The following is a 41822-nucleotide window of genomic DNA, read 5'->3' on the forward strand; positions in this document are numbered from 1 at the left end:
TCAGATGCGCCGTACTGAAGAGCAGGTCGGTCCCGTCGATTGTCTGCAATCGGACCCAGAACAGCCGCGCGTCCGGGGAGAGGATGCCGACGTCCTCGGCGCCGTGTTCGACGTACGTGAAGAGATCGCGCCGCCACCACAGGTTGCTCTGCGTTGCCCAGCCGGCTTCGCCGTCGACACGGTGATGGCCGGGCATCGCGTCGTCGAGCAGCGCGCGGGTCACGGGCCGGAGCTCCTGGACCGCGAGGAGGTCCGGCGGCCGGGTCGTGAACAGCTCGGTGATCGCGTCGCGCCGCTGGTCGAGGTGGTAGTCGGCCCACAGGTTGTAGGTCATCGCCACGAAACTGAAGTTGCCCAAAGCAATCATTCGTCGACCGTCCAGGTAGGAACGTTGTACGCCGTCAGGCCGGTGACCGCGAGGAGGTCGTCGACCTGGAGCGTGGTGAGCGAGCAGTTGACCGGTGGATCGAGCACGACCTCGCGGCCCGGTGGCAGCCGCAGCGTCGAGGCGGTCGCAACCCGGATCGGGCCGCCGTGGGTCACCACCAGGACCCGGCGCGCACCCGATCCGGCGATCTCCCGGATCGCGTCCCAGACCCGGGTCCTCAGCTGGGCAAAGGTCTCGCCACCGCCACGGGCGATGTCCTCACCTCGGGCGAAGGCCTCGACCACCTCGGGTTCTTCGGCGTACACCTCGGTGAAGGTCCGCCCGCCCCAGGTGCCGACATCGATCTCCCGCCACTGCGGATCGATGCGGACCGGCGGGCGGTCACCGCTGTCGACGTACGGCTGAAGGGTCTCTGTCACGCGCTGGAGATCGCTGGCGACGATCTGGTCGAAGTCGCCGGAGCCCAGGTATTGCGCGGCCTGTTTGGCCTGTTGGTGGCCGAGTGGGCTGAGGCCGGTGCCTTGCTGGCCTTGGTAGCGGTCCTCGGCGTTCCAGAGCGATTCGCCGTGCCGCAGCAGCACCAGTTCGGTCCGGCTCATCGGCCGGCTCCGGCGAGCTCGGTGGCGAAGTGGCAGGCGGCTGGATGCAGGTCGAGGCGGGGCGTCAAGGCTGGGTCCTCCTGAGCACAGATGTCTTCGGCTTTCCAGCACCGCGTACGGAACCGGCAGCCGGACGGTGGATCGGCCGGTGACGGGATGTCGCCGCCGATGATGATCGGCTCGCGGGCGGGCCGGTCCCACGGCTTCGGGTCCGGCACCGCCGACAGCAATGCCTGGGTGTAGGGGTGCAACGGCCGCTCGAACAGCTCGTCCCGGGTCGCGGTCTCGACCACCCGGCCGAGGTACATCACCGCGACCCGATCGGAGATATGGCGTACGACGGACAGGTCGTGCGCGATGAACAGATACGCGAGCCCGAGATCCCGGCGCAGGTCGTCCAGCAGGTTGAGCACCTGGGCCTGGACGGAGACGTCGAGCGCGGAGACCGCCTCGTCGCAGATCACGAGTTTCGGGCGCAGGGCCAGGGCGCGCGCGATGCCGATCCGCTGACGTTGGCCGCCGGAGAACTGGTGTGGATACCGCTGCGCGTGATCCGGGTTGAGGCCGACCCGCTCGAGCAGCTCGCGGACCTCGGTGCGGAAACGGTGACGCGGTACGACGTCCGGGTGGATCTCCCAGGCCTCGCTGACGATCTGCTCGACGGTCGCGCGTGGGTTCAGCGACGCGTACGGGTCCTGGAAGATCATCTGCAGCTGGCGGCGGACTCGTCGCATGGATGCCTTGGGCAACGACGTGAGTTCTTCGCCCTCGAAGACGATGCTGCCGGACCGTGCCTTCTCCAGGCCGATGATGGTCCGGGCCACGGTCGACTTCCCCGACCCGGACTCGCCGACCAGCCCGAGCGTCCCACCGGCCGGGATGTCGAAGGAGACGCCGGCCACGGCCTGGATCTGCCCGACCGGGCGCCGAAGCAGCGCCGAGCGCAGCGGGAACGAGGTGTGCAGATCACGTACGGACAACAACATCGGTGCGCACTCCTTCCGGATGGTGGCAGGCGGCTTGGTGGGTTTCGGGGCGACCGGCCAGCAGCCGCAGTTCGGGCTCCTGTTCTGCGCACAGCGCGTCGGCGTACCGGCAGCGGGGCCGGAAGGAGCAACCCGAGGGGAGCGACAGCAGGTCGGGAGGCGAACCTTGGATGGGGATCAGGCGTTCGCGGGAAACGTCCACCACCGGGACCGACCCCAAGAGACCGGCCGTGTACGGATGCCCGGTGTGCTCGTAGACCTCGCGGACCGCGCCGGTCTCCACCACGCGACCGGCGTACATCAGGACGACCCGGTCAGCGACGCCGGCGACAACGCCGAGGTCGTGGGTGATCAGGAGCAGCGACATACCTTCCTCGGCCCGCAGCCGGGCGAGGAGGTCCATGATCTGCGCCTGGACGGTGACGTCGAGGGCGGTGGTGGGCTCGTCGGCGATCAGCAACCGCGGCGACAACGCGAGTGCCATCGCGATCATGACCCGCTGCCGCATCCCACCGGAGAACTGGTGTGGGTAGTCGTCGAGCCGCTTCGAGGCGCCCGGGATACCGACCCGTTTCATCAGCTCCAACGCGGCCGCGCGTGCCTCCCGACGAGACGCGCCGCGATGCCGGCGGAACATCTCCCCGATCTGCGCACCCACCCGGAACACCGGGTTCAGCGAACTCAGCGGATCCTGGAAGACCATCGCGATCTCGCGCCCACGCAGTCCTTTCGCCACACCGGGAGCCAGCAGATCGCGACCGTCGTACTCGATCGATCCTCCGGTGATCCGGCCCGCGGGCCTGGGCACGATGCCCATCACGGCCTGCGCGGTGACGCTCTTCCCACTTCCCGATTCACCCAGCAGCGCAACGGTTTCCCCGGCACCGATCTCGAACGACGCACCGTCGACGGCCGTCACCACGCCAGCCGCGGTGGAGAACTCGACCCGCAGATCGCGGACAGTCAGCAAACTCATCACAGACTCCTCAGCCGCGGGTCGTAGCGATCCCGGAGGGCATCGCCGAGGACGCCGAGCGAGATCACCAGGAACGCGAGGGCGATGCCCGGGATGGTCGAGATCCACCACGCGTCCGCGAGGTAGTTGCGCCCGTTCGCGATCGTCACGCCCCAGCTCGGCGTACTGGCCGGCGTACCGAGTCCGAGGAAGCTCAGGGAGGCCTCGGCCAGGATCACGTGCCCGATCTCGACCGTCGCCACGACCAGTACGGGCGCGACACAGGCCGGCAGCACGCACCGCGTGATCAACCGCCAGGTCCCGGCACCCAACGTCCGGGACGCGTCGACGAACTCGCGCCGCCGGGTCGCCAGCGCCTGCCCCCGCGCCACCCGGGCGAACGTGACCCAGTTCGACACCGCCAGCACGATCACCACGTTCACCACCGACGGCCCGAGCAGAGCCGCGATGAAGATCGCCAACAGGATCGAGGGGAACGCCAGCTGGATGTCCGCCAGCCGCATCAGTACGCCGTCCAGCCAGCCGCCGAAGTACCCCGCGGTCAACCCGATCGTGACTCCGATCGTCCCGGCCAGCACCAGCGTGGCGAGCCCGACCGCGATCGAGATCCTTGCCCCCTGCAACATCTGGGCGAACAGGTCCTGACCGACCTGATCGGTCCCGAAGATCGCGAACGACCCGTCGGACAACCGGCTGAACGGCGGCTTCAGCCGATCCGCGGTCCGGGTGTCGACCGGGTTGAAGTGCACCAGCCACGGTCCGAGTACGGCGGCAACGACGTACACGCCGATCACCACCAGGCCGAACCTGATCCGCGCCGATCCGGCCCGGGTACGGCGACGCACAGCCACCGGGGCTACTAGCGAAAGGTCGACAGCCATGGTCAGTCACCAGCCAGCCGGACCCGCGGGTCCAGGAATCCGTAGAGAAGGTCGACCACCAGGTTGATGCCGACGAAGATCGTTGCCACCAGCAAGATCGAGGCCTGTACGACGCCGTAGTCGCGGCGCCCGATCGAGTCGATCAGCAACCGCCCGACCCCGGGCCAGGCGAACACGGTCTCGACGATCACCGTCCCGCCGAGCAGAGCCCCGAACTGCAGACCGACCACAGTCACGATCGGGATCAGCGCGTTCCGGAGCGCATGGACCAGGATCACCACGCTCTCGGCCAGCCCCTTGGCCCGGGCGGTCTGCACATACCCTTCGTGCACCACCTCGAGCAGACCGCTGCGAGTGAGCCGCACCAGAATCGCCAGGAACGGCAACGCCAGCGTGATCGTCGGCAGCACCAGATGCCCCCAGGTTCCCGACCCCGCACTCGGCAACACCTTCAGGCCGCGGGCGAACACCAGGATCAGCACGATCCCCAGCCAGAACGACGGCGTCGACTGACCCATCAGCGAGAACACCGAGATGGTCCGGTCCACCCAGCTGTGCGCACGCAGGGCCGCGACCACCCCGAGCGGCAGACCGATCAGCAACGACAGCAGCAACGCCGTCGTCGCGAGCTGGATCGTGGCCGGAACCCGTTGCAGCACAAGGCTCATCGAGTCGGCGTTCAGCCGGAACGACTGCCCGAAGTCGAGGTGCACGACGTTCGCCAGGTACGTCGAGTACTGCTGGATCAGCGAGTGGTCCAGCCCGAGTTGCGCCCGCAGCGCCGCGACCTGTGCCTGATCCGCGTCCGGTCCGAGCATGATGTACGCCGGATCGCCGGGGACCAGCCGCAGGACGACGAAGATGATCGTCACCGCGCCCCACAACACGAACAGCGAGAAGAACAGCCGCCGGACGACGTACGCGCCCATCAGCTGCCGCTCCGCAGTACCGACACCACGCGTCGTACCTCCTCGATCGAGCCGGTCTGGATCAGCTCCGCACCCAGCGCGCCCGCACACCGGCCGTCGCGGTCCCGGACCGGTACGGCGACCATCCGCGGCAGGGACGCGACCGGGCGGGAGTTGTGCGCGAAGCCGGAGACCCGGACCCGCCGCAGGGCGTCGAGCAGGTCCGGGGTACCGCTGATCTGATCGGCGGGCAGCGCGGAGAGGTAGGCCCGGCCGAGGGCACTCTGCCGCAGGGACACGGCATGACCTGGTTGAACCGAACCGCCGCCCGAGACCGCCGCGACCTGCAACACCGTGCCCGCGGTCTTGGGCAGGGGTTTCGCCAGCACGACCAAGCGGCCGAGCCGGTCGCTGAGGTCGGCCAACTCGGCGCGCGGCCGGCGCTCGGCCGGACGGATGGCGGCAAGGCCGTCGAGCGCGGTGTAGCGATGATCGTCGACCCGGTCGGCCAGGCCGTGTTCGCAGAACGTCACCAGGATCCGGTGCACCGTGCTCTTGTGCAGGCCGACGACGCCGGCCAGCTCGGTCACGCCGTACGGCCGGTCTTCACGGTTCAGCTCGGCCAGCACGGTGAGGGCGCGGCTCAACGACTGCATGATGCCTCGATTCCGTGAACGTTAACGGTAGCGTTAATGCACCGTAGAAGCGTGATATTTGAGTGTCAATAGACCGTTGTTGCTCAGGATGGAACGGCCGGTTGACCGCGATTTCCCGTGAACGTTAACTTCGCCGCACATCAACTTCTCTGGGAGGCACTGCGTGACGACATCCGACGTACGCGCCGGGCTACTGGCCGCCGATCCCCGTTTGTCCAAGTTCTCGCCACTGCCGCGCATCCTGGCCTTCGACGAGTTCGACAGCGGGACGCACGGCTGGTGCGAGCTGCTCGGCAACTACAACGGCCGCGGCGACCTCAGCACGGTCGACGACCACATGCGCGACTTCCGGCCGCCACAGCTGTCGGCCTGCAACTTCTTCGACATCGGTACGCACGGTGCCCTCAGCGGCACGTACGCGCTCAAGCTCGCGACCCGCCCGCACAAGGGCCACACCGCGGTCGCGATCCGCCGGCTCACCATGAGCGGCCGTGGGCCCGTACAGCTCGAGACGTACTTCGCGTTCAAGTCCGAAGCGACGCTCGGCGGCGGCGAGGAGCTGGACAGCTTCGGCGACGTGCAGTGGGACGGCAACACCCATCCCTCCGAGGCACAGTTCGGCGCGTTCACCGTCGCCACCGACCTCTGCGGCGACGGCGGGCTGCGCTACCACACGGTCGCGCGCTACCAGAACACCGATCTGGACAACCACTTCACCCGCCGCTGGATGGCTCCGACCGTGCCCGAGCCGACGCCGCGCGAACACTTCGAGGGCAAGGTCAAACTCGAGTACGCCGCCGACTTCACCGCACCGAACCCCGAGGACTGGCAGCAGTTCGGTGAGCCGCAGGAGCTCTGCTACAACGAGGTCCCGACCAAGGTGAACTGGCACTACCTGCGCTGGCTGGTCGACACCGAGAAGCGGCGCAACGTCGAACTCCAGGTCAACGACCGGGTGATGGACATGCGCGACGTACCGGTGCCGCCGTACGAGGAGCGCTACGAGACGCTGGAGAACCTGCTGAACTTCTACTTCTCCGTCCGCACCCACAGCAACACGCGGAATTTTCTCTTCCTCGACTCCGTCCTCATCTCGGTTGATTGGTAGGCCCATGCGACAGTCCATGACGGCGGTGCTCGAACGCGACACCACCTTCGACACCCGCTTCGCCACCGAGCCCTACGAGGTCGCCTGGGCCGGTGAGGCCCGCTGGTTCGTCCAGCACGTCGGCGGCGACGGTACGGCGAGCTATGTCACCCAGGTCTCCCCCGACGGCATCACCTGGTGCGATCTCGACGACAACGAACATCTTGCCGAGCCGGGCAAGCTGGTCAGCTGGCCGGTGACGGGGTTCGGTCATTGGCTCCGGCTGCGCGCTAAGGTCGACGGCTCGGTCCAGGTGCGGATCCACCTGGCTGTGAAGGCTTAAGCTGCCGGAGGGGAGGTCGGGGATGGCGGAGGCGCGACGCGCGACGTTGCGGGATATCGCGACGGCGCTCGGGCTGTCGGTGAACACGGTGTCGCGCGCACTGGGCGACAAGGACAGTGTCAGCGCGAAGACGCGTGCGGCCGTGCAGGCCGAGGCGGCCCGGATCGGGTACGTCCCGAACACGCTGGCCCGCTCCCTCGTCCTCGGCTCGGCGATGACGCTCGGCCTGGTCATCACCAACCCGTCCAACCCCTTCTACGCCCAGCTGATCAGCAGCATCGAGCTCCGGGTCCGCGCCCAGGGGTACTCGTTGCTGCTGCTCGTCACCGACGAGAGCGCGGAGAACGAGCAGCGCGCCACCGAGGCGTTGCTGCGGTCCGCGGTCGACGGCGCCGTGGTCGTACCGGTTCAGGCCGAGTGGGACCACTGGCGCCGGGTCCGGGATGCCGGAATCCCGTTGGTGTTCGTCAATCGCGACGTACCCGAACTCGACTGCGACATGGTTGGCGTCGACAACGAACGCGGCTCGTACGAGGCCACCAGCCACCTGATCGCCGGCGGCGCGCGGCGCCTGCTGGTACTGGAAGAGGACCTCCCGATCACCACGACGGCCGACCGGGTCGCGGGCTTCCGGCGAGCGATGTCCGACGCCGGATTGAAGGTCGCCGACGACACGATCCGCGCCGTACCGACCAAGCGCTACGACTCGCTCGCCCTGCCCTGGCAGCCGGAAGAGGCCTACCGCTTCGCCCAGACGTTGCTGGGTGATCGTCATCCGGATGCGATCGTGACCGGCAACGACTACTTCGCCCTGGGCCTGCTCCGCGTGCTCGCCGAGCGCGGCCTGGCCGTTCCCGACGACGTCGCCGTGACCGGATACGGCGATCACCCGTACGCCGCCTACCTGGAGACACCCCTCACCACGGTCCGCCTCCCCGCCGCCGAGGTGGGCACGACCGCGGTCGACCTCCTCCTTCAACGCCTGCGGAACCCCGGTACCGACCGGCCGCGCAAGACGTTGATCCGCCCGGAGCTCGTGGTCCGGGCTTCTACTGCTCCGAGTCGAGCCAGGCCCTGACTGACTCGTTGTGTTCGCCGAGTCGTGGCGGCGGGAGGTTGGTTTCGCGGGCTCCGGCGTACGGCTGGTCGTCGAAGCGGAGCGGTGGGCCGGGGAGTTGGATGCGGCCGAGGGTCGGGTGGTCGACGTCGATCAGCAGGCCTTGCGAGAGCGTCTGCTCCCACTCGTAGACCTGCTGGAAGTCGCGTACCTTGCCGGCCGGAATCCCCTTGTCCGCAAGGCGTTCCAGCCACACGTCCGCCGGCGCGTCCGCGAACACGGTCTCGATCGCGGCGGTCAGCTCGTCGCGATGCGCCACCCGCTGAGCGTTGACCGCGAACCGCTCATCTGCCGCATCAAGCCCCACGATCGGCGCGAAGGTCCGCCACTGCCCCTCACTCCCGACAGCCACCTGAATGCTGTCGTCGGCAGTCCGATACATCCCGTACGGCGCAATCTGCGCATGATGATTGCCCACGCGTTCGGGCAGTTGATGCGCCACCGTCCACTTCGTCCCGTGGAACGCATGCACACCAACCACGGACGCGAGCAGACTCGTCCGCACCACCCGACCCTTGCCCGTGATCGATCGCTCGTGCAACGCCGCCACTGCGCCATAAGCGCCGTACATCCCGGCCAGCAGGTCCGCGATCGGCGCTCCCACCTTCGTCGGCTCGACCGCACCGGTGATGCTCATCAGACCGCCCTCACCCTGCGCGATCTGGTCGTACCCGGCCCGCCCGCCATCCGGCCCGTCATGCCCGAACCCGGTGATCGAGAGGATCACCAACCCCGGATTGAGATCGTGCAACCGCTCGACCGAGAACCCGAGCCGGTCGAGCACCCCGGGGCGGAAGTTCTCGATCAGCACGTCGGCCTTGCGGACCAGCCTCGTCAGGAAATCCTTGCCGTCGGCGGACTTCAGGTCCGCCGTCACCGACTCCTTGTTCCGGTTCGCGGACAGGAAGTACGTCGACTCACCCTCGACGAACGGTGGTCCCCAGCCGCGGCTGTCGTCACCACCCTCGGGCGTCTCCACCTTGATCACCCGGGCGCCGAGATCACCCAGCATCATCGCCGCATGCGGCCCGGCCAGCGCACGGGTCAGATCGACGACCACGACATCCGAGAGAAGGTTCTGCACGGCGCCACCCTAGGCGAGGAACGACCGTCCAGCCGTGACGCGATTCTCAGGCCGGCGGCTTCACAACGCTGCGTACGGCGGCAAGCAGCGCGCTCCGGTGCTCCGTCAATCGGTCGGCGGACATGGGGTCATCGCCGGCCACGGCGAGCAGCCCGACCGGGGCACTCAGCCAGCTCTCGGTCATCCGCAGGACGATCGCGAAGAGGTCGGCCGCCGGAATGTCGGCGCGCAGCCGCCCGGCGCGCTGCGCACCGGTCACCGAGTCGAGGCGCTCGCGGTAGCTGTCGAGCTCGGCCTCGGTCGGTTCGGTCCGTTCGAAGCCGCGCCAGATCGCGATTCGCCGGGCCGCCGGGTTGGCCACGACATAGTCGAATCGGCTTGCGGCGAACGCGACCAGGTCGCCGTCCTCGAGCGGCACAGCCTTGACGACCGTGGGGGCCTGCTCGTCGACGACCGCGTCGAACAGCGCGTCCTTGTCGCCGAAGTACACATAGATAAGGCGCTTGTTCGCGCCCGCACGGTCAGCGATCCGGTCGATCCGGGCACCGGCCAGCCCGTACTCGGCGAACTCCTCGGTGGCGGCCCGCAGCAGCAGCGCCTTCGTGGCGCTGGAATCACGCGGACGCCGCTGAGCTGTCGACTCGGACATGCGATTCACCCTCTCACCTGCGTGTGTTACCAGGCCAACTGCCCGTCAGCGCTGAAGAACTCGCCGGTCGGGCCGTCCGGGCCGAGCTGGGCCAGCCGGACGATGACCTCGGCGCCCTGCTCAACTGTCTGAGTGCCGGCGTGGTGGTTCAGGTCGGTCGCGGTGAAGCCCGGGTCGGCCGCGTTGATCCGGACGCCTGGAAACGCCTTCGCGTACTGCACGGTGACCGCGTTTACGGCTGCCTTCGAGGCCGGGTACTCGACCGCCGGATAGAAGTGCGCCGGCGACCGCTCATCGGCGAACGCGCGCACCAGACCCAGCCCGCTGCTGACATTGACCACGACCGGCGCCGCGGAGCGTTGCAGCAGCGGCAGGAACGCGTGCATGGTCCGGACCTGGCCGAAGACGTTGGTCTCGAAGACACTTCGCATTGAGTCGGCGGTCACCTCGGCGACCGGGATGAAACCGCCGTCGGCCTTGCGCGGCTCGATACCGGCATTGTTGACCAGCACGTCCAGGCCGCCGTCGGCCTCGATGGTCTTGGCCACGGCCTCGACCGAGGCGTCGTCGTTCACGTCGAGCTGGATGAAGCGGGCGCCGAGCGCCTCGGCTGCGGCGCGACCACGGTCGGCGTCGCGGGCTCCGGCGTACACGGTGTGGCCGGCGGCCAGCAGTTGGCGGGCGGTCTCGTAGCCGAGGCCCTTGTTCGCGCCGGTGATGAGGATGGTGGACATGGCCGGTCTCCCTGCAGAAGTAACTAACTAGATATATACAGCATGACCCGCGACAAGACTTAAGTCAACAGTTAGTTACATAGGCGGATTAGCGGGTGACCTTGCGGGCCAAGGAGGCCAGGCGGTGGGTGACGTCGCGGGGGCGTTCCTGCATGAGCATGTGGCCGGCGCCGGGGTACATCCACAGCCGTGCGGATGGGAGCTCGGCGGCCAGCCGGTTGGCGTGCCGCGGCGGCAGGAGGTGGTCGCGGGTGCCGTGCATGATCTCGACCGGGAGCTGGTCGAGCACCTTGAGCGCGTCGACCCGATCGTGCTGCAGGATCGCCTCGAAGAACCCGCCGTACGACGGCCCTGGCACGATCGCGAGGTCCGCCAGGAAGAGATCGACCTCGGCCGGATCGGGCTTCTTCCCGAACACCACTCGCCGCAACGCCGGCCGCTGCAGCCGGGTCGCCAGCGGGCTGGTCTTGGTACGACGCTCGATCCGCGCGCTCACCCGGTTCATCGCCCGGGGCGCGACCAGCGCGGCTGCCGGGTCGAACCGCGTGGGCAGACCGAAGGCACCGGAACCGCACTGACCGCAGGACGTGCTGACCAGAGCAGCCGCCTGAATCCGGGAGCCGAACAGATCGGAGCGCGCGTCGGCAAGCGCCATCAGCGTCATGCCGCCCATCGAGTGACCGGCGTACACGACAGGGCCGTCGCCGACCACCTCGTCCAGCACGGTGACGACATCGTCGGCGAGTTGCTCGATCCGCGCCGACCCAGTCGCCGCCGGACCGGATTTGCCGTGACCGCGGTGGTCGTAGGTGACGACGCGGACGGCCTCCGGCCCGAGAATCTGCGGCAGTCCATCGACCTGGAAGTGCCACGACCGGCTCGAACACGTCCACCCATGCACCAGCAGGACAGTCACCGGCGCATCGGCGGGCCCGGTCGTCTCGACGTTCAGTCGTACGCCGTCCCGCGTGGTCACGCTCGTCACGCAATCTCCCGTTCCCGCTCGTCGGCGGCCAGATGCGCCGCCCGAAGTCGCCCACCGCGGGCACCACGCCCGACCAGCCAGGCGATCGCGATGATCTCGAGCAGCCCGACGACACCGAGCAACGTGTACCCGCCGTTCCACATCCATCGTGGCACGTCGTTCCGCTCCTCGCGCCGCAACACCTGCTGCTCGTTGAGGAACTCGACCGACTGCCCGTTCGACACCTGTACGGCGGGCTTCTCGATCGCGGCATCCTCAGGCGCATACACCCACATCGCGACCAGGTCCCGTTGTCCCTGATGCAGCCGGATCATCGACTTCCACTTCCCGTACATCGGCAGCGGATCCGCGGACCGATAGGTGCTATCGGCAACCTTCACCATCGGGTGCAGGATCAGCCCACCGCCCTGCCACGCCATCGCCTCGAACCACCGCGCCCCATCGGCCGCATCCCCTGGCTGCAAGGTGACCGTGACGTACGCCGTGGGCTCAGCACCCTTGGCCACCGGCTGCAACGATGCCATCGCGGTCACTCCCGATTCCGCCGACCGCGGCACACAGAAGAACAGCACCGCGAGTACGGCGATCAGCCCGGCCGCCCCGAGTTGGTGTGTACGACGGACCGCGGCCGGCCGGGCGTTGCGGATCCCGGTCGCGCGTTCCTCGCCGGCGACTTCGGCGTACCGGGTGGCGAGCCAGGCTCCGACCAGACCAGCACCGGCTCCGACGATCACGCCGTACCCGAGGGCCGACGGGAGCATCGACGAGGGCCAGGCGATCGGCATCCAGACGTGGCTCCACGCGTACTCCGCGACCACGCCGACCGTGCCGATCAGCGCGCCGGCGACCAGGCCGAGGCGGAAGCGGTTCTTGTTGCCCAGGGCAAATGCCACGAGTTCGACCAGGATCGCCTCGACGATCAGGAGCGGGAAGTGCCCGAGGATCTCGCCGAGCGGCTGGTCGACCGCCCAGGCGATGCCGCCGCGGATCACCAGATACACCACGAGCGCGGCGAACGTCGTCCCCGGACCGCGTCGCGCCCGCAGGATGGTGAAGGCCATCGCGGCGCCGAAGACGATCAGGATCGGCTGCAGAACAAGGGAAAACTGCGGTACGCCGTAGTTGAACTCGGTGCTGAACAGGTCCCAGGCGATCAGCAACGCACCGACCGACACGATCTCCTGGAACAGGCGACGCTTGTTCAGCCCGATCAGTTGCTCGACCTCCGCAAGTGCGAGCAACCGCGCGAAGATCGAGAAGACCACGCCGCCGATCATCAGCAGGTGCGTCGGTCCCCACAGCGTGACGTCCTCGCCGAACAGACGGTGCCACGCGTCATCCAGCGGGAAGCCGACCAGCGCGAACGTCCCGCAGACCGTCACGAGCGCGGCGCTACAAGGAATCCGCCAGCCCCTGGTCAGCTTGATCGTGCGAGCAGGCAACGGTTTGCCGGCCAGTGCGATCGGCAACACGCCCGAGATGATCACCCCGAGGATGCCGAAGAAGATCGGGTAGTGCGCCGGCGTCCCGAACGGTCCGGTGTCGCGACCGCGGTCGATGTGTACGGCGATGTCCCACCAGACCCCGAACGCACAGGCGAGCAGCGAGACGGCATGCAGGTACGGCGTCAGCGCGGCCCATCGGGGGACTCCGTCCAGTCTCCCGATGGTGTCCGCAAGCCGCCCTACCAGCGTGACGTGCCCGGCCCGTTCCCGCCACAGGAGGACGGCGAGTGCGACGTACATCAGCCCGACGAGTCCGGTGACGATCGCGATCTGGTCGAACGACGCAGTACCGGTGGTGGCCAACGGGATCGCCATCGGTGTGCTCCTTGATCGGGGCGGTGCGGGACGTCCAGCATGCGCCATGCTTGATGTTACATCGTCTATGTAACGTGGAGTCTGGAAGACTGTCAAGGGTGGATGCACAGGACGCTGAGCTCACCGTCGACCAGCTCGCCGCCAAGGTGGGCATGACGGTCCGGAACGTACGCGCGTACGCCGGGCGCGGCCTGATCCCGCCGCCTCGCCTGGTCGGCCGGACCGGGTACTACGGGCAGGACCACGTGGCCCGGCTCACGCTGGTCCGCGAGCTGCTCGACAAGGGGTACACGCTCGCCGCGGTGGAGCGGATGATGGGCGAGCTGCCGGACGGAGCGCTGGCCCTGGGCGTCTTCGAGACCCTGGTGAACCCGTGGACCCCGGCCGAGCCCGAGGTCCTCGACGAGTTCCAGCTGGCGGCGCGGGCCGGCGTACCGCACGATCCCGCGGTCATTGCGCGCTTGGTCGAGCTCGGCATCGCCGAACGCCAGGAGGACGGCCTGCTCCGGATCCCGAACCCGGATCTGCTCCGCACCGGCCTCGAGGTGATCAAGCTCGGCGTCCCGATGCCGGCGATCTTCGACATGCTGCCCAAGCTCTTCACCCAGGCCGACGCGGTCGCCAAGATCTACGTCGAGCTCTTCCGCAGCACCGTCTGGCGCGACTTCACCAACGCCGGCATGCCCGCCGAAGGCTGGCCCGAGATCCAGCGCACCCTGGAAGGCATCATCCCGCTGGCCGGGCAGGCGCTGGTCGCCGCGTTCCGCGAATCCATGGCCCGCGAGATCGAACAGGTCGCCTACGAGGAACTAGGGCTGTCCCCCAAACCCCTACCTTCGACCGGCTAGCCCCCTCTCCGACCCTAGTGATACCCCTACCCCCGATGGGGGGTAATCCGGGTGCCGAATAGGGAATTAACCCCCTGTCCGAACCACTCCTTACTTGGGAACGTATAACCACCAGGAACCCAAGGCAGGAGAACGACGATGCGCCAGATCCAGATCCGCCGGCGGCCGCGGTCAAGCACCCGCCGTCAGACGCAGACTCTCGACCAGTCGCAACTCGACCTCCGCACGCCCTCCGGGCGTCCGCTGCCCTTCTGACTGTTACGCCCTTGTCCCGGAGAGCCCACGACCATGAACCTCAGGCTGCATGTCCACCACGTCCGCAACGGCGGCTGGTGCGCCGACATCGATGACGACTTCGATCGTCAGCCCGACGACCCGTACTGGTGCGTCGACCAGTGGCCGACGCTGCAGGAGGCCCTGACCGCCGGTTGCGCCCAACTGGCCAGGCTCGCCGCCGCGACGCACCTCACCCGGGTCAGCGGCTACACGGACGTCGCACTCGCCGCCTGAAACCCGAGCAAGGGCCCGGAGAACCGCAGGGGGTTCGCCGGGCCCTTAATTCTTGTCTGCGGTAGCCGGCGGCGTGGTTGCGGGTGGCGTGGTTGCGTTGCGGGTCGGTAGGTCGCCGAGGTCGGCGTCCCAGTCATCGTGTTCGTCACCGTGCTCGTCATCGCGCTCGTCATCGTCGGGCAGGCTCGCCTCGTTGCGGCGGGCGATCCTGATGAAGGCGATGATCAGCAGGATCGGGCCGAGCACCATCGCGGTCTCGGGGATGCCACCCATGTGCAGGGCGATCATCTAGCCGTCACCAGGGCGATCATGTTGCCGTCACCAACGCGATCCCGCCGGCTGTGAACGCGACCATTGCCGCGAGCATCGGATACTGCGCCCGCCGGAGTTGGCGCCGGCGGAACAGCTCGGCAGCGCGATCGTGCGCGGACACGACCCCAAGTACATGTCCGAACACGATCGCACCGATCTGGACCCCCGCGATCAGCCCGGTCCCGAGGAACGCGTAGTCGATCCGCATCCCATCCGTTCCGAGCAGATCCCAGCCACGGCCGAACGGGTCCGTCGCGAGCAGCAGACCCTCCTGGCCCTGGAACATCGCGAACGAGAAGTAGTGCGCGACGGCGTACCCGATCGCGATCGGGACCAGCGAGTGCACGAACGCGCCTGGCAGTCCTGCGGATCCGACGGCACCCGGGCGGATCTGCGCCGATCCGGTCGTCCGGGCCGCGAGGAGGAACAACCCCGAGACGGTCGCCACGGCCGTCGCCAGGCCTAGCGTCTGTACGACGATCTGCTGGGTTCGACCGAGGTCACCGGTGAGCTGACCCCAGGCCGACCAGCGGGAGATCCCGTCGAAGGCCGTTGATCCGAGCAACAGACACAGCAGGCCGACGATCCCCGGTTGTTGCGGCATCGTGGCCAGGCCGGCCAGCGGGTTGCGCAGTTCGAGCCGGCGGTCGGAGCCGCGGCCGAGTGGGCTCAGTCGCGCAAGGACTTCGGCGTACACCTCGAAGCTGTCACCGATCGCGAACCAGGCCGGTCCGTACACGATGCCTGCGGCAACGTTTATTACCGCGTAGGCGGTTGCGAAGATCGCGACGACTCGTGGGTCGGAGCCGTTGGGGTAGGCGAGCTCGAACCATAGGAAGCCGGCCAGGCCCGCCACGGCCGGCCAGTAGGCGATCCCGGCCGGCAGCTTTCGGTACGACGATCTGCGAGCCAGACCGGCGATCGTGCGGAGCGGGTTGGCCAGTCGCCAGATTGGGCCGCACAGGAGCGAGATCGGGATGATGCCGACCCAGATCCACACGTACAGCCAGGTCGGCGCCGGGTTGGTGGTCGGCGAGCTGCTGCCGAACCACGCGGCTCCGAGAAGGATGGTGAGCGACGCCAGGCCCGTGAGCTTGAGCGCTGCGCGAACGATCCGATTGTCGACAATCCGAGTCGTGCGCGGCAGCGGCGTACCGGCTGTGGTTTCGAACCGTGGGCGCGACCAGAAGGCGGCAAGGGCGAAGAACGAGACGGCGACTGCCGCACCTGCGGAGTAGATCGCCAGCCAGAGTGGCACCGGCAGATCGCCACGACCGCCGATCCCGTGCAGTGGGAGCAACAATCCCAGCACAGTGCCTCCGATCGGCGTCAGGGTTCCTGTATCTGACCGATCGAATGTAACACGAGCGATGTCACATAGCGAGGGTTTGATATTCCGTCCGGTTGAAGCGCCGGGTCAGCCGCCGGAACCGGAACGTGAACGACGGCCAGAGGGTGGTGTTGCGGCCCTGTGCGTCGAGGTACCAGCTCGTGCAGCCGCCGCGCGTCCAGATCGTGTTCCGCATCGACGACCGGACGCCGTCCACGAACGCGCGCTGGACCTCGGGCCGCACCTCGACCTGCCGCAGCCCCACGGCATCCATGGTCTTGAGTGCGTCCAGGATGTACGCGATCTGCGACTCGATCATGAACACCATCGAGCTGTGCCCGAGGCCGGTGTTGGGGCCGATCAGCATGAAGAAGTTCGGGAAGCCGGCGATCGCCGTACCGAGGTGCGCCTCCATGCCGTCGGACCAGGCCTCGCGCAGTGAGACGCCGTCGCGGCCGTGGACCATGTCCATCACCGGCAGATCGGTGACCCGGAACCCGGTGCCGTAGATGATCGTGTCGACCTCGTGCTTCACACCGTCCTCGGTGACGATCCCGGTCGGCGTCACCTCTGCGATCCCGTCGGTGACGACCTCGACGTTCGGCTTGGTGATGGCCGGGTAGTAGTCGTCGGAGATCAATACGCGCTTGCAGCCGAGGGGTGAAGTCGGGCGTCAGCTTGGCGCGGAGCAGCGGGTCGCGGACCTGATGCGCGAGGTGCTTCTCAGCCACCTTCTGCGCCTGCCGCATGATCGCCGGCAGTTTGGCGAACCCGAGCACCATCGACTCGCGACCCCAGTAGATCCCGGCCCGAACCGCCTTCTGCACCAGGGGAAACCGGCGGAACACCGCCTTCTCGACCTCGCTGATCTTGCGATCCGGCCGCGGCATCACCCACGGCGGCGTCCGCTGGAACAGGTGCAGTTCCTCGACCTCAGGCTGGATCGCCGGCACGAACTGGATCGCCGACGCCCCGGTCCCGATCACCGCAACCTTGCGGCCACTCAGGTCCAGCTCGTGATCCCACTCCGCCGAATGGAAGACCGCGCCCTCGAACGAGTCGATCCCGGGAAGCTTCGGGTACGACGGTTCCGCGAGCGGCCCCATCCCCGACAGCACCATGTCAGCGGTGAACTCCCCCTGACCGGTCCGGATCCGCCATCGACCCTCCTCCCAGTGCGCCGACTCGACCGCGTGACCGAAACGGATGTGCGGGCGGACACCGAACCGGTCGGTCACCTTGCGCAGGTACTCCTCGATCTCGGGCTGCGGCGAGAAGGTCGAGGTCCAGTCCGGGTTGGGCGCGAACGAGAAGGAGTACAGGTGCGAGGGCACGTCACACCGGCAACCCGGGTACGTGTTGTCCCGCCAGGTGCCGCCGACGTCGTCAGCACGCTCCAGTACGACGAAATCGTCGTACCCGGCCTGCTTCAACCGCACCGCCATCCCGATCCCGGCAAACCCGGTCCCGATCACGACGATCCGGCTGTGCCCACGCTCTTGCGCCATCAGACCCTCCAGGTCGGCCGAGAACTTACTCCGAGTAAGTTACCCAGAGTCAGTTAGAGTACGCAAGTGACTCCGACCACGTCTGCCGACGTACCGAAGCGACGCCGAGACCGGGCTGCCCGGGAGCGGGAGATCCTCGAGGCGGCCGAGCGGATCTTCGGCGAGCGCGGCTACCAAGGCACCTCGATGGACGATGTCGCGACCGAGGTCGGGGTGTCGAAACCGCTGATCTACCAGTACTACGGCTCGAAGGACGGCCTCTTCCTCGCCTGCCTCGCGCGGCTCCGGACGCAACTTCTGGAGACCGTCTCCGACGCGGTCATGGCCGCGTCCGACGCTGAAGACGCGCTGTACGCCGGCTTCGTCGCGTGGTTCCAGTTCCTCGACGACCATCCGCAGGCCTGGTCCGTCCTGATCGACGAAGGCATGCTCACCACGGCCGCCGGCCCCACCACGGAAGCCACCGACGAGGTCCGCGCCGCCTTCATCGAACTCATCGCCGCCATGGTCCGGATGAACCTCCCACCCGACCGCCCCACCGACGAAGACGAGATCGAGGTCGTAGCCCAAAGCATCTCCGGCGCCACCGAACGCCTAGCCATCTGGCGCAGCCGCACACCGTCCCCACCCTCCCCCCAAAAAACCGCCCAAACCCTGAAAAACCTCCTATGGCAAGGCCTCCAATCCCTCAAACCCGAGTGACACCACGTAAAAGGACACCGCTCCGCGGCGACTGCCCTTCGGCCGCCTCCGGCGGCGTGCGAAAGCGCGTCCCGGCCGACGAGCACACCCGCCCAACACCGAGGTGAGGTGCTGAACGACGGACCCGGTGAGGTGCTGAGCGACGTACTCGCGTGAGGTGGTGAACGACGTACTCGCGTGAGGTGAGCACACAGAAAGGACACCGCTCCGCGGCGACTGCCCTTCGGCCGCCTCCGGCGGCGTGCGGGACCGCCATCCCGGCCAACGAGCACTCGCGCAACGCAATGGGTGAGCGCAAAGCGAGGTACTCAGGTGAGGTGGGGAGCGACGTACTCAGGCGAACCGCTGGAGGGCGATGCTCAGTGTCAGATGCCGCGCGACGTACTCGGGTGAGGTGCTCAGCGAGGTACTTGGGTGCGGGCATAGCGACCCACTCGGGCGAGGTAATGCGCGAGGTACCCGGTTGGTGGTGAGCGACGTACAGGGCCGGGGTGGTGAACGACGCGCCGGGCCGAGGTGGCGAGCGACGTACTCGGCTGAGGTGGCGAGCGACGTACTCGGGCGAGGTGCAGAGCGAGGTACCCGGGCGAGGTGACGCGCTCAGCGAGGTTACTCGGGGCAGGGTGCTGAGCGATCTTCTCGGGCGAGGTGCAGAGCGAGGTCGCCGGATGAGCTGAGGTGCTCAGCGAGGTACTCGGGTGAGGTGGTGAGCGACGTACCGGGGTGAGCTGGTGAACGACGTACTGGGTGGGGTGGTGGGCGGGTGGCTTTAGGTTGTTGGGGTGGCGTGGGGTGCGGGTTTAGTTGGTGAACATTTCGTGGAGGGCGGCTTCTTGTTCGTTGGTCAGGTTGGACTGGATCAGGTCTGCGCGGAGGCCGGTGGCTCGGAAGGTTTCCTTGATCTTGTCCGTGATCGCGTCACTCGACATCAGGAACAATGCCGACGTACCCGGCGTGACCTGATCATGGACGCTCTTGATGAAGTCCTCGTCGATCCCCACATCGGCCAGCGAACCCGCCAACGCACCCGACGCGGCCCCGATCGCAGCACCGGCGATCGGCATCAGGAAGATCATCCCGAACAACATCCCCCAGAACATCCCGCCCAGCGCACCGGCCCCAGTCAGGTTGCGCACCTGCCGCGTCCGAGGTCGCCTGGCCTCCGGCTGCCACGACACCGACGCGGCATCATGCACCGTGATCAACCCCTGCTTGGCCAGCCCCTCTAACGTCCCGATCGCCTGATTGGCCCCGTCCCAGGTCGCAAACTTCCACACCGTCAACGTCGACATCTCGCCACCGTCCCCCACAATCACCACGCCCACCTCACCCCACCCGGGTGACCCTCGACCACCCGTGGCCGCTCGGCAGCTGGGAATGGCGGACCTCCAGCACTCACCAAGTGAGCAAATGGCACGCTCGCCACGCTCAGCCGACGGCTGGCGGGGCAGTTGATGAGTGCTGGAGGTCCGCCCTCCAACCTGAGTGATCCCGGAGACACCAGGCGAGGGTGGGGTGAAGCTGGGGTGAAACCGGGTGGGCTGAGGCTCCTTTCGTGTTGGTTCGTGGACGAGAGGAGTGGTGATGTCGATCGCCGTCACGGGGTTGCGGAAGGCTTTCGGGGACAAGGTGGTCCTCGACGGGATCGACCTGGAGGTCCCATCGGGTACGACGTTCTGCCTGCTCGGACCGAATGGTGCCGGCAAGACCACCGCCGTGCGGATCCTGTCGACGCTCATCGGATTCGACGGCGGTCAGGCGACCGTCGCCGGCCATGACGTCGCAAAGGAACCTGACAAGGTACGCGCGGCCATCGGCGTCACCGGCCAGTTCTCGGCCGTCGACAACCTCCTCACCGGCGAGGAGAACCTCATCCTGATGGCCGACCTTCATCACCTCACCCGGGCCGACGGCCGCCGCAAAGCCACCGAACTGCTGGCGCGCTTCGACCTCACGGACGCCGGCGCCAAACTCGCATCCACGTACTCCGGCGGCATGCGCCGGCGCCTGGATCTGGCGATGACCCTGGTCGGCAACCCGAGCGTCATCTTCCTCGACGAGCCGACCACCGGCCTCGACCCGCGCAGTCGCCGGATGATGTGGCAGACCATCCGCGGACTCGTCGCCGACGGCGTCACGATCTTTCTCACCACGCAGTATCTCGAGGAAGCCGACGAACTCGCCGACCAGATCGCCGTACTCGACGAGGGCAAGATCGTCGCGGCCGGTACGGCGGCTGAGCTCAAGCGCGGCATCCCCGGCGGCCACGTCCGACTGCGGTTCCACGACACCGCCACGCTCGACGCGGCGGACCGCGCCCTCGTCGGCACGACCCGCGACGACGAGGCGCTGGTCCTCGACGTACCCGGAGACGTAGGTGTCGCGGCAGTGCGCGCGCTCCTGGACCGGCTCGATCAGGCAGGCGTCGAAGTCGCCGAATTCTCAGTCCACACGCCAGATCTCGAGGACGTGTTCTTCGCCCTGACCAGCACGAAGGAGGCAGTCCGATGAGAGACGCGGTGACAATGCTGCGCCGGAACACCAAGCACACCCTGCGCAACCCCGGCGCGCTGATCATGACGATCGGTCTGCCGGTGGTCCTCCTGTTGCTGTTCACCGGCGTACTCGGCGGCGCCCTCAACGCCGGCCTTGGTCCCGCGATCCAAGGCGGCGACTACATCGACTATCTGGTGCCCGGGATCCTCCTGATGACCGTCGGCTACGGGTCCACGACCACCGCGATGGCGGTCAACCGCGACATGACCGAGGGCATCATCAACCGGTTCCGGACCATGGCTATCTCGCGCGCTTCCGTCCTGACGGGTCACGTCGTCGGGTCGACCGTGCGCACTCTGATCAGTGCAGCCCTGGTGATCGGCGTCGCCCTTCTGCTCGGCTTTCGTCCGGCCGGCGACCTCGTCCGCTGGTTGGCGGCAGTCGGATTGTTGACAATGCTCGCGTTGGCGCTGACCTGGTTCGCCGTGGCCGTCGGACTGCTCGCGAAGACGGCTGAGGAGACGAGTCCGTTCGTACTCGTCGTACAACTGCTGCCGTTCCTGAGCAGCGCGTTCGTGTCGCCCGAGTCGATGTCCGGGTCGGTGCGGTGGTTCGCGAAACACGAGCCGTTCACCCCGATCATCGACGCGCTGCGCGGGCTCATGCTCGGCACGCCGATCGACGGCAACAGCGGCGTCGTCGCCATCGCGTGGTGCGTGGGCCTCGCACTGGCCGGCTACTTGTGGGCGCGGGCGCTATTCCGGCGCGACCCCAGCTGAGCGAACCGCCTCCAACGCGGCGGCCCGCAGTTCTTCAGGACCGAGACCGGCGTACGACGACATCGCTTCGGCGTACGCCGGTTCATCAGTCTTTACGGCGATCTCGGCGACCCGCACCGGCGACATCGTCGGGTAGAACCCGCACAGCAACCCGAACCGCTGCGCCAACGCGATCATCCGTACGTCGACCTCCGCACGAGCGACCGCGAGAGCCAGCAACAACGACCCGCACACTGGGAACTCGACCACTGCCGCCGTACCGAGCCGGTCGACCAGAAGGCCCGGCAGATCGTCGACAATCCGACGAACCAACTCGACCTGGCCGAAACGCGCGTGGCTGACCACGGCAACGGCCTCGACCTCGTACGGCCACACGCCATTAGGTGGATCGCCGTCCCGCACCCGCTCGGCCGCCAGCCGCCACAGCCGCAGCCCACCCTCGACATCGCCCCGGCCGAGCAGAATCTCGGCGCGGGCACAAAGCTCGAAAGTCTCCAGGCCGGCCGGTTCGTCGTCCCCTGGAGCGGTCGTGTCCAGCTCGGCCTCGGCCTCGTCGTACGCACCGCGTTGCAGATTCGCCAACACCATCGCCCACTTCGCCCGGGTCGCGATGGCCCAGCCAAGCTCCTGGGTGATGTCCAGCGCCGCCTTCAGGTGTTGGTACGCCGCCTCGCCCGGATCGACCTGCAGACACAGCTCGCCGACCCGGCCGTGGGCGACCGCCCGGATCATCGGTCCGCCCTCCAGCTCGAAGCACGCCAGCATCTGCCGGGCGGACTCCAGCGCCTTCTGCCGATCGTTGCCGTTCTCAAAGATGTAGCTGAGCACGTAGTTGGCAATGCCGGCCAGCAACGGCTGATCGCTCGCGGAAAGCTCAACCAGGGCAGGGAAATCCGGCGCGCGCAATGCGATGTGGATCGCCCGGATCAGCGTGTCCGGCGGCGCGAGCGGCAGACGACGCAAGGCGATCATCGCCCGCAGTGGGCTGACGTCGGGCATGACGGATCCGACCATCGCGCCCAGTACGGCGGCTGTCCTGATGGACTCGACCAGCTCGGGCGCCGGGCGGATGTGTGACAGCACCCCGGCGGTGTCCTTCGCCAGCGCGGACAGGCGAGTGAAGTTCGATTCCGTGACCCACAACCCGCCGAGTGCGGCCGCGGCCATCACAACGGTCGCGTCGTCATCCCGGTCGAGGCCGTAGCGCAACGCCTGCAACAGGTTGTCCTGCTCGGCGCGGATCACGTCCACCGCGACGACCAGGTCCGACTCCTGCCACTGCGCGGAGAAATCCCGAGCCCAGGCGAGGAACTTGTCCACGACCAGCTCCGCGTCCTCCCGCCGTACGACGCTGAACTCGCGCACCGCCTCCAACATCCGGAACCGCGTCCCCGAACCGCTGTCAGCCACCTTCACCAGCGACTGATCGACCAGGGCCTCCAGGACGGCGTCGTCGCCCAAGACATGCCGCGCGGCGTCCGCGGTGAACCCGCCCGGGAACACCGACAACGTCTCCATCGCCGCCCGCCCATCCGGCTCGAGCAGATCCCAGCTCCAGCCGATGACCGCGGCCAACGTGTGGTGCCGCTGCGGAGCATCCCGTACGCCGCCTCGCAGCAGAGCGAACCGGTCGTCCAGCCGGTCGGCGATCTCGGCAACGGACATCACCCGTACGCGCGCCGCGGCCAACTCCACGGCTAACGGCAACCCGTCCAGGCGTTCACACAGTTCATGTACGACGGTCCGCGGCAGGTCGATGCTCGGCCGGATCGCCTGTGCCCGTTGGCCGAAGAGCTCGGTCATGGTGGGCAGGTCGAGCTCGGGCAGCGGGTACACCGACTCCGACGACAGACCGAGCGGCGCACGGCTGGTGGTGAGGACGCGCAGCTCTTTGCTCAACGCCACCAGGGTTTGCACGGCTTCGGCGACACCCTGGACGACTTGCTCACAGTTGTCCAGGACGAGCAGCGTCTGGCCGGATCCCAGGGCATCGAGGATTCCCGCGATCGCGTCTGTCCGGCCTCCACCTGGACCGGGGCCGGCTTCCCGCACACCAAGGGTCGAGGCGATTTCGCCGACGACGTCGCTGTCGGCGGTGACACCGGCGAGGCCGATGAAGTGCACTACTCGCTGGTCCGCGTCCCGGGCGACCGCGTGCGCGAGCCGCGTCTTCCCCAGTCCACCTGCTCCGACGATCGAGGTCACCCGCGACGTACGCATCAGATCGGCGACCGCAGCGACGTCCTTGTCCCGACCGAGCAGCGGATTAGGTTCCTCTCGCACTCCTTGCCGGACCACCGGCGCGTCGCTCAACAACAGCTCGCGATGCATGTTCTGCAGGGCGGGACCGGGGTCGCTCCCCAGCTCATCACGCAGCGATCGCCGGTAGGCGTCGTACCTCAGAAGTGCGGTGGCCGCGCCGACCGTGGCGGCCTCACTCCGCAGGAGCTCAACCAAAAGCTCTTCATCCCGCGGATGCGCCGACACCAGACCCCGAAGAGGTTCAACCACAGCAGCACCCCGCCCGAGCCGCGACAATGTCAACGCCCGAGCCCTCAGCAACGACCGGTAGGTGGGGATCCTTGCCGCTCGCAACATCGACACCGGATCCTCACCTGAGGTATCCGGAATCCCTTCAAACAAAGCCAGTCCAGCCTCAGCCTGCTCCAACGCGAGCCCGAGATCGCCAACCCGCAGAGCCTGATCCGCAGCAGTTGCCCTTAGCAACACAGCAGACGTATCAACCTCGTCATCGGCCAGCGAGAGCCGATACCCGGTCGGCGTACTGACGATCAGCTCCGCCCCAAGCCGCGACCGCGTCCGCGAAACCAGCAACTGCAGAGCCTTGACCGGATGCTCGGGCTGCCCATCCGGCCACAACTCCTCCACCAACCGCGCTGTACTACACCCGCCACGCAGCTCACCGGCCAGCAATGCCAGCAATCCGCGCATCCCGGCGCCGGCGATCTCCGTGCCGCGGTACGCCACCTGCGACAGCAACACCAGCTCGACGCTCACCGTACTCACGGTATACCGCCGACGAGAACCCAGGAGCCGGCGGACCGCCGGCGATCAGTCGTGCTCGAAGTCGGCCAGGATTTCGGCGAGGAAGGGCTTGGCGCCGCTGACTGCTTCGGGGTTGCGGGTTCGGTAGTAGGGGATGGCGATGAGGGTCAGGGACAGAGCCCAGGCGCGGGCTCGGGCCCACGTGTCGTGGTCTACCTCTAGGGCTTCGCGGAAGGCCTGTCGGGCTGGGCCTTCGAAGGTGTACCAGGCAGCCAGAAGGTCGCCGGCGGGGTCTGCGGCTCGCGCCGTACCGAAGTCGATCACGGCGGAAAGCTTGCCGTCGGCTACCAAGAGGTTGCCCGGCATCAGGTCGCCGTGGATCCAGGTCGGCGTACCGTCCCAGGTGTCCGAGGCCAGGGAGATCTCCCAGGCCTCCAGTAGCGGTGCGGTGTCGAAATCGTCGCGCAGCTCGTCGAGTGCCTCGCGGAACATCTCGTCGCGCGGCGCTAACGGCGTACCGCGTTCGAACGGATCGTCCGACGGCACCGGAGCTCCCGTCGTATCGACCTTCTGCAGCGCCCGGATGAACCCAGCCAACTCCCGCGCCGCCTCCGACGGGTCAGCCGGCTCGGTCGCCTCGTAGGAATCGCCGTCCAGCCAGCGGTACACGCCCCAGGTGAAGGGATAACCGGCGCCCGGTACGCCGAGTTCCAGCGGCTCCGGAATCGCGAGCGGCACGTGCGGCGCCAACCGGGGCATCCAGGTCAGGTCGTTCTCCACCTGCCCCTGGTTCCGCTCCGTCCGAGGCAGGCGCACCGAGAGTTCGTCCCCCACGCGGAACGTCACGTTGTCGGTCCCCGACGCGTCCACCACCCGCACCGGCAGCCCGTCCCACTGCGGAAACTGCTCGCCGATCAACCGCCGTATTAACGACGCGTCGATATCCACCTCATCGTCATGCAACTTCGCCACATCCGCCACGCCCCGCAGCCTGACACCCACCCCACCCCACATCAACCCATTTCACGACCCGTCAAACCTAGGCACGGTCCAACACTCACGGATTGCTCCCCGGGAACATCCCTGAGAGGTGACCCTGGATGCTGGCTGACGGATGTCATGGGTGGGTCGTGACGGGCGATCCAGGGGGTGGGCGGCGGATCCCGAGAAGCTTTAGGTATGACGACAACTACAGCGGTCAGCCTGCGGGGTGTGACCAAGAAGTATGGGGCGGTGCAGGCCGTCGCCGGGGTGGATCTGACCATCCGGGCCGGCGAGGTGGTGGCGTTGCTGGGGCCCAACGGAGCCGGCAAGTCGACCACGATCGAGATGCTGCTGGGTCTGGTGAAGCCGGATCAGGGCACCGTCCAGGTGTACGACGGAACGCCGACGGACGCGATCACCGCGGGACAGGTCGGCGTGATGCTGCAGAGCGGCGGCATCATCGAGGACGCCAAGGTTGGCGAGCTCCTCAACCTGGTAGCCGGCCTGCACAAGAACCCGATGCCCGTCCAGGAGGCCCTCGAGCGGGCCGGTATCGCCGACCTGACCGGGCGGACGATGAAGGCGCTGTCCGGCGGTCAGAAGCAGCGGGTGCGGTTCGCGATGGCGATCATCCCGCAGCCGGATCTGATCGTGCTGGACGAGCCGACCACCGGGATGGACGTCGAGGCCCGGCGTGACTTCTGGGCGTCGATGCACGCCGAGACCGCCCGCGGCCGCACGGTCCTGTTCGCGACCCATTACCTGGAAGAGGCCGACGCGTACGCCGACCGCGTCGTACTGATGCGCTCCGGCAAGGTCGTTGCCGACGGCACCGCCGCGCAGATCAAGGCGAGCGTGTCCGGCCGAAAGATCCGCGCGACCGTCCCTGGCGCCGACCTGGCGGCCCTCGCGTCGCTCGCCGGCGTACGGAACGTCGAGACCCGCGGGGACGTCGTCCTGCTGCAGTGCGCCAACTCCGACGACGTACTGCGCTATCTGCTGGACAACACCCGAGCCCACGACATCGAAGTGACTTCCGCCGACCTCGAGGACGCCGTCCTCGCGATCAGTGCAGAGCAGGAGAGCCTGGCATGAACCGCGACTACCTGATGTTCGATATCCGCCGCATTCTGCGCAACCGGCGGGTGATGATCTTCTCGATCCTGATGCCGCTGGTCCTGTTCCTGATCTTCGGCCTGACCATCCCGCAGGACGCCAACGAGGCGGGGATCTCCGCGATCGCCTACGTGATGGTGAGTATGGCGATGTTCGGCTCGATGTCCGCCGCGATGAGCAGCGGCGGCGTGATTGCGACCGAACGCGACGGCGGCTGGAACCGGACGCTCCGGCTCACCCCGCTGAAGCCGCAGGCGTACGTCGTCAACAAGGTGATCCTCTCGCTCCTGCTGGCGATCCCGCCGCTCGTCGTGGTCTTCCTCTGCGGCATGACCTTCGGTCACGTGCACCTCAGCCTGGCCCAGTGGCTGACCGTCGCGCTGGTGTCCTGGCTGGGCGCCCTGCCGTTCGCCGCGATCGGCCTGGTCATCGGGTACGTCGCCAAGCCGGACAGCGTGCAGCCGATCACCGGACTGAGCACGATGCTGATCGCGGCCTTCGGCGGACTGTGGTTGCCGGTCGACCAGATGCCGTCCGTGATGAAGCACATCGCCCAACTGACCCCGGCGTACTGGACCGGGCAGACCTCCCGCAGCGCACTGACGCAGAGCGGTCTGGACACCCACGCACTGCTGGTGGTGCTCGGCTGGACCGTCGTACTCGGCTTCATCGGACTGCGCCGGTACCAGGCCGACACCGCGCGGGCCTGAGCCCCGCACGCTGCCGAGGGGCATTACCGTGAAGCTCATGAAGAGGACGCCAACCCTGCTGGAAGGAGTGGCCCGGCGGGAGGACTCCGGCCCCGGCCGGTGGGGTTGGCTGGCGGCCGGGATCTGGCTGTTCTACCTGTACCAGCCGTTCCAGGAGATCTACCAGACCCAGCGCGGCGCGATGCGGGTCTTGGGGCTGGCGACGGTCGTCCTCTTCGCGCTCTCGTACCTCGGCTTCTTCGGCTGGATCCGCTGGGTCGGCATGGGGATCGGCTCGCTGCCGGCCTGGCAGCGACTCATCTATCTGGGCGGCATGCTCGTCCTGTGCCTGCTGATGCTGCCGACGGCGGGTCAGAAGGCCCTGACCTGCCTGGTCTATATCGCCTCGGTCGCGATGATGGCGCTCGAACTCCGGCTCGCCGTCGGGATCGTCGCCGTACTGCTGGGTGGCGCCGAGCTCTCGATGCGGATCGTGCCGGGCTGGACCGACGACGGCAGCTACGGGTTCGCGATCTTCCTCGGCGCGCTGGCCGTGTTCGGGCTGCGGCGGGCGGTACAGCGAAGTATCGAGCTGGCCGCGACCCGGGAGGACATGGCCAAGCTGGCCGTCCAGGAGGAGCGGAACCGGTTCGCCCGCGACCTGCACGACATTCTCGGCCACTCGCTGACCGTGATCACGGTCAAGGCGGAGCTGGCCGGCCGTCTGATCAGCGCCCATCCGGATCGGGCCGCCGCCGAGGTGGCCGATGTGGAGAGCCTGGCCCGCGCGGCCCTCGCCGATGTCCGGGCCGCCGTCGCGGGCTACCGGGAGCTGAGTCTCGCGGGCGAGATCGTGGCGGCCCGCGCCGCGCTGCAGGCGGCTGAGATCAAGGCCGACCTTCCGACCACGATGGACGAGGTCCCGGAGGAGAACCGGGAGTTGTTCGCCTGGGTCGTCCGGGAGGGCATCACGAACGTCGTACGCCACTCGGGCGCGAAGAAGTGCACGATCCGGATCAGCGCCCGCCTGATCGAGGTCATCGACGATGGGAAGGGCCCGACACCCGGCGGCGGCGCGTCCGGTCACGGGCTCGTCGGGCTGCGCGAGCGGGCGGACCAAGCCGGCGCGAGTGTCCAGGTCGGACAGGCGGATGGCGGCGGATTCCGGCTGGCTGTCAAGGTAGGCACGTGAGCATTCGACTGTTGATCGCCGACGACCAGGCGCTGGTTCGCGGAGCGCTGGCCGCGCTGTTGGACCTCGAGCCCGACCTCGAGGTGGTCTCGGAGGTCGGCCGCGGTGACGAGGTGATCGACGCCGCGAAGGCGTCCAAGCCGGATGTCGCGCTGCTCGATGTCGAGATGCCAGGACTCGACGGGATCGAGGCCGCCGCCGCGCTGCGAACCGCCGTACCGGGGGTTCGCGTGCTGATGGTGACCACCTTCGGCCGGCCCGGCTACCTGCGCCGCGCGATGGAGGCCGGCGCGGCCGGATTCGTCGTGAAGGACACGCCCGCGACCCAGCTCGCGGACGCGGTACGGCGGGTGCACCAGGGGCTGCGCGTGGTCGACCCGTCACTCGCCGCCGAGACTCTGGTCGCGGGGACGAGCCCGCTGACCGGCCGGGAGTCCGACGTACTGCGGGCCGCTCGCGAAGGCGGCACGGTCGCCGACATCGCGAAGGAGCTCCACCTCTCCGAAGGCACCGTCCGCAACCACCTCTCCGCCGCCATCGGCAAGACCGGCGCCCGTACCCGGGCCGAAGCCGCTCGGATCGCCCAGGACAACGGGTGGCTGTAGCCGGGGGAAGCTTTCCTGAGTTCTGACCTGGCTCTAGGGTGTGAGCTGGGGAGGAAATATGTCGATCGAGCAATTCAGTGTTCGGGGGCGGTTGGCAGACACCGGCGAGGGGATCACCGGTGACGAGTTGCAACTCGCGGCACGCAACCACGGGATCCCGCTGGAGACTCTGCGGTACGACGTGACGCCACCCGGACTGCACTACGTCCTGGTCCACTACGACATCCCGGCGACGAACGCCGCCACCTGGCGACTCACCGTCGACGGATGCGTCGAGCAACCGTTGTCGTTCGGGCTGACCGAGTTGCGGGCGATGGGACGCCGTACGGTCCGGGTGACTTTGGAGTGCGCGGGCAACGGCCGGGCCTCGTTACAACCGCGGCCGATCAGCCAGCCGTGGCTCACCGAAGCCGTCGGTACGGCGGAGTGGACCGGCGTGCTGCTGTCCGATCTGCTCCGGGCCGCCGGGATCCGTGAGGATGCCAAGGACGTGGTCTTCACCGGCGCCGATCACGGGGTCGAGCGGGGCGTCGAGCAGGACTACCAGCGTGGACTGACGGTGGACGAGGCGATCGACTCCGGTGCGATCGTCGCATGGGAGATGAACGGTCAGCCGCTGCCACCGCAGCACGGGTACCCGCTGCGGCTCGTCGTACCCGGTTGGTACGGGATGGCGAGCGTGAAGTGGTTGCGGTCGATCGAGTTGATCGACCACACCTTCGACGGGTTCCAGAACTCGGTCGCGTACCTGATCCGCAAGGTCCCGGACGATCCCGGTACGCCGGTGACCCGGATCGAACCGCGGGCGCTGCTCGTGCCGCCGGGCTTCCCGGACTTCATGAGCCGGACCCGGTTCGTTGCCGCTGGCACCGTTCCGCTCTTCGGCCGGGCCTGGTCCGGCTGGGCCCCGATCGAACGGGTCGAGGTCAGCACGGACGCCGGCGTGAACTGGCACGAGGCCAAACTGGATGCCATCGGCAACGACGACTTCGCCTGGCGGGCCTTCGCCTACGACTGGGAGGCCACCCCCGGCGAACACGTGCTCACGGTCCGCGCGTACGACGCAAGTGGCCGTGAGCAACCAATCGAGGCAGAGTGGAACCGCGGCGGCTTCGCCAACAACACGGCCCAGCGGATCACGGTTCTGGTGACGTAACACCGCGTGTCGCTGGCCGTCTTCGCCGTACCCGCGTCACATCCTGGAGTGGTACACGGTCTCACTCCAGGAGTGGTGCGGTGAACGAACTGGGCCTTGAAGTCCACTTGCACGCGCGGGTCTTCCGGACCGCCGGCGAGTGGTACGCCGACATCGACGACGTGCTCGATCCACAGCCGGACAACCCGCTCTGGTGGGGTTCCTACAACTCCCAGCGAGCAGCCATCGACGCCGCGTGCGCGCGGATCGCGGCCATGCACCTGGCCCACCAGCAGGACTCACTCCGGCTCGTTGTGTGACTTCCCACCGACCCGGTACGGCGTGGTGACGCCCTCGTACATGAGGTGGGTCATCAGCCCCTCCGAAGCATGCGGGAGGTTGTGGCAGTGGTCCATCCAGACCCCCGGGTTGTCGGCGACGAACGCGATCTCGTAGGTCTCGTTGTTGCCGACCTCGAGCGTGTCGATCCACCAGGGTGACCCGGACGCGGCCACACCGTTGCGCGACAGCACGACCGCGTGGTGACCGTGCAGGTGCATCGGGTGCGCCTGACCACTCGTGTTGGAGATCTTCATCCGGACAATGTCGCCCTCGGCAACCATGTACATCGGTACGTCGGGGAACTTGTGCCCGTTGATCGTCCACCACAACCCCGGCATCCCGTCGAGGAACCCGGGCCGCCGCCCGATCCGGTACTCGAAATTCCGGTCCGCCTTGGCCGGGTCGAACCCGAGCGGCGCCGGCGTCCCGTACGTCAGCAGATCCACCGTCTCTCCCGGCAACTCCGCGGTCGGCCCATCTGCCGGCCCGACCCCCAGTGACGTCGTCGCCGCACCCGCGACCAGCCGCATCCCACCGGCGGGCACCACCGCCTCCAGGTCCACCCGAGCACCAGCGGCCAACGGGTACGCCGCGGTCGTCGGCGTCGCGCCGTGCACATCCTTCCCGTCGACAGCGACCACCTTGTACGGCGTGCCAAGCAGACCGACCCGCAGAATCGCGTTGTCGGTGTTGATCACCCGGACCCGCGCCGCCGTACCCGCGGGCAGGTCGACATGCTGGGTCCCCGTCCGGCCGTTGATCGTCCGCTTCCCGGCGAACGTATGGATCGCGGCCACGACCTCACCCGGCGTCTGCGGCGCGATCACGACCGGCCCGAACAGGCCGCCCTTGACCTCGTCGCTCGACACCTGATGCGAGTGGTACCAGTACGTCCCGGCCTGCTCCGCCTTGAACCGGTACACATGCTTCCCACCCACCGGTACGGCGTCCTGCGTCACCCCGGCTACACCGTCCTCGGCATTCGGTACGTCGATCCCGTGCCAGTGCAGCGTCGCTCCGTCGGGGACGTTCTCGTTCACCAGCGTCACCTGGACCAGGTCGCCGACCTTGGCCCGGATCAGCGGACCGGGCGAGGTCCCGTTGAGTGTGTAGCCGTCGACGGTCTCGCCACTGGCCAGCTGGAACTTCTGCTTCCGCGCAGTCAGGGTCACCGCGACATCCGGCGTACCCGTCTTCGGCCCGGTCAGGTCCGCGACGCTCGTGCTCATGTCCATGTTCATGCCGCCGTGGTTCGCGTGACCGTCGGTCGAGCCGCCGCCGTAGTCGGCGTACCCCATCTCGGTGGCGTTGTACTCGCCGGGGACGAGGCTGGTCACCCAGAGGTACCCCAGCGGCACGAGTACCGCCAGGGTGATCCCCAGAGCGACCAGCCGGCCCCATCGGCGCCGCGGTTTCGACTCAGCCACTGGTCACAGGCTGGTTGGGTACGGACGCCCTCCGTGCGGCTGTACTGGCCACACCTGCGATCGCCAGGCCGTTGAGGCCGTGCAGGATGCCGAGCGCCGGTAGTCCGAACGAGACGACCGCGAGGACGAACTGCAGCGCGACCAGCCCGACCACGATCCCGGCCAGCACCCGGCCCCGCGGCACGTCGGTCAGGAACGACACGATCAGGAAGATCAGCGCGAGCAGACCGATCACCGTACCGGCGATGCTGTGGTAGCTCTGGCCAAAGTTGCTGTAGTCCGCCCCGATCGACGTACCGTCGTCGGCGTCCTTGGAGATGGTGAACCCGGCCAGCGCGATCGACGCGATCTGCAGTACGACGGCAGCCGCGATCAGCAGGCCGAACACCCGGTAGACAGCCCTCATGCCCGACGCTCCATCCGCCGCTTCCGGACGATGACCACCGCGGCCACGATCAGCGCGAGCGGCAGGATCGGCGGATGCCCGCCACCCACCACGCACCCGATCGACGCCAGCACCCCGATCACGCCCAGCGCGATCAGCAACGGGAACGGAATCTTCCCGAACGGCCCACGCGCAGCCCAGTCGGGTCGCTTCGGACCACCCGGACCACCCGGGCCAGCCGCGTTCTGAGGTGCTGTCCACGGCGGCCGCTGCCAGCCCCACGGCCCGGCCCAAGCCTCGCCGGTCTCGTCCTTACGCTGGTGCTCACCGGGTAGATCGGCGAAGAGCGCGGTCAGGTCGTCCTGAGTCTTCGCCTGCAGGGCCTGGTCGATCCGCTCGGCGTGTTCCTCCGCGCTGATCCGGCCGGCTTCGTAGTGCTCGCCCAGACGCTTGACCGCGTCCTCGCGTTCGCTGTCGCCGATGCGGATCGGTCCGCCCGGCCTCTCGTCGTTCATGACACTCCTCGGTGCTCGTGGATCTGCAAGTGCACCAAGCGTGTCTTTCAAACCGCTGTCACCGCGTCGCCCGGGCGGCGACACCTCACCTACCCCCGGAGGAGCACACTGCACCACTGGACGCAGTACGGCGTACTCCCCCGGGCGTAGGCAGACCCCGGGGAAACCCTCAGGCGCTGGCTGAGAGGATCTTGTTCACATCGTTGTTGGCCTTCGCCAGCGACGGTGGTTCAGCCTCGAACGACATCACCGACTCCATCGCCGGCGTCATCACCGCGGTCACGTCGGCCGCGTTCGGATTGGCCGGGTACGGGAAGACGTCACCCGCCTCGACCGGTTCCAGGAACGGCGTGACGTCCCACCCGCTCTTCGCGAACGCCGCCTTGGCCGCCGGCATGCTCGCGGCCACCGCCGGGAACACCACCCCAGCCTTGGCGACGATGTCCTGCGCGGTCTGCGAGCCGAGGAACTTCACCCAGGCCCAGGACGCGTCCCGGCGGGTGGTGCCCGCCCAGATCGTGTCCGCCAGCCCGTTCATCATCGACATCCTCTTCCCGACGGGACCGATCGGCAGCCGGGCAAGCTTCGTCTTCACCTGCTTCAGGCCGGCGTACGTCGCCAGCATCCAGGACCCGTTCGGGGTCATCCCGTACTTCCCCGCACCGAAGCTCGTGGTCACGTCGACCCCGGACTTCGCCTGCGCGTACGTCGGCATGTACCCCTTGGTGATGAGTCCGCGCCACCACCCGATCGTGTCGGTGAACTTCGGGTCGCCGTAGAAGAACTTCGTCCCCCACGGTTCGCCCTCGGAGTACTTCCAGCCGTTGATCGCGGCGTACCAGCTCCAGCTGGTCTGACCGTCGCCGCCGCCGGCATCGGCGTACCCGAGTCCGTAGACCTTGACGTTGTCCTTGTCGAACCCGGGCTGGTCGCCGCGGCGGCCCTTGGCGTCCACCGTCAGCCGCCCGATGATCTTCTCGAGCGTGCCGCCGTCCTGCGGGTTCCACGTCATCGAGTTCAGCTGTTCGGTAGTGATCCCGGCCGCCTCGGTGAACGCGCTGTTGTAGAAGTAGACCTCGGTGTCGAAGTCCTTGGGCAGGCCGTACCGCTTGCCGTCGGCCCCGATCCAGCGATCCGCCAGCGTCTTCTGGTAGATGCCCAGGTCAATGTTGTCCCTGGCAACGTAGTCGTCGATCGGCAGGACCTGGCCCTTGTCCGCGAATAGCGGGTACTTCGACGAGTGCCCGGTGAACACGTCCGGCGCGGTGTCGGAGATGAACCCGGTCACCAGCTTGGACCAGTAGTCGTTCCACCCGTACTGCTCGATCTTCACGCTGTACTGCGGGTTCTGCTCGTGGAACACCTTGGCGCACTCGGTGTACATCGGCAGCTGCGCCGAGTCCCACAACCAGTAGATGACCTCACCCTCACCACGGGCGGTGGCACCGTTGTTGCACCCGGCCACCGCGGACGCGGCGAGCCCGGCCAGTCCTGCCTTCAGCAGGGTCCTTCTAGAGAGAGGTTTCATCATTTGATCCCTGAGAAGCCGATGGAGTTGGTGATCCGCTTCGCGAACGCCAGGAACAGCACGATCATCGGCAGCGCCGCGATCAGCGTCGCCGCCATCAGGCCGGCCCAGTCCGGACCACCCTGCGGTGTCTGCGAGCGGAAGACACCGAGCGCGACCGTCAGCACCCGGACGTTCTCCTGCTGACCGACCAGCAGCGGCCAGAAGTAGTCGTTCCACGAGTTGATGTAGGTCAGGATCGCCAGCGTGGCGATCGGCGCCGCGCTCATCGGGATGATGAGGCGGAAGAAGATCAGCCGGTGGCCGGCGCCGTCGATCATCGCCGCCTCCTCCAGCTCCCGGTTGATGCTGAGGAAGAACTGGCGCAGGAAGAAGATCGCGAACGGCGTCATGAACGCGCCCGGCAGGATGATGCCGGCGAAGCTGTTCAACAGCCCGAGGTTCTTGATCAGCACGAAGTTCGGCAGCGTGGTGAAGATCGGCGGCACCATCAGCGCGGCCAGGAACAGCGCGAACACCTTGTCGCGGCCGGGCCAGCGCAACCGCGCGAACGCGTACGCCGCCATCGCGCTGAAGAACACCTGGCACACGGTCGTCACCGTTGACACGACCAACGAGTTGCGCAGGTACAGCCAGAAGTTGACGGCTGCCCCGGAGCCACCCTGGGCCTGCGCCTCCTCGATCGTCGACAATCCGAGGACGCGCTTGAACGCACCGAGGGTCGACTCCACCGGTAGCAGTGAGCTCGGGTGACCGGGGAGCTGGGTGTTGTCGGAGAACGCCGTACGCAACATCCAGTAGAACGGGAACAGGGTGACGATCAGCAGCACGAACAACAAGGCCCAGGCAACGACCCGGCCGACGCTCAGGTCCTTTCTCATGCCAGATCACTCTCCTTGGCCCGCAGCAGCCGCAGCTGCAGCAACGAGACCACCGCGAGGATGGCGAACAGCACCAGAGCCATCGCCGAGGCGTACCCGAAGTCGAACCGGGTGAACGCCCGTTCGTAGATGTAGTAGTAGATGACCCGGGTCGCGTTGATCGGACCGCCCTGGGTGGTCACGGCGACCGTGTCGAAGATCTGGAACGAGCCGATCATGGTGACCACCAGGACCATCACCAGAACGGGCCGCAGCAGCGGCAACGTGATCCGCCAGAACGTCTTCCACTCGGTCGAGCCGTCCACTTCGGCCGCCTCGTACACGTACCCCGGGATCGTCTGCAGACCGGCGAACACCAGCAGGGCGGTGTAGCCCATGTGCCGCCAGACGTTGATGCCGGCAACAGTCGGGATGGCCCAGTGCGAGTCACCGAAGAACGCGACCGGGTCGATCCCGATCCAGGTGAGGCCCTGGTTCACGATGCCGACCTGGAAGTCGAGCATCCAGTACCAGACCAGCGCGACGACCACGTTCGCGACCAGGTACGGCAGCAGGATCGCCGCCCGGACCGTGATCGACTTGGTCAGCCGGTACATCAGCATCGCGATCCCGACCGCCAGGACCGTCTGTACGCCGATGTTGATCACGACGTACTCGACCGTGACGCCCAGCGCGTTCCAGAAGAAGCTGTCCTGGACCATCCGCCGGTAGTTGTCCAGCCCGTTGAACTGCGGCGCGGACAGCAGGCTGTACTCGGTGAAGCTCAGGTACGCGCCACGCAGCGTCGGCCAGATGTAGAACACGACGAAGCCGACGGTGGCGGGGGCGATGAAGATCATCGCGACCTTCAGGTCCCCCAGGTTTCGGCGCCGGCTTGGCGCCTTCGGATCCCCGCGACGGTGTTGCTGGCTCGGTGGTGCGTTGGTGGTCACGGTCACGGGGATCTCCTTCTCGTCGGCGATCGACCGGGTTAGTCGATCGCAGTCACGTCCAGCAAGATCGCGTTCTCCGGCCACTGCGCGGGGATCAGTACCCCGACCGAGGCCAGTGCGGCACCGTTCAGTTCCACCCCTCCACCGTTGGCCGACCAGGCCGCAGTCCGCGACTCGGGTCCGGGTGTCGCGATCTTGCTGACCCGGTACGTCCGGTTCGGGTCGAGCCCGGGCAGGCGAACCCGGCCGACGGCCGAGGTGACAGATTGGGTCAGTTGTACGGCGGCGTACACGGCCCCCCCGCCATCCGGCGAGACGACGCCGTGCAGCAGGAAGTCCTCCGGACCGCGGTCGGCGCGGACGACAGTGCCGGTGTGCAGCAGCGGCCGCAGTTCCTTGTGCAGTGCGACCCAGCCGGCCAGCTCGGCGCGTTCCTCGGCCGAAGCGGACGCGATGTCCCACTCGATGCCGAAGTGGCCGAACAGCGCGGTGATCGCGCGGAACGACAGCGCCTGGGTGCGACCGGTGGTGTGCGCCCGCGGCGGGCCGACGTGGCAGCCGATCAGCTCCGGCGGCAGCAGCAGCTGGGTGTAGCGCTGGATCTTCTGTCGCTCGAGTGCGTCGTTGCTGTCGCTGCCCCAGATCCGGTCGGTCCGCTCGAGGATGCCGAGGTCGACGCGGGCACCACCGGACGAGCACGACTCGATCTCGAGCCCCGGGTGCCGGCGCTTCAGTTCGTCGATCAGCCGGTACACGGCCAGGGTCTGCTCGTGGATCCCCGCCGTACCGGTCAACTGGTTGCCGCCATCAACGAAGTCGCGGTTGTGGTCCCACTTCAGGTACGCGATGTCGTACTCGGTCAGCAGGCTGTCGAGCCGCTCGAGGATGTAGTCGTACGCCGCCGGTACGCCGAGGTTCAGGCCCTGCTGGTGGCGCGCGGTCGGTGGCATCCGGTTGCCGGTGGCAAGGATCCAGTCCGGGTGCTCGCGGGCCAGGTCGGAGTCCGGGTTCACCATCTCCGGCTCGACCCAGAGCCCGAACTGCAGCCCGTGGCTCTTGACGTGATCCACCAGCGGGTGCAGGCCCTTCGGCCAGATCCCCTCGTCGACGTACCAGTCGCCGAGCCCGGCGTGGTCGTCGCGCCGGCCGCGGAACCAGCCGTCGTCCAGCACGAACCGCTCGGCCCCGACCTCGGCGGCCGCGTCCGCGAGCGCCTTCAGCTTGTCCAGATCCAGGTCGAAGTAGACGGCTTCCCAGGTGTTCAGTACGACGGGACGCTCGGTGTGCGGGTGGTTCGGCCGGGCCCGCAGGTACTCGTGGAACCGGGCGGACAGCCGGTCGAGGCCGACGCCGTACGAACCGTAGAGCCAGGGGGTGCTGTAGGTGCCCTCCGGCTGCACGCGACCCTCGCCGGGGAGGAGGAGCTCGCCGCCTCCGATGACGCCGTACCCGCTCATGCCGCGCTCGGCGTACGAACGGTGGTTGCCGCTCCAGGCGGTGTGCACGGCCCAGACCTCACCCGTGCCGAAGTCGAATCCCGGCGTACCGGCGATCAGCAGGAGGGTCGCGTCGGCGCCGGTGCGGCCGCGGCGGTTGTCGCGGATGTGCGCGCCCTGGGTGAACGCGTGCCGCTGTGGGTGGCGCTCACCGATGTGGCGGCCGGTCATGTCGAGCAGCTCGGTCGCCTCGGTCGGGACCGGCAACGCGAGCAGCAGACCATCAACCGTGTACGGCGTGGTGCCGGCGTTGGTCAGATCCGCCTTGGCCCGGACGAGACCCGAGTCCGTGAGCTCGATCGTGAGGCGGAGCTTGAGGCCGGCCTCCGAGTCCTCGGCGTCGACCTGCACGGTGTTGTCGGTCTGCGCGACCGCGGCCAACTGGAAGCTGGCGGAGAAGTCCTGGCCGTCGCGGTGACCGCTCAGGCCGGGAAGGCCGAACCAGCCGGCCGAGTACTCCGGCACGATCGCGATCGGGCGGTTGTCGTCGAGCCCGTTACCGTCCTGGACGGTACCGGCCCCACGCCTCAGTTCCAGCAGAGCGTCCTCGGTCAGCTCGCCCAGATCAGCACCCCAGTGCAGGACGGACGGGAGAGCCGGACCTGAGCAGTCCAGCACCAGACTGACCCCACGGGCCCGGAGCTGCAGCACCTCGATGTTCGACACTGTTGATTCACTCTGCTTTCTGATTGATTTCAGGACGGAACTATTTACCCCGCCAGCCTGGATGTCAATGCTTCACGAAGTTAAGTAAGTACCCTAAGGCTGTCACCGTCGTCAGAACAGAGCCCCGGGCAATCGCTGTCCCACGGCGCCGCGCTCAGTGCGACAGACGCGCCCGTACCAGCAAGTCGCGCAGCGCAGACTCAGAATCCGGCCGGTCGGTCAGCGTGCCGACCACCTCGGCCGCCGGCAGGACGCGTACGCCGCGCAGGTCCACATCCAAGTCACGGGACGGCAAGCCGTACAGGTGAGCCCCGGAGACCGTCCGAGGCGTCCGTGTCCAGCCCGAACGCCCGCGATCCCACCACCCCGTAGATCGTGTGCGCCAGCACCAGACGGTCGCCGTCCGGCTGGTCATCGTTGCATCCCGTGGGCCAGCTATTGACAGATTTTTCTGTCAATAGGAGATTGAGGGGATGCTGAGGTACGTCGAGGAGCCCGAGAAGGTGCGGTTGGCGTTGTCGCCGATCCGGCGGCGGCTGCTCGCGTTGCTCCGGGAGCCCTCGTCGGCGACCCAACTCGCGGCGACGCTCGAGCTGCCGCGGCAACGGGTGAACTACCACCTCCGCGAGCTGGAGAAGGCCGGTCTGGTCGAGCTCGTCGAGGAGAGGCAGCGGCGTGGGTTCACCGAGCGGATCCTGCGCGCGTCGGCCTCGCTCGTGGTCGATCCCACCGTGATGGGCCGGGCGTTCACCCAGATCCAGGACCAGTACGCCGCGGAGCAACTGGTCGACGTGGCCGCGGCGACCGTGCGGGACGTGGCCCGGATGCAGACCGCGGCCGACGCCGCGGACAAGCGGCTGCTGACGTTCACCCTCGAGGCGGAGGTGCGGTTCGCCGAGCCAGGCGACGTACACCGCTTCACCGACGCGTTGACCGAGGCCGTGCGGCAGGTGGTCGAGCAGTTCGACGCCGAGGACGGACGGCCCTACCGACTGATCGCGGGCGGTCATCCGGCTCCCCGCCGTACCGAAGGAGAATCATGACCGAGAAGACACCACAGATCGTGGTGACCGTGGCGGCGCCGGTGGAGGCGGTCTGGCAGGCGCTGCGGGAGAAGGAGAAGATCCGGCACTGGCACGGCTGGGAGTACGAGGGCACCTCGGGCGGGCTGGACGAGGAGATCGACCTCATCTACTTCACCCGGGCCGTCGAGGACGGTACGACGCTGACCCTCGGCGACGGCGACCGCTTCGTGGTCGAGCCGGTCGAGGGTGGGTCACGGATCACGCTGACCCGGGCGCCGCACGGTGCGAACCCGGAGTGGGAGGCGTACTACGACGACATCACCGAGGGCTGGACGACGTTCCTGCACCAGCTGGGGTTCGCGCTGGAGCAGCACCCGAGCGAGGTTCGGCGGACGCTGTTCTACTCCGGCACCGGCGCGCTCTCGCCGATCACCGAACTGGGGATCTCCCCGGGCCCTGCCGGCAGCTCCTACGAGCTCGACCTGATCGGCGAGCAGGCGAAGGGGCAGGTCTGGTACACCTCCGAGCACCAGATCGGCCTCACGGTCGATGCCTGGGGCAACGGTCTCCTGGTGCTCAGCCACATCCCGCCGGGCGACGTCAAACCTGACGGCGCCACGATGGCGGTCCTGACGCTGTACGGCGACGTCGACCGGGAGGCGCTGGACGCGCGCTGGACCACTTGGTGGCGCTCGCGCTACCCGGAGGAACTGAACCTCGAGGGCTGACCCCGGACGCCTAACACTCATCAACTGCGCTTAGGACGCCCGCCCCAGCGTGGACGCCGCTCGGAAAGTGCACTTGGTGAGTGCTGGCGGTTCGCAGCACCAGCTGACACGGCGGTGACACGGCGGTGACAGGGCGCAAAGATGTCAGCACTCTCGGTCTACCGGAGCGGGTTACCGGGAAGTACATTTCTGCCGACGGTGATCGGGTGGGGGGATCCTCACGATCACCGACCTCCGGCGAGAGAGGCCTTCCGGGTGCTTACTCCTAACTCCGCTTTTCCGTCTTGGCGTCGAGTTTCCTTGATCCTTGCGCTCTCCATGACCGGGCTCGGCCTGGTCGCATCCCCCGCGATGGCCGACGGCCCCGGGTCCGGTACGCCGTACGTCGTCACCGTCGGCGACTCCTACATCTCGGGTGAGGCCGGCCGCTGGGCCGGTAGCTCGAACAACTCCGAAGCACCGGCCGACGCGCTCGGTGCGCACGCCTATCACGACAACGCGAGCGGTACCGCCGAGCAGATCCCGAAGTGCCACCGCAGCCAGTCCGCGGAGGCGTTCATCGGCGGCGGCGTCGGCGGGCTGAACCTGGCCTGCTCCGGCGCCCAGACCACGACCGGTACTGGCGACAACTTCAAGCCGGGTATCGACTTCTACGACAACGGCGCCGGCGACATCGGCCAGGCGAAGATGCTGCAGCAGTTCGCGACCGGTCACAACGTCAAGCAGGTGGTCGTGTCGATCGGTGGCAACGACTTCAACTTCGCGGCGATCGTGACGTCGTGCGTGACCGACTTCCTGACGTCTCCGGAGTGGCTGCCGAACTACTGTCGCGACGACTCGTCGGTGGTCAACAACTTCACCTCCGCCAACGTCACCGCCGTACGCGGCCGGATCGCCACCGCGTTCCAGAACGTCCGCACCGCGATGCGCAACGCCGGGTACGGCGACGACGCGTGGACTCTGGTGGTGCAGACATACCCGTCGCCGATCCCGGCCAGCAGCGGGTTCAGGTACGGCCAGTCCGGCTACGGCCGGCAGAACGTCGGCGGCTGCGGCTTCTGGAACGCGGATGCCGACTGGGCCAACAACACCGCCCTCGTCACCATCAACAACACCGTCCGCGCCGCGATGAGCGAGTCCGGCCTGACCAACACCCGCCTGCTCGAACTGCAGTCCGCCTTCAACGGCAGGCGCCTCTGCGAGAACACCGTCGGCCTCTACGAAGAGGTCGGCCTGTCCTCCTGGACCCAACCGACCGCCGTCGACAAGACCGAGTGGATCAACCAGATCCGCACGGTCACCACAGTCGGCTCGAACTACTACATCCAGGAATCCCTCCACCCCAACTACTGGGCCCAACTGGCTCTCCGCTCCTGCGGCGCCGACACCTTCTTGTCCGACTTCTGCCACGGCTGGCCGGTCGGGACGAAGATCACCTCGTCCAGATCGAAGTACGCCTGGACCTCGCTGGC

42 protein-coding genes and 2 pseudogenes (1 of these 44 running past the window's edge) are annotated in these 41822 nt (G+C 67.8%); 16 read left to right on the plus strand and 28 right to left on the minus strand.

Annotated elements, in window-relative coordinates:
* The 7 genes in view from AB0L70_RS26665 to AB0L70_RS26695 are tightly spaced (at most 2 nt apart) and all read right to left on the minus strand, a layout consistent with a single transcriptional unit that may run on beyond the window.
* On the minus strand, nucleotides 1-367 hold the 5' portion of the coding sequence (locus tag AB0L70_RS26665) for an endonuclease/exonuclease/phosphatase family protein (RefSeq protein ID WP_363688701.1). It extends 422 nt beyond the left edge of the window; only the first 367 of its 789 coding nucleotides appear in the window; it begins with the start codon at nucleotides 365-367; its stop codon lies off the left edge, out of view.
* Nucleotides 364-987 (minus strand): histidine phosphatase family protein, encoded by a 624-nt coding sequence (locus AB0L70_RS26670; protein ID WP_363688703.1) that lies wholly within the window; start codon nucleotides 985-987, stop codon nucleotides 364-366. The genes AB0L70_RS26665 and AB0L70_RS26670 overlap by 4 nt, the downstream gene beginning before the upstream one ends.
* Nucleotides 984-1973: an oligopeptide/dipeptide ABC transporter ATP-binding protein gene (locus AB0L70_RS26675; protein WP_363688705.1), complete on the minus strand. Its 990-nt coding sequence runs from the start codon at nucleotides 1971-1973 to the stop codon at nucleotides 984-986. The genes AB0L70_RS26670 and AB0L70_RS26675 overlap by 4 nt, the downstream gene beginning before the upstream one ends.
* Nucleotides 1954-2949, minus strand: a complete 996-nt coding sequence (locus tag AB0L70_RS26680; RefSeq protein WP_363688707.1) for an ABC transporter ATP-binding protein — start codon at nucleotides 2947-2949, stop codon at nucleotides 1954-1956. The genes AB0L70_RS26675 and AB0L70_RS26680 overlap by 20 nt, the downstream gene beginning before the upstream one ends.
* On the minus strand, nucleotides 2949-3830 hold the full coding sequence (locus AB0L70_RS26685) for an ABC transporter permease (RefSeq protein WP_363688709.1): 882 nt from the start codon (nucleotides 3828-3830) through the stop codon (nucleotides 2949-2951). Before AB0L70_RS26685 ends, AB0L70_RS26680 begins: the two co-directional genes overlap by 1 nt.
* Before the next feature lie 2 nt (nucleotides 3831-3832).
* On the minus strand, nucleotides 3833-4759 hold the full coding sequence (gene nikB, locus AB0L70_RS26690) for a nickel ABC transporter permease (RefSeq protein WP_363688712.1): 927 nt from the start codon (nucleotides 4757-4759) through the stop codon (nucleotides 3833-3835).
* Nucleotides 4759-5394 (minus strand): helix-turn-helix domain-containing protein, encoded by a 636-nt coding sequence (locus AB0L70_RS26695; protein WP_363688714.1) that lies wholly within the window; start codon nucleotides 5392-5394, stop codon nucleotides 4759-4761. The genes nikB and AB0L70_RS26695 overlap by 1 nt, the downstream gene beginning before the upstream one ends.
* Nucleotides 5395-5557: 163 nt before the next feature.
* Between AB0L70_RS26695 and AB0L70_RS26700 the strand changes: the two genes are divergently transcribed.
* The 3 genes from AB0L70_RS26700 to AB0L70_RS26710 are packed head-to-tail and all read left to right on the plus strand — an operon-like array spanning nucleotide 5558 to nucleotide 7902.
* The gene (locus AB0L70_RS26700) at nucleotides 5558-6502 is read left to right on the plus strand and encodes a DUF6772 family protein (protein WP_363688716.1); all 945 of its coding nucleotides are present in this window, start codon (nucleotides 5558-5560) and stop codon (nucleotides 6500-6502) included.
* 4 nt (nucleotides 6503-6506) lie between these two features.
* On the plus strand, nucleotides 6507-6824 hold the full coding sequence (locus AB0L70_RS26705) for a hypothetical protein (RefSeq protein ID WP_363688718.1): 318 nt from the start codon (nucleotides 6507-6509) through the stop codon (nucleotides 6822-6824).
* A 22-nt stretch (nucleotides 6825-6846) separates the two neighbouring features.
* Entirely contained in the window at nucleotides 6847-7902 is a 1056-nt protein-coding gene (locus AB0L70_RS26710) for a LacI family DNA-binding transcriptional regulator (RefSeq protein WP_363688720.1), read from the plus strand.
* Here the strand turns inward: AB0L70_RS26710 and AB0L70_RS26715 are convergent.
* The 5 genes from AB0L70_RS26715 to AB0L70_RS26735 form a co-directional block, all read right to left on the minus strand.
* Nucleotides 7874-9025, minus strand: coding sequence for a CoA transferase (locus AB0L70_RS26715; protein ID WP_363688722.1), 1152 nt, complete (start codon nucleotides 9023-9025; stop codon nucleotides 7874-7876). The genes AB0L70_RS26710 and AB0L70_RS26715 overlap by 29 nt on opposite strands.
* Before the next feature lie 46 nt (nucleotides 9026-9071).
* Complete coding sequence (locus AB0L70_RS26720; protein ID WP_363688724.1) at nucleotides 9072-9674, minus strand: TetR family transcriptional regulator; 603 nt, start codon at nucleotides 9672-9674, stop codon at nucleotides 9072-9074.
* A 26-nt stretch (nucleotides 9675-9700) separates the two neighbouring features.
* Nucleotides 9701-10408, minus strand: coding sequence for an SDR family NAD(P)-dependent oxidoreductase (locus AB0L70_RS26725; protein ID WP_363688726.1), 708 nt, complete (start codon nucleotides 10406-10408; stop codon nucleotides 9701-9703).
* Nucleotides 10409-10496: 88 nt separating this feature from the next.
* The gene (locus AB0L70_RS26730; protein ID WP_363688728.1) at nucleotides 10497-11393 is read right to left on the minus strand and encodes an alpha/beta hydrolase; all 897 of its coding nucleotides are present in this window, start codon (nucleotides 11391-11393) and stop codon (nucleotides 10497-10499) included.
* Nucleotides 11390-13213 (minus strand): hypothetical protein, encoded by a 1824-nt coding sequence (locus tag AB0L70_RS26735; RefSeq protein ID WP_363688730.1) that lies wholly within the window; start codon nucleotides 13211-13213, stop codon nucleotides 11390-11392. Before AB0L70_RS26735 ends, AB0L70_RS26730 begins: the two co-directional genes overlap by 4 nt.
* 98 nt (nucleotides 13214-13311) lie before the next feature.
* Here AB0L70_RS26735 and AB0L70_RS26740 point away from each other — a divergent pair, with 98 nt between their 5' ends.
* Nucleotides 13312-14061, plus strand: a complete 750-nt coding sequence (locus AB0L70_RS26740) for a MerR family transcriptional regulator (RefSeq protein WP_363688732.1) — start codon at nucleotides 13312-13314, stop codon at nucleotides 14059-14061.
* 288 nt (nucleotides 14062-14349) lie between these two features.
* On the plus strand, nucleotides 14350-14571 hold the full coding sequence (locus AB0L70_RS26745; RefSeq protein WP_363688734.1) for a hypothetical protein: 222 nt from the start codon (nucleotides 14350-14352) through the stop codon (nucleotides 14569-14571).
* Nucleotides 14572-14616: 45 nt separating this feature from the next.
* Here the strand turns inward: AB0L70_RS26745 and AB0L70_RS26750 are convergent, their stop codons facing one another.
* The 4 genes and pseudogenes from AB0L70_RS26750 to AB0L70_RS26765 all read right to left on the minus strand — a co-directional run.
* Entirely contained in the window at nucleotides 14617-14859 is a 243-nt protein-coding gene (locus AB0L70_RS26750) for a hypothetical protein (protein ID WP_363688736.1), read from the minus strand.
* Between the two features lie 19 nt (nucleotides 14860-14878).
* A complete protein-coding gene (locus tag AB0L70_RS26755) occupies nucleotides 14879-16195 on the minus strand; it encodes a hypothetical protein (RefSeq protein WP_363688738.1) in 1317 nt (438 codons plus the stop codon).
* Between the two features lie 61 nt (nucleotides 16196-16256).
* A complete protein-coding gene (locus AB0L70_RS26760) occupies nucleotides 16257-16853 on the minus strand; it encodes a hypothetical protein (RefSeq protein ID WP_363688796.1) in 597 nt (198 codons plus the stop codon).
* 256 nt (nucleotides 16854-17109) lie between these two features.
* Nucleotides 17110-17721: pseudogene (locus AB0L70_RS26765) on the minus strand (NAD(P)/FAD-dependent oxidoreductase); the annotation flags it as partial.
* A 66-nt stretch (nucleotides 17722-17787) separates the two neighbouring features.
* Between AB0L70_RS26765 and AB0L70_RS26770 the strand changes: the two are divergent.
* Nucleotides 17788-18423 (plus strand): TetR/AcrR family transcriptional regulator, encoded by a 636-nt coding sequence (locus AB0L70_RS26770; protein WP_363688741.1) that lies wholly within the window; start codon nucleotides 17788-17790, stop codon nucleotides 18421-18423.
* A gap of 800 nt (nucleotides 18424-19223) precedes the next feature.
* Here AB0L70_RS26770 and AB0L70_RS26775 read toward each other — a convergent pair.
* Nucleotides 19224-19739: a DUF1269 domain-containing protein gene (locus tag AB0L70_RS26775; protein ID WP_363688743.1), complete on the minus strand. Its 516-nt coding sequence runs from the start codon at nucleotides 19737-19739 to the stop codon at nucleotides 19224-19226.
* Between the two features lie 268 nt (nucleotides 19740-20007).
* Here AB0L70_RS26775 and AB0L70_RS26780 point away from each other — a divergent pair, with 268 nt between their 5' ends.
* Nucleotides 20008-20934, plus strand: a complete 927-nt coding sequence (locus AB0L70_RS26780; RefSeq protein WP_363688745.1) for an ATP-binding cassette domain-containing protein — start codon at nucleotides 20008-20010, stop codon at nucleotides 20932-20934.
* Complete coding sequence (locus AB0L70_RS26785; protein WP_363688747.1) at nucleotides 20931-21698, plus strand: ABC transporter permease; 768 nt, start codon at nucleotides 20931-20933, stop codon at nucleotides 21696-21698. Before AB0L70_RS26780 ends, AB0L70_RS26785 begins: the two co-directional genes overlap by 4 nt.
* Here AB0L70_RS26785 and AB0L70_RS26790 read toward each other — a convergent pair.
* Both AB0L70_RS26790 and AB0L70_RS26795 read right to left on the minus strand, forming a co-directional pair.
* Nucleotides 21675-24716 carry a BTAD domain-containing putative transcriptional regulator gene (locus AB0L70_RS26790; RefSeq protein ID WP_363688749.1) on the minus strand — a complete coding sequence of 1014 codons (3042 nt, stop codon included), beginning with the start codon at nucleotides 24714-24716 and terminating at the stop codon, nucleotides 21675-21677. The genes AB0L70_RS26785 and AB0L70_RS26790 overlap by 24 nt on opposite strands.
* Before the next feature lie 54 nt (nucleotides 24717-24770).
* Entirely contained in the window at nucleotides 24771-25685 is a 915-nt protein-coding gene (locus AB0L70_RS26795) for an aminoglycoside phosphotransferase family protein (protein WP_363688751.1), read from the minus strand.
* Between the two features lie 198 nt (nucleotides 25686-25883).
* On the opposite strand from AB0L70_RS26795, the gene AB0L70_RS26800 reads away from it, so the two are divergent.
* The 6 genes from AB0L70_RS26800 (at nucleotide 25884) to AB0L70_RS26825 (ending at nucleotide 30745) form a co-directional block, all read left to right on the plus strand.
* Nucleotides 25884-26783, plus strand: coding sequence for an ABC transporter ATP-binding protein (locus tag AB0L70_RS26800; protein ID WP_363688753.1), 900 nt, complete (start codon nucleotides 25884-25886; stop codon nucleotides 26781-26783).
* A complete protein-coding gene (locus tag AB0L70_RS26805) occupies nucleotides 26780-27514 on the plus strand; it encodes an ABC transporter permease (protein WP_363688756.1) in 735 nt (244 codons plus the stop codon). The genes AB0L70_RS26800 and AB0L70_RS26805 overlap by 4 nt, the downstream gene beginning before the upstream one ends.
* A gap of 37 nt (nucleotides 27515-27551) precedes the next feature.
* On the plus strand, nucleotides 27552-28685 hold the full coding sequence (locus AB0L70_RS26810) for a sensor histidine kinase (RefSeq protein ID WP_363688758.1): 1134 nt from the start codon (nucleotides 27552-27554) through the stop codon (nucleotides 28683-28685).
* Nucleotides 28682-29290 carry a response regulator transcription factor gene (locus tag AB0L70_RS26815; RefSeq protein WP_363688760.1) on the plus strand — a complete coding sequence of 203 codons (609 nt, stop codon included), beginning with the start codon at nucleotides 28682-28684 and terminating at the stop codon, nucleotides 29288-29290. The genes AB0L70_RS26810 and AB0L70_RS26815 overlap by 4 nt, the downstream gene beginning before the upstream one ends.
* Before the next feature lie 58 nt (nucleotides 29291-29348).
* The gene (locus tag AB0L70_RS26820; RefSeq protein ID WP_363688762.1) at nucleotides 29349-30446 is read left to right on the plus strand and encodes a sulfite oxidase; all 1098 of its coding nucleotides are present in this window, start codon (nucleotides 29349-29351) and stop codon (nucleotides 30444-30446) included.
* An 80-nt stretch (nucleotides 30447-30526) separates the two neighbouring features.
* The gene (locus AB0L70_RS26825; protein ID WP_363688764.1) at nucleotides 30527-30745 is read left to right on the plus strand and encodes a hypothetical protein; all 219 of its coding nucleotides are present in this window, start codon (nucleotides 30527-30529) and stop codon (nucleotides 30743-30745) included.
* Here the strand turns inward: AB0L70_RS26825 and AB0L70_RS26830 are convergent.
* The 8 genes from AB0L70_RS26830 to AB0L70_RS26865 form a co-directional block, all read right to left on the minus strand.
* Nucleotides 30725-32194 (minus strand): multicopper oxidase family protein, encoded by a 1470-nt coding sequence (locus AB0L70_RS26830; RefSeq protein ID WP_363688766.1) that lies wholly within the window; start codon nucleotides 32192-32194, stop codon nucleotides 30725-30727. The two genes, AB0L70_RS26825 and AB0L70_RS26830, sit on opposite strands and share 21 nt — an antisense overlap.
* Nucleotides 32187-32600 (minus strand): hypothetical protein, encoded by a 414-nt coding sequence (locus AB0L70_RS26835; RefSeq protein WP_363688768.1) that lies wholly within the window; start codon nucleotides 32598-32600, stop codon nucleotides 32187-32189. The genes AB0L70_RS26830 and AB0L70_RS26835 overlap by 8 nt, the downstream gene beginning before the upstream one ends.
* Nucleotides 32597-33094 (minus strand): DUF1707 domain-containing protein, encoded by a 498-nt coding sequence (locus tag AB0L70_RS26840; protein WP_363688770.1) that lies wholly within the window; start codon nucleotides 33092-33094, stop codon nucleotides 32597-32599. Before AB0L70_RS26840 ends, AB0L70_RS26835 begins: the two co-directional genes overlap by 4 nt.
* Nucleotides 33095-33263: 169 nt before the next feature.
* Complete coding sequence (locus AB0L70_RS26845; RefSeq protein WP_363688772.1) at nucleotides 33264-34622, minus strand: extracellular solute-binding protein; 1359 nt, start codon at nucleotides 34620-34622, stop codon at nucleotides 33264-33266.
* On the minus strand, nucleotides 34622-35503 hold the full coding sequence (locus AB0L70_RS26850; RefSeq protein ID WP_363688774.1) for a carbohydrate ABC transporter permease: 882 nt from the start codon (nucleotides 35501-35503) through the stop codon (nucleotides 34622-34624). Before AB0L70_RS26850 ends, AB0L70_RS26845 begins: the two co-directional genes overlap by 1 nt.
* Nucleotides 35500-36441: a sugar ABC transporter permease gene (locus AB0L70_RS26855; RefSeq protein ID WP_363688776.1), complete on the minus strand. Its 942-nt coding sequence runs from the start codon at nucleotides 36439-36441 to the stop codon at nucleotides 35500-35502. The genes AB0L70_RS26850 and AB0L70_RS26855 overlap by 4 nt, the downstream gene beginning before the upstream one ends.
* Before the next feature lie 32 nt (nucleotides 36442-36473).
* On the minus strand, nucleotides 36474-38597 hold the full coding sequence (locus AB0L70_RS26860) for an alpha-galactosidase (protein WP_363688778.1): 2124 nt from the start codon (nucleotides 38595-38597) through the stop codon (nucleotides 36474-36476).
* Nucleotides 38598-38751: 154 nt separating this feature from the next.
* Nucleotides 38752-38892 (minus strand): hypothetical protein, encoded by a 141-nt coding sequence (locus tag AB0L70_RS26865; protein ID WP_363688780.1) that lies wholly within the window; start codon nucleotides 38890-38892, stop codon nucleotides 38752-38754.
* Between the two features lie 178 nt (nucleotides 38893-39070).
* Between AB0L70_RS26865 and AB0L70_RS26870 the strand changes: the two genes are divergently transcribed.
* Together AB0L70_RS26870 and AB0L70_RS26875 are read left to right on the plus strand one after the other, a co-directional pair.
* Nucleotides 39071-39640, plus strand: coding sequence for a helix-turn-helix domain-containing protein (locus tag AB0L70_RS26870; protein ID WP_363688782.1), 570 nt, complete (start codon nucleotides 39071-39073; stop codon nucleotides 39638-39640).
* The gene (locus AB0L70_RS26875) at nucleotides 39637-40350 is read left to right on the plus strand and encodes an SRPBCC domain-containing protein (protein WP_363688784.1); all 714 of its coding nucleotides are present in this window, start codon (nucleotides 39637-39639) and stop codon (nucleotides 40348-40350) included. The genes AB0L70_RS26870 and AB0L70_RS26875 overlap by 4 nt, the downstream gene beginning before the upstream one ends.
* A 1367-nt stretch (nucleotides 40351-41717) precedes the next feature.
* Here AB0L70_RS26875 and AB0L70_RS26880 read toward each other — a convergent pair.
* Nucleotides 41718-41822: pseudogene (locus tag AB0L70_RS26880) on the minus strand (nicotinic acid mononucleotide adenylyltransferase); the annotation flags it as partial.

This window comes from Kribbella sp. NPDC051952 (assembly GCF_040680855.1).
In the GTDB taxonomy this organism is placed as follows: Bacteria; Actinomycetota; Actinomycetes; order Propionibacteriales; family Kribbellaceae; genus Kribbella.

Excerpts from the sequence above, each read along its gene's own strand:
- AB0L70_RS26800 (WP_363688753.1), top strand. The coding sequence starts at position 25,884 with ATGACGACAACTACAGCGGTCAGCCTGCGGGGTGTGACCAAGAAGTAT.
- AB0L70_RS26735 (WP_363688730.1), bottom strand. The coding sequence starts at position 13,213 with ATGGCGATCCCGTTGGCCACCACCGGTACTGCGTCGTTCGACCAGATC.
- AB0L70_RS26875 (WP_363688784.1), top strand. The coding sequence starts at position 39,637 with ATGACCGAGAAGACACCACAGATCGTGGTGACCGTGGCGGCGCCGGTG.
- AB0L70_RS26670 (WP_363688703.1), bottom strand. The coding sequence starts at position 987 with ATGAGCCGGACCGAACTGGTGCTGCTGCGGCACGGCGAATCGCTCTGG.
- AB0L70_RS26850 (WP_363688774.1), bottom strand. The coding sequence starts at position 35,503 with ATGAGAAAGGACCTGAGCGTCGGCCGGGTCGTTGCCTGGGCCTTGTTG.
- AB0L70_RS26810 (WP_363688758.1), top strand. The coding sequence starts at position 27,552 with ATGAAGAGGACGCCAACCCTGCTGGAAGGAGTGGCCCGGCGGGAGGAC.
- AB0L70_RS26675 (WP_363688705.1), bottom strand. The coding sequence starts at position 1,973 with ATGTTGTTGTCCGTACGTGATCTGCACACCTCGTTCCCGCTGCGCTCG.
- AB0L70_RS26835 (WP_363688768.1), bottom strand. The coding sequence starts at position 32,600 with ATGAGGGCTGTCTACCGGGTGTTCGGCCTGCTGATCGCGGCTGCCGTC.
- nikB (WP_363688712.1), bottom strand. The coding sequence starts at position 4,759 with ATGGGCGCGTACGTCGTCCGGCGGCTGTTCTTCTCGCTGTTCGTGTTG.
- AB0L70_RS26710 (WP_363688720.1), top strand. The coding sequence starts at position 6,847 with ATGGCGGAGGCGCGACGCGCGACGTTGCGGGATATCGCGACGGCGCTC.
- AB0L70_RS26820 (WP_363688762.1), top strand. The coding sequence starts at position 29,349 with ATGTCGATCGAGCAATTCAGTGTTCGGGGGCGGTTGGCAGACACCGGC.
- AB0L70_RS26705 (WP_363688718.1), top strand. The coding sequence starts at position 6,507 with ATGCGACAGTCCATGACGGCGGTGCTCGAACGCGACACCACCTTCGAC.
- AB0L70_RS26785 (WP_363688747.1), top strand. The coding sequence starts at position 20,931 with ATGAGAGACGCGGTGACAATGCTGCGCCGGAACACCAAGCACACCCTG.
- AB0L70_RS26685 (WP_363688709.1), bottom strand. The coding sequence starts at position 3,830 with ATGGCTGTCGACCTTTCGCTAGTAGCCCCGGTGGCTGTGCGTCGCCGT.
- AB0L70_RS26695 (WP_363688714.1), bottom strand. The coding sequence starts at position 5,394 with ATGCAGTCGTTGAGCCGCGCCCTCACCGTGCTGGCCGAGCTGAACCGT.
- AB0L70_RS26845 (WP_363688772.1), bottom strand. The coding sequence starts at position 34,622 with ATGAAACCTCTCTCTAGAAGGACCCTGCTGAAGGCAGGACTGGCCGGG.
- AB0L70_RS26680 (WP_363688707.1), bottom strand. The coding sequence starts at position 2,949 with ATGAGTTTGCTGACTGTCCGCGATCTGCGGGTCGAGTTCTCCACCGCG.
- AB0L70_RS26720 (WP_363688724.1), bottom strand. The coding sequence starts at position 9,674 with ATGTCCGAGTCGACAGCTCAGCGGCGTCCGCGTGATTCCAGCGCCACG.
- AB0L70_RS26805 (WP_363688756.1), top strand. The coding sequence starts at position 26,780 with ATGAACCGCGACTACCTGATGTTCGATATCCGCCGCATTCTGCGCAAC.
- AB0L70_RS26725 (WP_363688726.1), bottom strand. The coding sequence starts at position 10,408 with ATGTCCACCATCCTCATCACCGGCGCGAACAAGGGCCTCGGCTACGAG.
- AB0L70_RS26840 (WP_363688770.1), bottom strand. The coding sequence starts at position 33,094 with ATGAACGACGAGAGGCCGGGCGGACCGATCCGCATCGGCGACAGCGAA.
- AB0L70_RS26780 (WP_363688745.1), top strand. The coding sequence starts at position 20,008 with ATGTCGATCGCCGTCACGGGGTTGCGGAAGGCTTTCGGGGACAAGGTG.
- AB0L70_RS26750 (WP_363688736.1), bottom strand. The coding sequence starts at position 14,859 with ATGATCGCCCTGCACATGGGTGGCATCCCCGAGACCGCGATGGTGCTC.
- AB0L70_RS26870 (WP_363688782.1), top strand. The coding sequence starts at position 39,071 with ATGCTGAGGTACGTCGAGGAGCCCGAGAAGGTGCGGTTGGCGTTGTCG.
- AB0L70_RS26745 (WP_363688734.1), top strand. The coding sequence starts at position 14,350 with ATGAACCTCAGGCTGCATGTCCACCACGTCCGCAACGGCGGCTGGTGC.